The sequence below is a fragment of the Henriciella aquimarina genome (genome assembly GCF_002088975.1).
Classification (GTDB): domain Bacteria; phylum Pseudomonadota; class Alphaproteobacteria; order Caulobacterales; family Hyphomonadaceae; genus Henriciella; species Henriciella aquimarina.
The window spans coordinates 1-55,036 of record NZ_NCST01000027.1 but is presented as its reverse complement, the minus strand read 5'-3'; the positions used below and the strand labels follow the sequence as shown (position 1 = coordinate 55,036).

The 55,036-nt window shown below is 61.9% G+C and carries 61 protein-coding genes (1 of these 61 cut by a window edge); 30 read left to right on the top strand and 31 right to left on the bottom strand.

What is annotated here, in order from left to right; all coding sequences use genetic code 11:
* Positions 1-886, bottom strand: the 5' portion of a protein-coding gene (locus B8784_RS03945) for an amidohydrolase (protein WP_084396318.1). 806 nt of this gene lie to the left of the window's left edge; the window shows 886 of its 1,692 coding nt (coding positions 1-886); the start codon lies at positions 884-886; its stop codon lies beyond the left edge, outside the window.
* A 117-nt stretch (positions 887-1,003) separates the two neighbouring features.
* Positions 1,004-1,303 (bottom strand): 50S ribosomal protein L28, encoded by a 300-nt coding sequence (gene rpmB / locus B8784_RS03940; protein ID WP_084396317.1) that lies wholly within the window; start codon positions 1,301-1,303, stop codon positions 1,004-1,006.
* Positions 1,304-1,517: 214 nt separating this feature from the next.
* Between rpmB and B8784_RS03935 the strand changes: the two genes are divergently transcribed.
* Together B8784_RS03935 and B8784_RS03930 are read left to right on the top strand one after the other, a co-directional pair.
* Complete coding sequence (locus B8784_RS03935) at positions 1,518-2,387, top strand: DUF3108 domain-containing protein (protein WP_084396316.1); 870 nt, start codon at positions 1,518-1,520, stop codon at positions 2,385-2,387.
* A 72-nt stretch (positions 2,388-2,459) separates the two neighbouring features.
* The gene (locus B8784_RS03930) at positions 2,460-3,275 is read left to right on the top strand and encodes an exodeoxyribonuclease III (protein WP_084396400.1); all 816 of its coding nucleotides are present in this window, start codon (positions 2,460-2,462) and stop codon (positions 3,273-3,275) included.
* Here B8784_RS03930 and B8784_RS03925 read toward each other — a convergent pair.
* Positions 3,272-3,961, bottom strand: a complete 690-nt coding sequence (locus B8784_RS03925) for a response regulator transcription factor (RefSeq protein WP_084396315.1) — start codon at positions 3,959-3,961, stop codon at positions 3,272-3,274. The genes B8784_RS03930 and B8784_RS03925 overlap by 4 nt on opposite strands.
* 102 nt (positions 3,962-4,063) lie before the next feature.
* On the opposite strand from B8784_RS03925, the gene B8784_RS03920 reads away from it, so the two are divergent.
* A complete protein-coding gene (locus tag B8784_RS03920; RefSeq protein WP_084396314.1) occupies positions 4,064-4,573 on the top strand; it encodes a L,D-transpeptidase family protein in 510 nt (169 codons plus the stop codon).
* On the opposite strand, the gene B8784_RS03915 is transcribed toward B8784_RS03920, so the two are convergent.
* The gene (locus tag B8784_RS03915) at positions 4,570-5,238 is read right to left on the bottom strand and encodes a YggS family pyridoxal phosphate-dependent enzyme (protein WP_084396313.1); all 669 of its coding nucleotides are present in this window, start codon (positions 5,236-5,238) and stop codon (positions 4,570-4,572) included. The two genes, B8784_RS03920 and B8784_RS03915, sit on opposite strands and share 4 nt — an antisense overlap.
* Here B8784_RS03915 and B8784_RS03910 point away from each other — a divergent pair.
* Positions 5,189-5,860, top strand: coding sequence for a thiamine phosphate synthase (locus B8784_RS03910; RefSeq protein ID WP_084396399.1), 672 nt, complete (start codon positions 5,189-5,191; stop codon positions 5,858-5,860). The two genes, B8784_RS03915 and B8784_RS03910, sit on opposite strands and share 50 nt — an antisense overlap.
* Here the strand turns inward: B8784_RS03910 and B8784_RS03905 are convergent.
* Together B8784_RS03905 and B8784_RS03900 are read right to left on the bottom strand one after the other, a co-directional pair.
* The gene (locus B8784_RS03905) at positions 5,857-6,285 is read right to left on the bottom strand and encodes an NtrZ family periplasmic regulatory protein (RefSeq protein ID WP_143435275.1); all 429 of its coding nucleotides are present in this window, start codon (positions 6,283-6,285) and stop codon (positions 5,857-5,859) included. The genes B8784_RS03910 and B8784_RS03905 overlap by 4 nt on opposite strands.
* A gap of 62 nt (positions 6,286-6,347) precedes the next feature.
* Complete coding sequence (locus B8784_RS03900; protein ID WP_267889960.1) at positions 6,348-7,484, bottom strand: porin; 1,137 nt, start codon at positions 7,482-7,484, stop codon at positions 6,348-6,350.
* A 144-nt stretch (positions 7,485-7,628) separates the two neighbouring features.
* Here B8784_RS03900 and B8784_RS03895 point away from each other — a divergent pair, with 144 nt between their 5' ends.
* The 4 genes from B8784_RS03895 to holA are packed head-to-tail and all read left to right on the top strand — an operon-like array spanning position 7,629 to position 12,201.
* Positions 7,629-8,060, top strand: coding sequence for a DUF3576 domain-containing protein (locus B8784_RS03895; protein ID WP_143435274.1), 432 nt, complete (start codon positions 7,629-7,631; stop codon positions 8,058-8,060).
* Between the two features lie 36 nt (positions 8,061-8,096).
* Entirely contained in the window at positions 8,097-10,658 is a 2,562-nt protein-coding gene (gene leuS, locus B8784_RS03890; RefSeq protein WP_084396309.1) for a leucine--tRNA ligase, read from the top strand.
* Entirely contained in the window at positions 10,655-11,152 is a 498-nt protein-coding gene (lptE, locus tag B8784_RS03885; protein ID WP_084396308.1) for an LPS assembly lipoprotein LptE, read from the top strand. Before leuS ends, lptE begins: the two co-directional genes overlap by 4 nt.
* Positions 11,149-12,201 (top strand): DNA polymerase III subunit delta, encoded by a 1,053-nt coding sequence (holA, locus tag B8784_RS03880; protein WP_084396307.1) that lies wholly within the window; start codon positions 11,149-11,151, stop codon positions 12,199-12,201. The genes lptE and holA overlap by 4 nt, the downstream gene beginning before the upstream one ends.
* On the opposite strand, the gene B8784_RS03875 is transcribed toward holA, so the two are convergent.
* From B8784_RS03875 to hemE, 8 genes are all read right to left on the bottom strand, one after another.
* Complete coding sequence (locus B8784_RS03875) at positions 12,179-13,099, bottom strand: ParB/RepB/Spo0J family partition protein (protein ID WP_084396306.1); 921 nt, start codon at positions 13,097-13,099, stop codon at positions 12,179-12,181. The genes holA and B8784_RS03875 overlap by 23 nt on opposite strands.
* Positions 13,099-13,914, bottom strand: a complete 816-nt coding sequence (locus B8784_RS03870) for a ParA family protein (protein ID WP_084396305.1) — start codon at positions 13,912-13,914, stop codon at positions 13,099-13,101. The genes B8784_RS03875 and B8784_RS03870 overlap by 1 nt, the downstream gene beginning before the upstream one ends.
* A complete protein-coding gene (rsmG, locus tag B8784_RS03865; RefSeq protein WP_084396304.1) occupies positions 13,907-14,527 on the bottom strand; it encodes a 16S rRNA (guanine(527)-N(7))-methyltransferase RsmG in 621 nt (206 codons plus the stop codon). The genes B8784_RS03870 and rsmG overlap by 8 nt, the downstream gene beginning before the upstream one ends.
* 2 nt (positions 14,528-14,529) lie before the next feature.
* Positions 14,530-16,404 carry a tRNA uridine-5-carboxymethylaminomethyl(34) synthesis enzyme MnmG gene (gene mnmG / locus B8784_RS03860; protein ID WP_084396303.1) on the bottom strand — a complete coding sequence of 625 codons (1,875 nt, stop codon included), beginning with the start codon at positions 16,402-16,404 and terminating at the stop codon, positions 14,530-14,532.
* 76 nt (positions 16,405-16,480) lie between these two features.
* Positions 16,481-17,806, bottom strand: a complete 1,326-nt coding sequence (mnmE, locus tag B8784_RS03855) for a tRNA uridine-5-carboxymethylaminomethyl(34) synthesis GTPase MnmE (protein WP_084396302.1) — start codon at positions 17,804-17,806, stop codon at positions 16,481-16,483.
* A gap of 3 nt (positions 17,807-17,809) precedes the next feature.
* Complete coding sequence (gene rho / locus B8784_RS03850; protein WP_084396301.1) at positions 17,810-19,111, bottom strand: transcription termination factor Rho; 1,302 nt, start codon at positions 19,109-19,111, stop codon at positions 17,810-17,812.
* Between the two features lie 144 nt (positions 19,112-19,255).
* Positions 19,256-19,678 carry a CopD family protein gene (locus B8784_RS03845; RefSeq protein WP_084396300.1) on the bottom strand — a complete coding sequence of 141 codons (423 nt, stop codon included), beginning with the start codon at positions 19,676-19,678 and terminating at the stop codon, positions 19,256-19,258.
* 30 nt (positions 19,679-19,708) lie between these two features.
* A complete protein-coding gene (gene hemE, locus B8784_RS03840) occupies positions 19,709-20,752 on the bottom strand; it encodes a uroporphyrinogen decarboxylase (protein WP_084396299.1) in 1,044 nt (347 codons plus the stop codon).
* Between the two features lie 354 nt (positions 20,753-21,106).
* On the opposite strand from hemE, the gene B8784_RS03835 reads away from it, so the two are divergent.
* The 5 genes from B8784_RS03835 to dnaQ are packed head-to-tail and all read left to right on the top strand — an operon-like array spanning position 21,107 to position 24,657.
* On the top strand, positions 21,107-21,940 hold the full coding sequence (locus B8784_RS03835; RefSeq protein ID WP_084396298.1) for a pyruvate, water dikinase regulatory protein: 834 nt from the start codon (positions 21,107-21,109) through the stop codon (positions 21,938-21,940).
* A complete protein-coding gene (locus tag B8784_RS03830; protein WP_084396297.1) occupies positions 21,937-22,533 on the top strand; it encodes a Maf family protein in 597 nt (198 codons plus the stop codon). Before B8784_RS03835 ends, B8784_RS03830 begins: the two co-directional genes overlap by 4 nt.
* Positions 22,530-23,354, top strand: coding sequence for a shikimate dehydrogenase (gene aroE / locus B8784_RS03825; RefSeq protein WP_084396296.1), 825 nt, complete (start codon positions 22,530-22,532; stop codon positions 23,352-23,354). The genes B8784_RS03830 and aroE overlap by 4 nt, the downstream gene beginning before the upstream one ends.
* A complete protein-coding gene (gene coaE / locus B8784_RS03820) occupies positions 23,351-23,956 on the top strand; it encodes a dephospho-CoA kinase (RefSeq protein ID WP_084396295.1) in 606 nt (201 codons plus the stop codon). The genes aroE and coaE overlap by 4 nt, the downstream gene beginning before the upstream one ends.
* On the top strand, positions 23,953-24,657 hold the full coding sequence (gene dnaQ, locus B8784_RS03815; RefSeq protein ID WP_084396294.1) for a DNA polymerase III subunit epsilon: 705 nt from the start codon (positions 23,953-23,955) through the stop codon (positions 24,655-24,657). The genes coaE and dnaQ overlap by 4 nt, the downstream gene beginning before the upstream one ends.
* Positions 24,658-24,671: 14 nt before the next feature.
* Here dnaQ and secB read toward each other — a convergent pair whose 3' ends face one another.
* Positions 24,672-25,214, bottom strand: coding sequence for a protein-export chaperone SecB (gene secB / locus B8784_RS03810; protein WP_084396293.1), 543 nt, complete (start codon positions 25,212-25,214; stop codon positions 24,672-24,674).
* 127 nt (positions 25,215-25,341) lie between these two features.
* Here secB and B8784_RS03805 point away from each other — a divergent pair, with 127 nt between their 5' ends.
* From B8784_RS03805 to B8784_RS03790, 4 genes are all read left to right on the top strand, one after another.
* Positions 25,342-25,947 carry a Tim44/TimA family putative adaptor protein gene (locus B8784_RS03805; RefSeq protein WP_084396292.1) on the top strand — a complete coding sequence of 202 codons (606 nt, stop codon included), beginning with the start codon at positions 25,342-25,344 and terminating at the stop codon, positions 25,945-25,947.
* Positions 25,948-26,023: 76 nt separating this feature from the next.
* Entirely contained in the window at positions 26,024-26,638 is a 615-nt protein-coding gene (locus tag B8784_RS03800; protein ID WP_084396291.1) for a glutathione S-transferase family protein, read from the top strand.
* A 176-nt stretch (positions 26,639-26,814) separates the two neighbouring features.
* The gene (mltA, locus tag B8784_RS03795; protein ID WP_233355957.1) at positions 26,815-27,915 is read left to right on the top strand and encodes a murein transglycosylase A; all 1,101 of its coding nucleotides are present in this window, start codon (positions 26,815-26,817) and stop codon (positions 27,913-27,915) included.
* Positions 27,916-27,924: 9 nt separating this feature from the next.
* Complete coding sequence (locus B8784_RS03790; protein WP_158085564.1) at positions 27,925-28,446, top strand: Smr/MutS family protein; 522 nt, start codon at positions 27,925-27,927, stop codon at positions 28,444-28,446.
* On the opposite strand, the gene hisE is transcribed toward B8784_RS03790, so the two are convergent.
* The 4 genes from hisE to hisH are packed head-to-tail and all read right to left on the bottom strand — an operon-like array spanning position 28,443 to position 30,964.
* Positions 28,443-28,799 (bottom strand): phosphoribosyl-ATP diphosphatase, encoded by a 357-nt coding sequence (hisE, locus tag B8784_RS03785; RefSeq protein WP_084396288.1) that lies wholly within the window; start codon positions 28,797-28,799, stop codon positions 28,443-28,445. The genes B8784_RS03790 and hisE overlap by 4 nt on opposite strands.
* Position 28,800: 1 nt before the next feature.
* Positions 28,801-29,577 carry an imidazole glycerol phosphate synthase subunit HisF gene (gene hisF, locus B8784_RS03780; RefSeq protein ID WP_084396287.1) on the bottom strand — a complete coding sequence of 259 codons (777 nt, stop codon included), beginning with the start codon at positions 29,575-29,577 and terminating at the stop codon, positions 28,801-28,803.
* Positions 29,577-30,323, bottom strand: a complete 747-nt coding sequence (hisA, locus tag B8784_RS03775; protein WP_084396286.1) for a 1-(5-phosphoribosyl)-5-[(5-phosphoribosylamino)methylideneamino]imidazole-4-carboxamide isomerase — start codon at positions 30,321-30,323, stop codon at positions 29,577-29,579. The genes hisF and hisA overlap by 1 nt, the downstream gene beginning before the upstream one ends.
* The gene (gene hisH / locus B8784_RS03770) at positions 30,320-30,964 is read right to left on the bottom strand and encodes an imidazole glycerol phosphate synthase subunit HisH (RefSeq protein WP_084396285.1); all 645 of its coding nucleotides are present in this window, start codon (positions 30,962-30,964) and stop codon (positions 30,320-30,322) included. Before hisH ends, hisA begins: the two co-directional genes overlap by 4 nt.
* Before the next feature lie 106 nt (positions 30,965-31,070).
* Between hisH and B8784_RS03765 the strand changes: the two genes are divergently transcribed.
* Positions 31,071-32,507 carry an amidohydrolase gene (locus B8784_RS03765; RefSeq protein ID WP_084396284.1) on the top strand — a complete coding sequence of 479 codons (1,437 nt, stop codon included), beginning with the start codon at positions 31,071-31,073 and terminating at the stop codon, positions 32,505-32,507.
* A 3-nt stretch (positions 32,508-32,510) separates the two neighbouring features.
* Here B8784_RS03765 and hisB read toward each other — a convergent pair whose 3' ends face one another.
* Positions 32,511-33,107 carry an imidazoleglycerol-phosphate dehydratase HisB gene (hisB, locus tag B8784_RS03760; protein ID WP_084396398.1) on the bottom strand — a complete coding sequence of 199 codons (597 nt, stop codon included), beginning with the start codon at positions 33,105-33,107 and terminating at the stop codon, positions 32,511-32,513.
* 125 nt (positions 33,108-33,232) lie between these two features.
* On the opposite strand from hisB, the gene B8784_RS03755 reads away from it, so the two are divergent.
* The 3 genes from B8784_RS03755 to hslU are packed head-to-tail and all read left to right on the top strand — an operon-like array spanning position 33,233 to position 37,142.
* Positions 33,233-35,221: a putative bifunctional diguanylate cyclase/phosphodiesterase gene (locus B8784_RS03755; protein WP_084396283.1), complete on the top strand. Its 1,989-nt coding sequence runs from the start codon at positions 33,233-33,235 to the stop codon at positions 35,219-35,221.
* 50 nt (positions 35,222-35,271) lie between these two features.
* Positions 35,272-35,838 carry an ATP-dependent protease subunit HslV gene (hslV, locus tag B8784_RS03750; protein ID WP_084396282.1) on the top strand — a complete coding sequence of 189 codons (567 nt, stop codon included), beginning with the start codon at positions 35,272-35,274 and terminating at the stop codon, positions 35,836-35,838.
* A complete protein-coding gene (gene hslU / locus B8784_RS03745; RefSeq protein ID WP_084396281.1) occupies positions 35,838-37,142 on the top strand; it encodes an ATP-dependent protease ATPase subunit HslU in 1,305 nt (434 codons plus the stop codon). The genes hslV and hslU overlap by 1 nt, the downstream gene beginning before the upstream one ends.
* Here the strand turns inward: hslU and B8784_RS03740 are convergent.
* Positions 37,132-37,485: a winged helix-turn-helix transcriptional regulator gene (locus tag B8784_RS03740; RefSeq protein WP_084396280.1), complete on the bottom strand. Its 354-nt coding sequence runs from the start codon at positions 37,483-37,485 to the stop codon at positions 37,132-37,134. The two genes, hslU and B8784_RS03740, sit on opposite strands and share 11 nt — an antisense overlap.
* A 163-nt stretch (positions 37,486-37,648) precedes the next feature.
* On the opposite strand from B8784_RS03740, the gene B8784_RS03735 reads away from it, so the two are divergent.
* The gene (locus B8784_RS03735) at positions 37,649-38,251 is read left to right on the top strand and encodes a 2-hydroxychromene-2-carboxylate isomerase (RefSeq protein WP_084396279.1); all 603 of its coding nucleotides are present in this window, start codon (positions 37,649-37,651) and stop codon (positions 38,249-38,251) included.
* Between the two features lie 33 nt (positions 38,252-38,284).
* Here B8784_RS03735 and B8784_RS03730 read toward each other — a convergent pair whose 3' ends face one another.
* A complete protein-coding gene (locus tag B8784_RS03730) occupies positions 38,285-39,283 on the bottom strand; it encodes an adenosine kinase (RefSeq protein WP_084396397.1) in 999 nt (332 codons plus the stop codon).
* Between the two features lie 172 nt (positions 39,284-39,455).
* On the opposite strand from B8784_RS03730, the gene B8784_RS03725 reads away from it, so the two are divergent.
* On the top strand, positions 39,456-40,241 hold the full coding sequence (locus B8784_RS03725) for an ATP-grasp domain-containing protein (RefSeq protein WP_233355956.1): 786 nt from the start codon (positions 39,456-39,458) through the stop codon (positions 40,239-40,241).
* Here B8784_RS03725 and fsa read toward each other — a convergent pair.
* Together fsa and B8784_RS03715 are read right to left on the bottom strand one after the other, a co-directional pair.
* Positions 40,238-40,888 carry a fructose-6-phosphate aldolase gene (gene fsa, locus B8784_RS03720; protein ID WP_084396277.1) on the bottom strand — a complete coding sequence of 217 codons (651 nt, stop codon included), beginning with the start codon at positions 40,886-40,888 and terminating at the stop codon, positions 40,238-40,240. The two genes, B8784_RS03725 and fsa, sit on opposite strands and share 4 nt — an antisense overlap.
* A gap of 116 nt (positions 40,889-41,004) precedes the next feature.
* On the bottom strand, positions 41,005-42,315 hold the full coding sequence (locus B8784_RS03715; protein ID WP_084396276.1) for a UDP-glucose dehydrogenase family protein: 1,311 nt from the start codon (positions 42,313-42,315) through the stop codon (positions 41,005-41,007).
* A gap of 249 nt (positions 42,316-42,564) precedes the next feature.
* Between B8784_RS03715 and B8784_RS03710 the strand changes: the two genes are divergently transcribed.
* Positions 42,565-43,032, top strand: a complete 468-nt coding sequence (locus B8784_RS03710) for a J domain-containing protein (RefSeq protein WP_158085563.1) — start codon at positions 42,565-42,567, stop codon at positions 43,030-43,032.
* Between the two features lie 6 nt (positions 43,033-43,038).
* On the opposite strand, the gene B8784_RS03705 is transcribed toward B8784_RS03710, so the two are convergent.
* The 3 genes from B8784_RS03705 to B8784_RS03695 all read right to left on the bottom strand — a co-directional run bounded on the left by B8784_RS03705 (position 43,039) and on the right by B8784_RS03695 (position 47,151).
* Positions 43,039-44,553, bottom strand: coding sequence for a phosphomannomutase/phosphoglucomutase (locus B8784_RS03705; RefSeq protein ID WP_084396396.1), 1,515 nt, complete (start codon positions 44,551-44,553; stop codon positions 43,039-43,041).
* Positions 44,554-44,632: 79 nt separating this feature from the next.
* Positions 44,633-45,358 carry a type 1 glutamine amidotransferase gene (locus B8784_RS03700; protein ID WP_084396274.1) on the bottom strand — a complete coding sequence of 242 codons (726 nt, stop codon included), beginning with the start codon at positions 45,356-45,358 and terminating at the stop codon, positions 44,633-44,635.
* Entirely contained in the window at positions 45,355-47,151 is a 1,797-nt protein-coding gene (locus B8784_RS03695) for a DUF885 domain-containing protein (protein WP_084396273.1), read from the bottom strand. The genes B8784_RS03700 and B8784_RS03695 overlap by 4 nt, the downstream gene beginning before the upstream one ends.
* An 89-nt stretch (positions 47,152-47,240) precedes the next feature.
* Here B8784_RS03695 and sdhC point away from each other — a divergent pair, with 89 nt between their 5' ends.
* Genes sdhC through B8784_RS03675 form a run of 4 tightly spaced genes read left to right on the top strand, consistent with a single transcriptional unit; the run spans position 47,241 to position 50,653 of the window.
* Positions 47,241-47,642: a succinate dehydrogenase, cytochrome b556 subunit gene (sdhC, locus tag B8784_RS03690; RefSeq protein ID WP_084396272.1), complete on the top strand. Its 402-nt coding sequence runs from the start codon at positions 47,241-47,243 to the stop codon at positions 47,640-47,642.
* A 9-nt stretch (positions 47,643-47,651) separates the two neighbouring features.
* Positions 47,652-48,044: a succinate dehydrogenase, hydrophobic membrane anchor protein gene (gene sdhD, locus B8784_RS03685; RefSeq protein ID WP_084396271.1), complete on the top strand. Its 393-nt coding sequence runs from the start codon at positions 47,652-47,654 to the stop codon at positions 48,042-48,044.
* A gap of 29 nt (positions 48,045-48,073) precedes the next feature.
* Entirely contained in the window at positions 48,074-49,861 is a 1,788-nt protein-coding gene (gene sdhA / locus B8784_RS03680) for a succinate dehydrogenase flavoprotein subunit (RefSeq protein WP_084396270.1), read from the top strand.
* A gap of 9 nt (positions 49,862-49,870) precedes the next feature.
* Positions 49,871-50,653 carry a succinate dehydrogenase iron-sulfur subunit gene (locus B8784_RS03675; protein ID WP_084396269.1) on the top strand — a complete coding sequence of 261 codons (783 nt, stop codon included), beginning with the start codon at positions 49,871-49,873 and terminating at the stop codon, positions 50,651-50,653.
* Between the two features lie 13 nt (positions 50,654-50,666).
* Here B8784_RS03675 and B8784_RS03670 read toward each other — a convergent pair whose 3' ends face one another.
* Positions 50,667-51,371, bottom strand: coding sequence for a VIT1/CCC1 transporter family protein (locus B8784_RS03670; RefSeq protein WP_143435273.1), 705 nt, complete (start codon positions 51,369-51,371; stop codon positions 50,667-50,669).
* Positions 51,372-51,481: 110 nt separating this feature from the next.
* On the opposite strand from B8784_RS03670, the gene B8784_RS03665 reads away from it, so the two are divergent.
* The gene (locus B8784_RS03665) at positions 51,482-52,165 is read left to right on the top strand and encodes a glutathione S-transferase (RefSeq protein WP_084396395.1); all 684 of its coding nucleotides are present in this window, start codon (positions 51,482-51,484) and stop codon (positions 52,163-52,165) included.
* Between the two features lie 63 nt (positions 52,166-52,228).
* Here the strand turns inward: B8784_RS03665 and B8784_RS03660 are convergent, their stop codons facing one another.
* From B8784_RS03660 to B8784_RS03650, 3 genes are all read right to left on the bottom strand, one after another.
* Positions 52,229-52,930 carry a hypothetical protein gene (locus B8784_RS03660; protein ID WP_084396267.1) on the bottom strand — a complete coding sequence of 234 codons (702 nt, stop codon included), beginning with the start codon at positions 52,928-52,930 and terminating at the stop codon, positions 52,229-52,231.
* Positions 52,931-53,093: 163 nt separating this feature from the next.
* A complete protein-coding gene (locus B8784_RS03655; RefSeq protein WP_084396266.1) occupies positions 53,094-53,378 on the bottom strand; it encodes a GIY-YIG nuclease family protein in 285 nt (94 codons plus the stop codon).
* 143 nt (positions 53,379-53,521) lie between these two features.
* Positions 53,522-54,514 (bottom strand): NADPH:quinone oxidoreductase family protein, encoded by a 993-nt coding sequence (locus tag B8784_RS03650; protein WP_084396265.1) that lies wholly within the window; start codon positions 54,512-54,514, stop codon positions 53,522-53,524.
* 122 nt (positions 54,515-54,636) lie between these two features.
* Here B8784_RS03650 and B8784_RS03645 point away from each other — a divergent pair.
* Positions 54,637-55,036 (top strand): isoaspartyl peptidase/L-asparaginase (locus tag B8784_RS03645; RefSeq protein ID WP_199288571.1); only part of this gene is annotated, 400 nt, incomplete at its 3' end.

Below are 55,036 nucleotides of genomic sequence, written 5' to 3'. Positions count from 1 at the left end.
CTCCGGCTGCGTCATAGGCATTCCAGAGGCGCAGCGGCATCAGGCCTTCCTCGTCCAGCGCCTTCAGGATGGGGGCGTGTTCCGGCGGTACGGACATGTTGTGACCACCCGTCCAGCCGCGCGAAACATAGACTTTCGCACCTTCGACATAGGCCCGGCGGATATCCTCCTCGCTCGGCTTGGCGACCAGCCCCCAGACCGGGCCCATCGCATTGTCGATCAGGATACCCGTGGCATTGCCGTCTTCATCGCGCTCGATCTTGCCGCCATCCGGGTCCGGCGTGTCCGGGCCGATGCCGGCGGCTTCAAGGGCGGCGGAGCTGGCGACCAGCGCATGCCCGTCGGCACGTGAAAGAATGACGACCCGGTCGCCCACCACAGCATCGAGGTCGGAGGCCGTCGGCATGCGGCCTTCGGGCCAGCCGGTCTCGATCCAGCCGCGCCCGACAAGGATCGCGTCTTCAGGCAGACCTTCGGCTTCCGCTTCAATCCGATCGATCAGCGCGGCAATCGACTCCGTGCCGGCGAGATCGAGCGACAGTTCGCGCTGACCAATGCCGAGCAGGTGGATGTGTGCATCCGTCAGGCCGGGATACATGACTGCCCCGTCCAGATCGATCATGGTAACTTCGTCTTCCGACCAGTCCTGCGACATGGGCGGGGCTGTTCCCACAATGCGCCCCTCCGCATCGACGATAACGGCCTCCACCGTGCGTGGATCGTCCATGCCTGTATAGATCGTGCCGCCGGTATAGACGGTGAGCTGGCCCGACGCCCCCTCAACCGCCGAGTCAGGCGCAGATGCCTCTGCCTCGTCCTGTGCGCCAGACCCGCCGCTGCAAGCGGCCAGGCCAAGAAGCAGGCAAGCGAATCTTGATCGGATCATGAGAACCCCCTCCGGTCTGAATATCCGTCTCACTATGCCAGCTGAAGGAGCCAAGCGCGCGTCATGGCAAAAAAAATGCGCCCCGAAGGACGCATTTTGATCAGAAATTCACCGATTTCAGGCAGCTTCGCCTTCGGCTTCAGCCTTCTTCTCGATATCGCGCTTGATCTTCAGCGCTTTCGGGGAAAGCTTGTCGTCGCGGACCTTGGCAAGATAGCCGTCGAGGCCGCCAAGCTTGTCGATGGTGCGCAGCGTTTTCGCAGCGATCCGCATCGGGAAGGCCCGGTCGAGAGCTTCAGACCGCAGCGTGACATTCACAAGGTTCGGCATAAACCGGCGCTTGGTCTTGACGTTGGAGTGGCTGACGATGTTGCCGATGGTGGGCTTGACGCCAGAGAGTTCGCATTCGCGTGCCATGGGGCGCTCGCTCAATCTAAGTGTTCATGTAAAACCGAAGCGGCGCTCATACGCGCAGAGTGCGCCGACGTCAACAGTGGCCCACAGCCTTCAGCAGGTGACCTAACAGTGATTTAAATGCGGCAATGCAAGGGCAGGGCTGTTCAGTTGGCGTTCGGGCAGGCAAATATATACATCCCCGTCGATGGAAGCACCAAAAAGGACTTTGCCGACCATGAAGAAGTTGATTGCCGCGACCAGTCTTCTCGCGCTCGCTGCCGGCGGCGTCTCATCTGCTGATACGGCACCGGCGGCCACACCGCTCTCCAGCATCAAGGCGGGCGAACCGATGCGGATGACCTATGAAGTCAAGGCAAATGCTTGGGCCATCATCATTCCGATCACGGGCAAGGCCAATTTCCGGGTCGACATGAAGCCGGAGACCTATTCCATCAAGGGCAAGGTCAAGACGACCGGGCTTGCCGACATCCTGGTCAATTACGACCTCGATCTCGCCGCCAGCGGCTATGTCCGCGACGACCATCTGCGGACCTACGCCTATGTCTCGCAAAACCATGACGGCAAGAAGAACCGCCGGGTTGAGATGACCTATGGCCGCGAAGACGTCGCGATGACGGCCAAGCCCGAATTCGGCAGCCTGGGCGAGCCCCCGGCCACGCCCTCACAGAAACTGGAGGCCAACGACCCGCTGACCGCCTTCCTTGGCCACGGCTTCGTGCCCCGCTCAGCCGGCGAGGATCCGTGCGGCGGGCCGATGAAAATTTTCGACGGGCGCCAGCTGACCTGGCTCTATTTCGAAAATCACGGCCTGAAAGACATCAAGACGGGCGGCTATAAAGGCGAGGCCTATGAATGCCATGTCCGCATGGACCGCATTGCCGGCTATGAAAAGGACGAGATCAGCAAGGACAATCTGACCGGCATTGAAGGCCCGCTGCGCATGTGGATGGCACCGCTGCCGAACGGCGCGATCATGCCGGTGAAGATCCAGGCCGATACCGATGATATCGGCACGGTGACCCTGCAGGTCTCGAAGCTTGAATTCGAACCGCTGACGGCAGAAACCAGCCCCGGCTCGCACTGAGGCAGGCCTTCCCGATCACCCGCCACACAGCCCGCGTTGACCCTCCCGGTCAGCGCGGCTATGGGCTTTGCGATGTCAAAGTCCCCCTTCAAGATCGCGACCTGGAATATCAATTCCGTCCGCCTGCGCGCGCCTAATATCGAAGCTTTCCTGGCCCAAGAGAGCCCCGACGTTCTCTGCCTGCAGGAGATCAAGTGCCAGACGGCGGAGTTTCCGGCCAAGGTCTTCAATGAGGCCGGCTACGAACACCATCAGGTGCTCGGCCAGTCCGGCGGTCATCACGGGGTCGCACTTGTCTCGCGCCATCCGATCGAACCGCTGGAGGCCATGCCGCTCTGCCGCGAGGGCCATGCCCGGGTTCAGGCGTCACGCATCGAGGGCTTCGAAATCCATAACATCTACCTGCCGGCTGGCGGGGACGTGCCCGATCCGGAGGTGAATGAGAAGTTCGCCCACAAGCTGGATTTCCTCGCCTGCATGGCCCGTGACTATGCCGCCGCCGACAGGGACCCGAAGCCGCGCATCCTCGTCGGCGATCTCAATGTCGCCCCGCATGAGAACGATGTCTGGTCGCACAAACAGCTCCTGAAGATCGTCTCTCACACGCCGGCCGAGACCGAAGCGCTGGAAAAGGCCCGCAAGGAGGGCGGCTTTACCGATATCGCGCGCGAACTGCACGATGATGACCAGAAGCTCTACACCTGGTGGTCATACCGCGCGAAAGACTGGGCAGCCTCCAATCGTGGACGGCGGCTCGATCATATCTGGGCCAATGATGCAGCCATGGGCCTGGTCGACCTGCCCCGCTACAAGATCCATCTCGGCTGGCGCGGCGGCTGGAAACCCTCCGACCATGCGCCTGTCACCGCGGTTTTCGACCGGGCCTAACCGGCCTGGAGCCGGTATCCCCCGGTCTCGGTCAGCAGCAGGCGCGCATTGGCCGGATCGGGCTCGATCTTCTGGCGCAGGCGGTACACATGCGTTTCCAGCGTGTGCGTAGTGACGGCGGCATTATAGCCCCACACCTCTGACAGGAGCTCGTCGCGCGGCACCGATTTGCCGCCGGCCCGGTAGAGGTATTTCAGGATATTGGTTTCCTTCTCGGTCAGCCGGATCTTGCGCTCATCCTCCCGAACCAGAAGCTTCATCGCCGGATGGAATTCATACGGGCCCAGCGTGAAGGTCGCATCCTCGCTCTGCTCGAAGCTCCTGAGATGTGCGCGAATGCGGGCCAGAAGGACCGAGAACCGGAAGGGCTTGGTGACATAGTCGTTCGCGCCCGACTCAAGGCCGAGGATCGTGTCGGCATCGGTGTCCTGGCCCGTCAGCATGACAATCGGGGCGCGTACCCCGCGCGATCGCATCAGTTTGCAGGCTTCGCGGCCATCCATGTCCGGCATCTCGACATCGAGCAGGATCAGGTCCAGCCGGTCGCTTTCGGCAATCTTCATCGCCTCATGGGCGTTGGCCGCCTCGACCGTTTCAAACCCGTCATGAAGGCTGAACTGCTCGGCGAGGACGCTGCGCAATTCTTCATCATCATCGACAAGCAGGATTGTCTTCTTGCTTATCATTCATCCCTCCGCACAGGTTCAAATCTCTTCAATAGGTTTACCTGTCTGGTCCTTCACATAAACTTCGTATAACTCTCATATCACATATTCGGGAGCAGCAGTGTGACAGCAGCGTTCCACGCAAATGGCTGGGGTGAATTTACCGGATTGGGGCTTGCCGTACGCTGTGCCGTCGGCAAGAGCGGACTGGTGCCGGCCGACAAGAAACAGGAAGGCGACGGCGCCTCACCCATCGGCACATGGCGAATGAAGCGGGTCTTCTTCCGCCCGGATCGTCTTGAACGGCCCGAAACGGCGTTGCCCACCGTCCCGTTACGCCCGCAGGATGGCTGGTGTGATGCACCAACGGACCCACTCTATAACCGCCCGGTACGGCTGCCTTATCCTGCGAGCCACGAAGAGCTCTGGCGCGACGATCATATCTATGACGTGATCGTGGAGCTCGACCATAACAGTGATCCAGTCGTGCCCGGCCTCGGAAGCGCGGTCTTCTTTCACCTGGCCCGGCCGGACTATAGCGACACACAGGGCTGCATTGCCGTGGCTCAGGATGATATGCTGAAGATCCTGGCTAAGGCCGAACCCGGAACCACACTGACGATCGAACCCTAGCCGTCTTCCCGTTCGCCGAAGAAAGCGCTGCCGACCCGGACATGGGTGGCGCCGAACCGGGCACCGAGTTCAAAATCGGAACTCATACCCATGGACAGGCTTTCAAGCCCGTTTTCCTCAGCCAGCTTTGCCAGCAGGGCAAAGTGCGGCCCGGCGGGCTCATCGACCGGCGGAATGCACATCAGCCCCACGAGCCGGCCGGGATAAGTCTCGCGCGTAAAGGCAACGAGCTCTGCTAGCTCTGCTGGCACAACACCTGATTTCTGCGGCTCTTCGCCTGTGTTGACCTGGATGAACAGGTCGGGAAAACGGCCGAGCTTCTGAGCCGCCGCGCTCAGTGTTTTCACAATTTTTGCGCGGTCAACTGTTTGGATGACGTCAAACAGGGCCACGGCTTCTTCGGACTTGTTGCTTTGCAACGGGCCGATCAGGTGAAGCTTCAAACCCTCGATATCGCGACGGTCCGCCCAGTGGGCTTCGGCTTCCTGGACACGGTTCTCCCCAAAAACCCTGTGGCCACACGCCAGTGCCTCCTCGATCCGCGCGTCCGGCTGGCGCTTCGACACTGCAATCAATTCGACCGGGTGAGAGGCCGCCGCATCGAGACGACTGAGAATGTCGTCGCGCCGGGCGGCTATCGAGTCTGGGGAAGCGGTGCTAGTCATGGCCATGATGAAGCATGGACCTGAGGCCAATCGCAAGTTCCGCAATGCGGTGCGTCTCGCGCGCTGCCACCTTCCTGATGGTCTGCCGTCGGGCTTTTTTCTGACCGACCCCACGCGAACGCCCGATCCCTTGCAGACTGTCCCACGCTTGCCGGAGAGTATCGGCGTCATTCTGCGCCACTTCGGACAGCAGGAGCAAATCGCGCTTGCCGGCCCACTGGCCGGGCTTTGCCGCGAACAGGCCCGGTGTTTTCTCGTAGCTGCCGACCCGGTAACCGCGCACCGCGTCGGGGCCGATGGCGTTCACTGGCCCGCGCGCCTTGCCGGAACCGCCCGGAAAGCTAGTCATCACTTTGCGATCAACACGATGAGCGCCCACAGCCTGGAAGAGTGCAGGGCGGCTGAGCGCCTCTGCATGGACGGCCTTATCCTGTCGCCGGTCTTTCCGTCGGAAAGCCCCAGCGCTGGGCAGCCCCTCGGGATCATGCGGTTTTCGGCTTATGCAAGCGCCTGCCGTGTGCCTGTCTACGGGCTCGGCGGGATCGATCATACCAATGTCGAAAGGGTTGCCAGCTTCGGCGGCTTTGCCAGCGTGTCCGGGCTGGCCGAAAGCGTTGTCTAGAACTTGAAGGCCGAGCGCAGGCGAATGCCGGCTTCAATCTCTTCCTGCTGGAAGGACTTCAGGGACTCATCGAGCTGATTGGCCCCAAGGCTGAGCGTACCGCCGACACTGATGCGCGGCGTGATACGGAATTCGGCGCCGGCGCGCATTTCCTCGCGGGGCAGGGGCGAATCATCCGGGCGCGACGTCAGGTCGACGCTCAACTGCCAGCGGTCGCCCTTGACCCAGGCCAGCTTCACTTCCTTGCTCGGACGTGTCTGCCAGATCGGGGCTTCGTCGCTCGGCGAGCTTAGTGTGAACTGGCGATACCAGTCCGGCTCTGCCTTGTCGGTCTCCGAGACGGTCGGCGGTGCCAGCTCAGCAGGCTGCGATTGCGCGAAGGCCGGAGCGGCCGCACACAGCGCAAGAACTGCAAGAGATGTCACACGAAGACGCATTTCGGGTCCTTTCAAGGCCTAACTAATCACCCGATCGATTAAAGAGAAGATTAATTCCCTGCAAAGTCGAAGAAATTACCGTTGAGTGTGATTTCAGCCACAAACCCGCTGCCTGCACGTTTTTTTGTCAGCGCCGTCAGGGTTTCGTCCTGATAGGCAAGCCCCAGACGCAGGCCATCAACGACTTCCCGCGATGCAGCGATACTAAAAGCCTCCGACTCCAGGACGGCCAGTGAATCCTCGGCTTCTCCGTAATTCACCGAAAAATCCGTCTCGAAAGCTTCAAAGCCCGCGCCGATCTCCCAAGCCTCATAGTCGGCTGACTGAAAGCCATTGTCGCTCTTCAGCCACGACCCGCCAAAGCTCACTCCGGAGGTCAGTTCGATATTCGCTCCGCCGGACAGCGTCTCGACCCGGTCGCGAACCCCGGCGAACGGTGAGTCGGCTTCAGCCGTCGACCAGCCCAGCGCCGCCTCTATGCGAATGCCCGACTGCGGCAAGCGCCGGGAGAGATTCGCCGCGACTTCGACGGCATTGCTCAGTCCGGGCTGGCCGTGGCCAGCATCGACATTCCGGTCGAGCCCCTTTGCCTCACTGTCGGGCGTAAAGGAGAGGCCGGCCCTCAGGCCCAGAATGCGCGGCGTCGCATAGCTGACCTTGGCCGAGGGGCCCGTCAGATCGTGATTGGTGCGCAGGATCTTCAGGCCATCCGGGTCGAGATAGGGGTTGTTGATACCGGCATGGGTCAACGCAGACGGCGCCCCCTCATGGAAACGGGCGGCCACACCGCGATCGCGGCCCATGCGCAGCTCGCCATAGCCGCCATCAAGCTCCAGATAGGCCGTCTCGACAGACCCGCGCGCGCCGATCTCGTCGTCTTGCGCCATGCCCGACAGGCCGGAATAGGCGCCGGTCGGTCCCGGCGTTCCGTCAAACATCCCGACAAAACCTGGCCTGTCAGGGTGATCGCGCTGTCCGCGCAGCGTCAGCCGCGCGCCGATCTGCAGGCCGTTCTGAAGCACCTTTTCGAAGCGATTATCGAGCGAAACCTCGTAAAGAATGCCCTCACTCTCAACGTCGCCGGAAGTATTGTGGTCCGGCGCAATCACCGTCACGGCTTCGATATCGGATTCATATTCGAAGGGCGCAGACTGGGCCATGGCGGGCATTCCCGCCCCAGCGAGCACAGCAACCGCCAGTCTGCTTGCCTGAATCCTCAAAGCCTCACCTCCCGGTAATCTGATATCGACCGCATAACAGCACTGGTCCGCAAAGTCGCAGATGCTATACAGGCTCGCGATGATAAAGAGATTTTCGACAGGATTATGGTCATGAAGCGTACTCTCCAGTGGTCAGCCGCAATCTTTGCCGCACTGGCTCTGACCGGTTGTATTTTCGGCGGCGGCAGCAAGGACCGCGAGATCAGCGTCGTCGAGGATTTCGAAGGGGGCGTGAACCCGTACCTCTGGCGCGCCAGTCTCGACACGCTCCAGACGCTTCCCCTGAAATCGGCCGATCCTGTCGGGGGCATCATCAATTATGACTGGAAGACCTATGAGAATGCCGCCGGCGAGCGCATCAAGGCGACGGTCTACATTCTTGATTCCCGTCTGCGCGCCGATGGCGTGAAAGTTTCTGTCTTCCGCCAGGTGCAGCAGGATGGTGACTGGGTGGATGCCGATATCGATCCGGAAACCGGGATCCAGCTCGAAAATGCAATCCTGACGCGTGCCCGGGTTCTGAAGTCAGCCGAAATCAGCTAACCAGCCGAACTGGTCAATCAAATCTGGGAGGGGCGTGTGTCGTCTCGCTATGACCCGCAAGCCGCGGAAGCCAAGTGGCGTGAAGCCTGGGATAAGGCAGACATCTTCCGGGCGAAATCCCCGGCCGAGGCCCCCGGCAAGCCAAAATCCTACGTCCTCGAGATGTTTCCCTATCCATCCGGGCGCATCCATATGGGGCATGTGCGCAATTATGCGATGGGCGATGTCGTCGCCCGCCACCGGCGCGCGCATGGCCACAATGTCCTACACCCGATGGGCTGGGACGCCTTTGGCCTGCCTGCGGAGAATGCCGCAATCGAACGCGGCGTGCACCCCGGCGAGTGGACCTACAAGAACATCGACTCGATGCGCGCCCAGCTCCAGAAGCTCGGCCTGACGCTCGACTGGAGCCGCGAATTCGCGACCTGCGACGAAGACTATTATGGCGAACAACAGCGCATCTTCCTGACGCTGCTGAAGGCCGGGCTCGCTTACCGCAAGGCCAGCAAGGTCAACTGGGACCCGGTCGACAACACAGTCCTCGCCAATGAACAGGTCATCGACGGCAAGGGCTGGCGCAGCGGCGCGGAAGTCGAACAGCGCGAACTGACACAGTGGTTCCTCAAGATCACCCATTATGCCGACGAGCTGCTCGACGGCATCGATACGCTCGAGAACTGGCCCGAAAAAGTCCGCATCATGCAGGCCAACTGGATCGGCCGGTCCGAAGGCCTGCAAATGCGCTTCCCGTTCGAGGGCGATGTGCCAGCCGGGTATGAGGATGGCATCGAGATCTTCACCACGCGGCCGGATACACTATTCGGCGCAAGCTTCATCGCGCTGTCACCCGATCACCCGCTGACCGTAGAGCTCGCTGCGTCCAATTCGGAGATCCAGGATTTCCGCAACGCCTGCGCCCGCATCGGCACCAGTGAAGAAGCGATCGAAAAGGCCGAGAAGATCGGGCTTGATACGGGCTTGCGCGTTTCGCATCCATTTGATCCGTCGATCAAACTGCCCGTCTGGACCGCCAATTTCGTCCTCATGGGCTATGGCACAGGCGCCATCTTCGCCTGTCCGGCCCATGACCAGCGCGACCTTGATTTTGCACGGAAATATGACCTGCCCGTACGCCCCGTCGTCTTGCCGTCAGAGGCGGACGCCGGCACCTTCACGGTCGACACGGAAGCCTATGTCGGGCCCGGCAAGATCTTCAATTCCAGCTTCCTCGATGGTCTCGATATCGATGCTGCCAAGACGGAAGCCGTCTCCAAAATCGAAGCGATGGGCCTTGGCGAAGGCAAGGTAAATTATCGTCTGCGCGATTGGGGCGTTTCCCGGCAGCGTTATTGGGGCTGCCCGATCCCGATCATCCATTGCGCCGGTTGCGGCGCGGTGCCCGTGCCCGAGCAGGATCTGCCGGTTACCCTGCCGAAAGACGTTTCCTTCGAGAAACCGGGCAATCCGCTCGCGCATCATCCAAGCTGGAGACATGTCGATTGCCCCAAATGCGGCGCCAAGGCCGAGCGTGAAACCGACACGCTCGACACCTTCGTCGACTCCTCCTGGTACTATATCCGTTTTGCCAGCGAGTCCGACCGCGAGGAACGCGGCTACTGGTTGCCGGTCGATCAGTATGTCGGCGGCGTCGAACACGCCGTCCTTCACTTGCTCTATTCCCGCTTCATTGCCCGCGCGATGCGCGATGTCGGCGAGCTCGACCTGCCCAGCGGCGAGCCTTTCTCCGGCCTGTTCACACAGGGCATGGTTACCCACGAGACCTATAAGGGCCCGGACGGAAAATGGGTCGAGCCCTCGGAAGTCGAGCGCCAGGGGGACACCCTCATCCTCAAATCCTCCGGGGAAGCTGTAACGGCCGGACCGATCGAGAAGATGTCCAAGTCGAAGAGGAACGTGATCGATCCTGACGAGATCATCTCGACCTTCGGCGCTGACACCGCCCGCTGGTTTGTGCTGTCCGACAGCCCTCCGGAACGCGATGTCGAATGGACGCAATCGGGTGCCGAAGGCGCAGCCCGCTATGTCCAGCGCGTCTGGGCGCTCTTTGCAAAGCTTGGCGACGCCGGCGAGGCCCCGGCAAGTGAAAAGCCAACACCCTTGGTGAAATATTCGCACCGGACCGCGGCGGCCATCGACAAGGCCATTCGTGAATTCCGCTTCAACGCCGCCATTGCCGCCTGCCATGACTGGGTCAACACGCTGAAAAAAGCCGAGACCTCGAGCGAGGAATCGCTTGCGAGCCAACGGGCCAGCGCGCGCATGCTGGCTGTCTGCCTCATGCCGTTCATGCCACACCTGGCCGAAGAATGCTGGGACGCCCTGGGCGAAGATGGCTTTGTTTCCGAAGCTGCCTGGCCAGAGTCCGATCCGGCTCTCATGGCGGAAAACACGATGACGCTTCCAATCCAGGTGAATGGCAAGCGGCGCGGGGAGATTGAGGTCGAAAACTCGACACCATCACAGGACATCGAGAAGATTGCCCTGGCCAGCCCCGACATCAGCGACTTCATTGCCGGCAAGGAAATCAAGAAAGTGATTGTTGTGCCCGGCCGGATTGTGAATATCGTAGCCGCATGATCAGGCTCATTACCCTGCTGGCCCTGCTTGGATGCCTGTCGGCCTGCGGCTTCCGTCCGCTCTATGCCGGCCAGACCGGCAGCAATGCCGCCTCCGCGCATAATATTACCATTCAGCCGATACCGGGCCGGTCCGGATATAACTTGCGCCAAGCCCTGCTGCGGGAGCTGTCACCCGGCCTTCCGGGTCTGGATGGGGCCGCACATCTGACAATCTCGCTCAATGAGCGTATTGCCCGCGCGACCCTGCTGCCCGATGGGGCCGTCTCGCGCTCATTTATCAATGCTCGCGGACAATACACACTCGAAACCGACAATGGCCCGATCCGCGGCGATGCCAGCGTCCAGGTTCCGTTCGCCGCGACCGCCACCCCCTATTCTGACGTCTCAGCCCAGACTTATGCCGCCGAGCGGGCCATGGCAGAGCTCTCCCGCCAGATCGTGGAGCAGCTGCGGATACAGGTTCAGGGGCAGCAGGATCAGGACGCTTCATGATTCTCAAGGGCGGCGCGATTTCCGGCCAGGTCCGAAAGCCAAGTCCCGACATCTGGTGCATTCTCGTCTTCGGCGATGATGATGGCGTCGTTGCTGACACGGCGACGCAATTTATAGGCGGCTGGACGAAAGCCGAGGGCGGAAACGCGAACACGCTCAGTCTTGATGATGACGATGTTCGCCGCGAACCCGGCCTGCTCATAAACCGCATTGAGACGGCCTCGCTGCTCGGCGAAACAGACATCATCCGCATCAGAACCTCGGGCGAAAAACTCGCCAAGATAATCCTGGACCTGGTCGGCGAGGCCGATGCCCAGGGTACGCCCTTCGCCAACCGGCTCATCATCCAGGCCGGTACCCTCGCGAAACGGTCGAAACTTCGCACCGGCATCGAAGCGGCAAAAACGGCCGCCACCGTTCATGTCTTTTCTGACACGGAGCAATCCATCCGCGATCTCGTGGTCGAAAAGCTGAAAGCCGAGCAGATTGAAATCGAGGATGAGGCACTGGACCGGTTCACCAGTGCGCTGCCAGGCCATCGCGGGCTGGCCAATCAGGAAACCGACAAACTGGTCCTCTTTGGCTATGATCTTGGCCGGCCCATCTCGCTCGCCGATATCCGCCAGCTTTCTCAAACAGACGCCGATAACAGTATCCGCGACATGATACATGCCGCGCTGGACGGCCAGGCGGTGAAATGCCTTGAGGAATATGACCGCGTGGCCGAAGCCGGAACCTCCGCGATCAGCATCCTGCGCGCGCTTGAAAGCGAAGTCCGGCGCCTCCTGCAAGCGCGCGGCCTTGCCGGCACGGGCGGGAATGTCGGCATGAAACTGAAACCGCCCGTCTGGCAATCGGAATGGCCCGCTTTCCGGGCGCGCATGGATCGCTGGTCGATGCCGGCCCTGACCCGGCTGATGGCGGCAATCCACGATCACGAGCTTCAGGCAAAGCAGAGCGGGCCGGCCGCTGACGCATCTATCCGATTGCTTTTATTAAATATTCTTCGATCCGCAGCAAAGCGGTCTAGGCCTGTCGCTTCGCCGTAAGCTTGCGGCAGAGATCGTCCAGCTGTTCCAGATCCCGGTACTTGATACGTAGCTCACCGCCATTGGCCTTGTGACGTATATCCACTGGCAGGCCCAGGGCCCGAGACAGATCCGCTTCCAACGCTTCAGTATCAACGTCCTTTTCGTCGGCCGAAACCTTTTTCGCGATTGTATTCATCGCGCCGTCGTCGCGGCCGCGCTTGACCAGCGCTTCCACTTCGCGAACGCTCAAGCCTTTCTGGACCGCCATCGCAACGACAGCATCCGGGTCTGCCGCCCCCAAGGCGGCCCTGGCATGGCCGGCTGAAATCCGGCCTTCACGAAGGTGATTGCGGGCCGTCTCTGAAAGCTGTAGCAGCCGGATTGTATTCGCGATGTGCGCACGGCTCTTGCCAACGCTTTCGGCGAGCCCCTCCTGGGTCCGGCCGAACCGCTTCATAAGCGCGCCATAAGCCTCGGCTTCTTCAATCGGATTCAAATCCGTCCGCTGGACGTTCTCAATAATCCCGACTTCAAGCAGTTCGAGTTCATCCAGATTGCGGATCGTCGCCGGAATATCACTGAGGCCGGCCTGCTTGGCGGCCCGCCAGCGGCGCTCGCCGGCGATGATCTGATACTTGCCATTATCCTTCGGATCCGGGCGCACCAGGATCGCCTGGAGAACACCCTTCGCCCGGATGGATTCAGCCAGTTCGGCCAGATCCGCCTCGGCAAAATAGCGCCGAGGCTGCTGCGGGTTCGGACGGACATCCTTGATCGGGATGGTCGACGTTTCACGTGAAACAGTTTCGGCCTCTTCCGGCGCGCTCTCATAACTGGACGCGCCTTCGACCTCCCCGATCAAGGCGGAGAGGCCGCGGCCGAGACGGCTGGATTTGGACTTCGGTTCGGTTGCCATCAGGCCACCTGCCTTGCTCGTTCTCGCTGAAGCATTTCCGAGGCCAGGCGAATATAGGCCTCACTGCCGGGGCAGCGATAATCATATAGAAGAGCCGGCTTACCGAAACTCGGCGCTTCGGACAGACGGACATTCCGCGGTATGACCGTCCGGTAAACCTTGTTGCCAAGAACGTTGCGCACTTCATCGGCCACCTGGTCCGAGAGATTGTTGCGCCGGTCAAACATGGTCAGGACCACGCCCTGAATATCGAGTTTCGGGTTGAGCCCCGACCGGACGACCTCGACCGTCCGCAGCAATTGGCTCAAGCCTTCGAGCGCCAGGAACTCACACTGCAGAGGCACGAGAAGCGCGTCAGCTGCGGTCATCGCATTGATCGTCAGGGATGAAAGCGAGGGCGGACAGTCGATCAGGATAAAATCATAGCGCTTTTCCGGATCGTTCGCGGCGCGCTCGACATAATCATGGATCGCTTCGCGCAAGCGGTAGGAGCGGCGCGGATCTTCGGCCAGCTCCGTCTCGACACCGGAGAGGTTTTCATCCCCGGGCACGATCTCAAGACGCGGCACCAAGGTTGGCATGATCGCTTCTTCAAGCGGCATGCGGTCCACGACAACATCGTAACTCGTCAGCCGGCGGTCGGCACGCATGATGCCGAGCCCTGTCGACGCATTCCCCTGGGCATCGAAATCGACAACCAGAACTCGGCGTCCGACCGCCGCAAGGGCCGTCCCGAGATTGATTGAGGTCGTGGTCTTACCGACCCCGCCTTTTTGATTGGCCACAGCCAGGATACGGGTGCCGGAATCAGACACGTTGCGCCTCCATTATCTTAAGAATAACCCCGGTTTCGCTGGTGCGACTCGGAATCGCCTCATAGGCGAGATTCCAGTATTCCGAGGCTTCCGTCAATTCTTCTCGCCAGTGTTCCCCCTTGAAAAATAGACCTGTCGCCCCGCGAAGCAGCCAGGGCGCGGAATAGTCCAGAAGTTTTCGCAACGGCGCGAGCGCGCGGGCTGTAACAAAGTCGACAGTTCCGGCCTCGACGGATTCGATGCGCTTGTTCAGCACCTTCGCAGGAAGCGCCAGCTCCGATATCGCTGCGGAGAGGAAGGCACACTTCTTTCCGACCGACTCCAGTAATATCACGGAGCCGTCTCCCTCAGCCACATGACACGCAAGGACCAGTCCCGGGAATCCGGCGCCCGATCCAATATCCAGAATACGCGACTGTCTGGTGACCAAGGGGATGAGCTGTGCGCTGTCGAAAACATGCCGCGCCCAGATCTGGTCCATTTCCCGCGGACCAATCAGGTTCATCCGCTGACGCCATTCATCGAGCAGGGCCACGAGCCGCTCCAGGCGGTCGAGTGTTTCACGTGAAACATCGAGATCGGCAAGCGCTTGCCGGGCTTCGTTTTCTGTCATGCCTAACTCGCAGCGCGCTGGGGTTTGCGCCGCTTCACATGGGCAAGAAGCGAAACGAGCGCGCCGGGAGTCACGCCTTCGATCCGTGCCGCCTGGCCAAGTGTGGATGGACGAACGGCTTCGAGCTTCGCGCGCGCCTCATTCGACAGGCCACCAACGCTTGCGAAATCAAAATCGGCAGGGATTTCCAGCGCCTCGTCCCGGCGCAACGCTTCAACATCAGCCTTCTGCCGCTCAAGATAACCGGCATAGGTTGCTTCGATCGCGAGCTGAGCCCGGTCTGCAACACTGATGGAAGACACTTCCGGGAACGCGGCTTCTATGTGCTCGAACCCAATATCCGGGTATGCCAGATAGTCCCAGGCCGAACGGCGCTGGCCATCCTGATTGACCTTCCAGCCATGGCCGGCCGCCTGTTTCGGCGTCAGCACAAGATCTTTCAGAAGCGAACGTCCGGATTCGAGACCCTGATGTTTCACGTGAAACATCGCGGCTCGCTTTTCCTGGACAAGTCCAAGCTCAATGCCACGCTGTGTCAGGCGTTGGTCGGCATTATCGGACCTTAGAGCAAGCCGGTATTCGGCCCGCGATGTGAACATGCGATAAGGCTCCGTCACGCCACGCGTGACCAGATCGTCAATAAGAACCCCGATATAGGCTTCGGCGCGATCAAAGCGTGCCGCCGACAGCCCACGCACATGCCGCGCCGCATTCAGACCGGCAACCAAGCCTTGGGCGCCGGCTTCTTCATATCCCGTCGTCCCATTGATCTGGCCAGCCAGGAAAAGACCCGGCAGGACTTTTACCTCAAGCCCGTGATTTAGCGCGCGCGGATCGACATAATCGTATTCGATCGCATAGCCGGGCTGGATAATCCGGACATTTTCCAGGCCCTCAATCGTGCGGACGAAAGCTTCCTGGACATCGATGGGAAGCGATGTCGAAATTCCATTCGGATAGACCGTATCGTCATCCAGGCCTTCTGGCTCCAGAAAGATCTGATGGCGAGTCTTGTCCGCAAAGCGGTAAACCTTGTCCTCAATCGACGGACAATAGCGCGGCCCCTTCCCGGCAATCGCGCCGGAATAGACCGCTGAACTATTCAGGTTCTCGGCAATGATGTCATGGGTCGCTTCATTCGTATAAGTGATCCCGCATGCGATCTGCGGCACCTCGATCCGGTCACTCATGAAGGAAAACGGAACGGGCTCCTCATCGGCCGGCTGCTTTTCCAGGCGGTCCCAATCGATCGTTGATCCGTCGAGGCGGGCAGGCGTACCCGTCTTGAGCCGGCCCATGGGTAGCTCCAGCGCATAGAGGCGATCGGAAAGACCAATGGCCGGCTTTTCACCAATCCGCCCGGCTTCTATGCGTTCTTCGCCGCGATGGATGATCCCCTTCAGGAATGTGCCCGTCGTGATGACGACGGCGCCGGCCCGGTAAGTCCCACCGGTCTGACCGATCACACCAGCGGTGCGACCATCTTCGACAATAAGATCCTCTACGCCATCTTCGATCAGGGTGAGGTTCGGATAATCCTGAAGCTCGGCCTGCATCGCTTCGCGATAGAGCTTACGGTCAATCTGAGCGCGCGGGCCCCAGACAGCCGGGCCCTTGGAGCGGTTCAACAGCCGGAACTGGATGCCCGCCTTGTCGGCCATGCGCGCCATGACACCATCGAGGGCATCAATCTCGCGGACGAGATGGCCCTTGCCAAGCCCGCCAATCGCGGGGTTGCAGGACATCTCGCCAATCGTTGCGAGCTTGTGCGTCACCAGTGCCGTGCGTACGCCGGCCCGCGCCGCAGCCGTCGCCGCTTCGCAACCGGCATGTCCGCCGCCGACAACAATCACATCGAAATCAAATGCACCGGGCATTTGGCTGCTTCCTCTGCTTCTGTACGCTAAGGGCGCCGCTATACATCATCTGCCCCACAAAACACAGGGGCCGGACTCATTTCCCGATACAGAAGGAAGAGAAGACGGCGCCCAGGATTTCCTCAACCCCGATTTCGCCAATCAGGGCTGAGAGCTGGCGCGAAGCCAGGCGCACATCTTCCGCAACGAGTTCCGCGCCTCCGCCGCGCGCCTGAAGATCGAGGGCCTGTTTCACGTGAAACTGCGCCTGTTCGAGCGCCACCCTGTGACGACGTCTGGTAATCAGCGGTGCCGCGGAGGCTCCGGCTTTTGCCCGGATGATTTCGGCAAGCCGCGTCTCCAGCGCCTCGAAGCCGTCGCCACTCAGCGAAGAAATTGCCAGGCCACCCTCGGGCACCGTGACGTCATCGCTAAGGTCTGTCTTGTTGAGGACAAGCAGGTCGCCGCTCTCCGCTTCGTGGAAATCCGGCCGCGTATCGGCTGAGCGAAGCTGGATCCGCAAATCGGCAGCCGCCGCCCTTTCCCGCGCGCGCCGGACCCCCTCTGCTTCGATCGCATCGCTCGCTTCGCGCAAGCCCGCCGTATCGGCAACCCATGCAATCTGACCGCCTATCTTCAGGCGAACCTCGACAATGTCACGGGTCGTGCCGGGTATATCCGACACGATGGCTGCTTCCCGCCGCGCCAAGCGATTCAGGACCGACGACTTGCCGGCATTTGGCGGTCCGACAATCGCAATCCGGAAGCCATCCCGGATCCGCTCACCAATGGCTTCATCATCCAGTGCCTGCTCGAGCGAGGCCTGAATGGATTCCAGCTTCTCACGGACCGGATCGCTCGTCTCATCCGGCGCATCCTCTTCATCCGGAAAGTCGATGCTGACTTCGAGCAGCGCAAGCGCATTGACGAGATCCACCCGCCAGGCCGCATATTGATCGGAGAGGCGTCCGTCGAGCTGGTCGAGCGCCAGTGATTTCTGAGCCCGCGTTTCTGCGTCGATCAGGTCAGCGACACCTTCAGCCTCGACAAGATCCAGCCGGCCATTCTCGAAAGCGCGTCTTGTGAATTCGCCGGGCTCTGCCAGGCGCGTTTCGGGGAAAGCGCAAAGCGTATCCAGTGCATGGTCGATCACCGCGGCGCCGCCATGCAGATAAAGTTCCGCGGTATCTTCGCCCGTGTAGGAGGACGGCCCGGGCATGAAGAGCCCCAGGCCTTCATCGATTGTGTCACGTGAAACGTCTAGGAACCTGCCGAAGACAGCGTGGCGGGGCGCCGGGACACCTTTTTCGAACACCGCGCTACAGATCTCGCGGACCCTTGGTCCGCTGATCCGCACAATGGCAATCGCGGCTGGCGGCGGCCCGGAGGCAAGCGCGCAGATCGTATCGCGCGCGTCTGCCATGGCCTAGTTCTTCATGGCCTCGAAGAACTCGTCATTCGTCTTCGTCTGACGGAGTTTGTCGAGCAGGAAGTCCATCGCATCCGAGGTGCCCATCGGGTTCAGGATGCGGCGAAGGATGTACACCTTCTGCAGCTGCTCCTTCGGCGTGATGAGCTCTTCCTTCCGGGTGCCGGACTTCATGATGTCCATGGCCGGGAAGGTCCGCTTGTCAGCAATCTTGCGGTCAAGCACGACTTCGGAGTTACCCGTGCCCTTGAACTCTTCGAAGATCACTTCGTCCATGCGCGAGCCGGTCTCGATGAGCGCCGTTGCGATAATGGTAAGCGACCCGCCATTCTCGACGTTCCGCGCCGCGCCGAAAAAGCGCTTGGGACGCTGCAGCGCATTCGCATCCACACCACCCGTCAGCACCTTGCCGGAGCTCGGAACCGTCGTGTTATAGGCACGGCCGAGACGCGTAATCGAGTCGAGCAGGATGACAACATCGCGGCCATGCTCGACCAGCCGCTTGGCTTTCTCGATCACCATTTCGGCGACAGCCACGTGACGCGTTGCCGGCTCGTCGAAGGTCGAGGAAATCACCTCACCCTGGACCGAGCGCTTCATGTCGGTCACTTCTTCCGGGCGCTCATCGATCAGAAGGACGATGAGATAGCATTCCGGATGGTTCTCTTCGATAGACGCCGCGATGTTCTGCAGGATGACCGTCTTACCGGTGCGCGGCGGCGCAACAATGAGCGCCCGCTGACCCTTGCCGATCGGCGCGACAATATCGATGACGCGACCGGTCCGGTCTTTCTTGGTCGGATCATTGGTCTCCATATGGAGACGTTCTTCCGGATAAAGCGGAACGAGGTTGTCGAAGTGGACCTTCTGGCGCGCCTTGTCCGGCTCCTCGAAATTGATCGAGTTTACGCTCATCAGGGCAAAGTAACGCTCGCCTTCGCCTGGCTCCTTGATCGGGCCTTCGACCGTATCACCGGTTTTCAGGCCGGCCTGCTTCAAGAGCTTCGGATTGACATAGATGTCGTCCGGCCCGGGCAGGTAGTTCGATTCCGGCGACCGGAGGAAACCAAACCCGTCCGGAAGGACTTCGAGAACGCCGCGGCCGATAATCGTGATGTCGCGTTCGGCAAGCTCCCGCAGGATGGCATAAAGCATATCCTGGGTGCGCAGCGAGGACGCGTTTTCGACTTCCAGACTCTCGGCATAAGCCAGCAGCTCGGTCGGACTTTTGACCTTCAGGTCGCGCAGATAGACATGGCGCCTGGAGTCGTTTTCGGATTCGATGACGATATCGGACATGGGAACTCTGGATGAACTGCTGCTCCATTCAGGGAGCAACGAATTTCATTCTAAATGGATGTTGTATGCGGTCCAGGACGGACCGCTTTGCCTCAGGCTCGCTTATGATCTTGTGGAGATCACTCGTCAAGCCCGGCCTTCAGACTAGAAGGGTTTCACCACGGCCATGATGGCGACGATGATGAAAAGGATAAATGGGACTTCATTCATCAGTTTCAATCGCTTCGATGGAACGGTTTCCCCACGGTCGATCTTCTTGCCCACTGAAACGAAATAGCCATGCAGGCCTGTAAGGATCAGGACCAGCAGGAGTTTCACGTGAAACCAGCCCTGTTCCATCAGGGCCGGATTGATCACGACCATGGCGATCCCCAATACCCAGACCAGAATGATGGACGGGGTCAGGATGATATGCCTGAGCTTGTTCGACGCGCTCTTCATGGCCTCGAAAAGCGGTTCGCCGGGCGTCGATGTCTGCTGGTGCAGCTTGTAGCGCGGCTGGATGAGCATACCGGCCATGAAGGCAACAACGAAGATGACGTGGAACGCCTTGATCCAGAGATACATGACTTGCACCTTTAGTCTGTATACAGAGGGTTAGCTGGCGCGCGTGCGAACAAGTTCCACCACGCGCTCAACATGTTTGATCGGGGTCTCCGGCAGGACGCCGTGCCCCAGATTGAAGATATGCGGCCGGTCCTGATAGGCCTCGATCAGGTCCAGAACCCGGCGCTCCATGCGTTCACCACCCGCGAGCAGAAGGAGCGGATCGAGGTGACCCTGAACCGGAAAATCCTGCGGCAGCTCGCGATTGATGAAAGGCGGATGCGCCGCGGTGTCCAGGCCAACCGCATTTACCCCGGTCACTTCGGCATAAACCGGAAGCAGACTGCCCGCCCCGCGCGGAAAACCGATGATCGGCACATCGACGCCAAGTTCCCTCAACCGCATGACCAGCTTCCGGTTCGGGCCCATCACGATCTGTTCGAACACATCGTCGGGCAGACCTTCAGCCCACGACTCGAACATCATCAGCGCTTCAGCCCCTGCCTCGACCTGGCCGGCCATGTAATGCGCCGTAACCTCGACCAGGTCATCCAGGACAAGGTCCAGACCCGCCGGATCCTGATGCGCCCACAGGCGCGCTGTCTTCTTGTCGGTGCCGCCCCGGCCCTCAATGGCATAAAGCCCAACCGTCCAGGGCGCACCGGCAAAGCCGATCAGGGTCTTGCTCTCATCAAGCTTGCCCTTGACCCGCGAAACGGTCTCGAAGACCGGCGACATCCGCTCGACCGCTTTCTGAACCGGCACCTTGTTCAACCGCTGACCCGGCTCGATCGGTTCGACGATCGGCCCAACGCCTTTCTCGAACCGCACACCCTGTCCCAGTGCATCCAGTACGAGCAGAATGTCTGCGAAAAGTATCGCCCCATCCATGTCATAGCGCTGGATCGGCTGAAGCGTCGCTTCGGTCGCGAGAGAGGGGGTGTAACAGAAATCGAGGAAATCCTTCGCCCTGGAGCGAAGCTCCATATATTCGGGCAGGTGTCGGCCTGCCTGTCTCATCATCCAGATGGGAACAGGGTCACACCGCTCTCCATTCAGAACAGTCAAAAGCGGTTTTCGCGTGGCGTCTGCCATTCGGGCCTCTTCAAAATCATTCAATGAGTGCGCTCTTATCATTACTAAGCGCTGGATATCGTGGACAAACCGTCTCAGCCGCACTTGTCACCATGAAATCCACAGGGAGTCCAACACAGCGGTGAATCTTAATCCTTATTTAACCCTTTGGATTCGCCGTTAATTTAGCATTAACCATTTAGGCTGTTCCGGGTTTCGGAACAGGTGAGGAATCCAGCCTGTTGGATTCGACCACATGTGGATTTCGGGTGAATGGATGTGGGTAAAATTGTCCGCCCACAGCCTGTCCACAGGGGTTGTCGATTCCTGCGGGACGCTGCACTTTCCAGCGACCACGAACCGGCCGGGGGAAAGATGCGCCCAAGCATATACTTCAATGTCCATCTCGTCTCCGATTCCACGGGCGAGACACTCAATGCTGTGATGCGGGCGGCCGCGGCGCAGTTCGAAAATGTCATTCCGCTTGAACACAATTACTATCTGGTCCGTTCCGAACGCCAGCTCGAGCGGGTGATGCGCGACATCGAAGCGGCCCCTGGCGTGGTGTGGTTCACCATTTCCGATGAAACGCTGCGCATGAAACTCGAGCAGTTCTGTCGCACGCACCAGATCCCGGTCCTGGCGGTCCTCGATGCCTCCATCCACCTGCTCAGCCGGCATCTCGGTGTTGCGGCAACAGACCGGGTGGCCGGACAGCATGCCCTGAATCAGGAATATTTCGAGCGGATCGAGGCAATCAACTTTGCCCTGGCCCATGATGACGGGCAGAACTTACAGGGCCTGGTGCACGCCGATGTCGTCCTGGTCGGCGTCAGCCGGACCTCGAAAACACCGACCTGTGTGTATCTCGCGAACCGGGGCGTAAAGGCTGGCAACATCCCGCTTGTGCCGGGCGTGCCGCCCCCGCCTGTTCTCGATGAGCTCGACGGCACAAATGGGCCACTCGTGATCGGGCTCAAGATTGGGGTCGACCGGCTTGTGCAGATCCGGAGTCAGCGCCTCATCGCTCTGAATGAAACCTCGACCACTGACTACACCGATGAGGAATCGGTTCGCGCTGAAGTCACACAGGCCAGCCGGCTATTCCAGCGCAAGAAGTGGCCGATGATTGATGTCTCCCGGCGCAGTGTGGAAGAAACGGCCGCGGCAATTCTGAACAAGCTCAATGAAAGACGAGGCTATGGATGAGTCTTGAGGTCGTTCTCGCTTCCGGCAGTGAAAGCCGCCGCACCCTGCTGGCCGGTGCGGGCGTGGAGGCAGTCGCGGTAAAGCCGAATGTCGATGAAGAGGCCGCCAAGGCCTCATACAGGGCCAGTGGCATGCGCGTTTCCGACCAGGCCATGCAGCTCGCCGAACTGAAAGCGATCAAGGTGTCGCGCGCCCGCGATGGGCTGGTCATCGGTGGAGACCAGATGCTCAACCTCGAGGGCGAGGCAATGGACAAGCCCGCAAACATGGCCGAGGCGGCTAGCCACCTGCGCCGCTTCTCGGGCAAGACACACAGGCTTGAAACTGCAATCGTCATTGCAGAAGGCGGCGAACCTGTGTGGCGCCATCTCTCCACACCGAAGCTGACCGTTCGTCCTCTGAGCGAACCGTTTATCGAAACCTATCTGGAAGCAGCCGGCCCTGGCGTGCTGAAAACGGTTGGCGCCTATCAGCTGGAAGGCCTCGGCGCCCAGCTCTTTAGCCGGATCGAAGGAGATTATTTCTCCATTCTCGGTCTACCCTTGTTGCCGCTTCTGGATTATCTGCGTGTACGCGGAGTGTTGTCATCATGACTGAAAGACTGGCGGTTATCGGCGATCCTGTCGGCCATTCCCTGTCTCCACAGATCCATATGACCTGGATCGATACGATGGGGCTGAAAGCCTCCTACGAGTCCATTCGTGTCCCCGCCGGAGAAACAGCTGCCGCGCTTGAGGATTTCGCACGTAAGAAATTCCGTGGACTGAACGTCACCCTGCCCCACAAACAGGCCGTGCTGAAAAGCGTTGCCGAGATGTCGGATGCGGTGAAAGCCATTGGCGCGGCCAACACGCTGAGCCGTCTGAAAGATGGCGGCTGGCGGGCCGACAATACCGATGCGCCGGGCCTTATGGCGGCGCTCGCAAGGGTCGGCATACAGAGTGTCTCCGGCAAGAAGGTCCTCGTGCTTGGCGCCGGGGGTGCCGCGCGGGCCGCGCTTTATGCGCTCGACAAGGCCGGCGCCGATCTTGTCGTCCTGAACCGCACACCCGACAAGGCCGGCGCCGTGATTGCCGATTGCTGTGCGCAGCAGCACCGGTTCGGCCCGCTGGATGACCTTGCTCTGCATGCGGAAAAAGCCGACCTGATGATCAATACGACGAGCGCCGGGCACACCGGCTATCACTTTGAGCTACCGCCCGGAAAAGGCCGCACATTCTTCGATATGAGCTATGGCGCCCCGGCTCGGGCCCAGCTCGAGCATGCCCGCGAGGCTGGCTGGGAGGCTGCAGATGGCCTTCCCATGCTGGTCTGTCAGGCCGCGGAAAGTTTCCGCATCTGGTTCGGCGGGGAGTTGCCGGACATTGAACTGGCCCTTGAAGCCTGTCGCGAAACCCTGAAACTGCACGGATGATCATTCTCGGACTGACCGGCTCCATCGGCATGGGCAAGAGCGCCACGGCGGCCATGTTCGCCGAGGCTGACATTCCCGTTTACGATGCCGATGCCGCTGTTCACTCCATTTACGCCAGGGGCGGTCTTGCCGTCGAACCCTTGGGCGAGCGCTTCCCGAGCGTGGTTGTCGACGGCGCCGTCAGCCGCCAGAAGCTGCGCGACATCGTTCTGGAAGATCCGGACGCGCTGAAGGATCTTGAAGCGATCGTGCATCCGCTGGTCGGCGAGACCCAGTCCCAGTTCCGCCGGGATGCGATCCATGGCGGCGCAAAACTTGCCGTGCTGGATATTCCGCTGCTGTATGAGACCGGCGGCGACGCGCGTTGCGATTATACGGCTGTCGTGACGGCCCCGGCCCGGGTCCAGCGCGCACGCGTCATGATGCGCGAGGAAATGTCGGAAGAGGATTTCGAGCGCATCCTGGCCAAACAGATGCCCGATGCGGACAAGCGCGCCCGGGCCGACTTCGTCATCTCTACAGCCTTCGGTTTCGATTTTACGCGAACGCATGTAAACGCGATCATAGATCTGCTGACCCGCATGGAAGAGGCCGAGCGATGAGCACCCATCTGCGTGAAATTGCTTTCGACACCGAGACGACCGGCCTGGACTGGGCCGGGGATGACCGCATCATCGAGGTCGGCGCCGTCGAGCTCGTCAATCACGTGCCGACCGGGCTGACCTTTCATGAGCGCATCAATCCGCGCCGCCCGGTCTCGGCCAAGACGATCGAGATCACCGGCATCACCGACGATATGCTCGTCGACAAGCCCTATTTCGAAGACCCGGTCATCGTGGATGCGCTTCTTGAATTCATCGGGGATTCGCCGATTGTCGCCCACAATGCGAGCTTCGACCGGAGCTTCCTGAACGCTGAACTGGTCCGCTGCGGCAAGGTGGAGACCATCGAGACGCAATGGGTCGATACGCTGGAAATGGCCAAGAAGCGCTACCCCGGCGCGCCAGCCTCGCTCGATGCCCTGTGCAAGCGGTTCAACGTCAATGCCGAAGCCCGCACGCTTCACGGCGCGCTGCTCGACAGCCAGTTGCTTGCGGAAGTGTATCTCGAATTGCGCGGCGGCCGCGCCCGCAGCTTCGATTTTTCCGATGGCCTCGACGATGGCGACAGTGCCCGCTTCCGGGTGGCGCATCAGCGCCCTCAGCCCCTGCCCTCGCTCGTTACCGGCGATGAAGCCGAACAACATGCCGCCTTCATTGCCGAGCTTGGCGACAATGCCATCTGGTCAAATTATCGGGATTGAGGCGAAAGCCGGGCCTAGGCCTGGCCCTGACCGCCTTCTGAGCCACCGCCACTGAAATCAGGCTGCTGGGCCGGTTGTGTGGCGCTGGTCTGCTGCAGGTTCTGCTGGCCGCGTTCGCGCTGCTGGCGATAGAGCGCGGTGAAGTCGACCGGATCGATGCGCAGCGGCGGGAAGCCGCCTTCCTGGGTGACATCGGCAACGATGCGCCGCGCAAACGGGAAGAGCAGGCGCGGGCATTCGATCAGCAGCATGGCTTCCATATCGGCTTGCGAGGCGCCCTGGATCTGGAACAGCCCGGCATATTGCAGCTCGACAATGAAAAGGGCCGTTTCCTTGGTGCCAGCGCGGGCATTCAGCTTGAGAACGACTTCATAAACCCCCTCATTGGCATTCTGCGGGGTGGCTTGCACATCGATGCCCAGATCGACATTCGGCTGCTCATTTACACGTGCGCCAGGATTTTCGAAGGAGAGATCCTTGATATACTGATTAATAACGCGCAGGCTGGGCCCGGTAGGCTGTTGCTGCGGCTGAGTGGCGTCTGACGTGTCGGACATGGGCATGAAATCCTCTACAAGCTGGGTTTGGCGCCTATCATGTGCCCCCATCTTGCGCAACACTGGGTGGCACAGCGTAAAACGTCCCTATATGTGTGACTGAAGGCAGAATTTTCTCGGAGACCGTATGTCATCGTCGATCATTGAACTCGCGCTTCTCGCAGCGATAGCGGTCTTTGTCGGCTGGCGCCTGTACACGACGCTCGGCAGCGATTCCGGCCCGCCCGAGAACCGCACACGCTCGGAGCCGGTGAACACGCAGCGCCCGGCCGCAGAGACCCGTAACCCCGACCAGCAACCGGGCTTGCGCCCGGCCTTTACGGGCCCGGCCGCGGCTGGCCTGGAGGCCATTCACGGGGTCGATCCCTCCTTCAATCCGCGTGAATTCATGGAAGGCGCGAAGGGGGCCTATGAGATGCTGGCCTCGGCCTTTGCCCGTGGCGACCGCGAGACGCTGAAGCCCTGGCTCGACACCGATGTCTACGAGGCCTGGGACGCCGCGATTGCCGAGCGCGAAAAGACAGGTGCCGAAGCGCCCCAGCTTCTGCGCATCCGCCATAGCGAAATCGACGATGCCAGCCTGGAGGGGTCGATAGCGCGTGTGACGGTCCTCTTCGAAGCCGAACTCGGCGAAGGCGACCTGCACCGCAAGTCCGAGGAATACTGGACGTTCAAGCGCGACACCAATTCCGATGATCCGAACTGGCTGCTCGACGACGTCGACGTCGCCTGACGCGCTTTTCAAGTGACTTTGCGCGCTTTTCGGCGCACCCTCGCAGGCTCAACCATGAGCAGGCGAGGGGACGAGCATGGCCAAAGACCTTGTTTTCTATACCAATCCGATGTCACGCGGGCGCATCATCCGCTGGATGCTTGAAGAGATCGGTGAGCCCTACGAGACCGAAATTCTCGGTTATGGCGACACGATGAAGAAGGCCGCCTATCTGGACATCAATCCGATGGGCAAGGTGCCCGCCCTCAAACATGGCCAGGCCGTCATAACGGAAACGGCCGCCATCTGCGCTTATCTGGCCGATGCCTTTCCGGCCAAGGGGCTTGCCCCGGCGCTGGAGGACAGGGCGGCCTACTATCGCTGGTTCTTTTTTGCCGCAGGGCCGGTCGAAGCGGCGACGACGAACAAGTCACTGGGTGTCGTGCCAAGCGACGAGCAGCAAGGCATGGTGGGCTATGGCTCGCTGGACGCGGTCATGGATACACTGGAAAAGGCCGTTTCCGAAACGCCTTATCTGGCCGGAGACGCCTTCAGTGCGGTGGACGTCTATGCCGGCTCGCAGATTGGCTGGGGGCTGCAGTTCGGCACGCTCGATAAACGCAAGGCGTTTGAGAACTATTGGGCCCGCATCAGCGACCGGCCCGCCAAAAAACGCGCCGACGAGATCGACAATGCGCTGATGCAGGATTGAGCACACTTTTTAAGTTGAGAGCCCGGCGGAAGCCCGGCACTCTTGTGCGCATGCGTGCCCGTTTTGCTTTTCTCGCAAGCCTTCTCATCCTGGCGGCCTGTGCGTCCAGGCCTGCGCCCGAACCCAGCCTTCCGGCAGGGCCTGAAACAGGCCCGGAGACAACGGCCCCGGCGCCCATGGCGCCGCCGATACCGGCAGCCTTTGATGCCCTGCCCGGCTGGGACCGGGCAGATCTCCTGCCCGGGCTCTCGGCCATGGAGAAGAGCTGCGAAGTCTTCCAGCGGCGGAACCCGGCGGGCTTTCTGTCCGATCAGGCCAAATGGGCCGGCCGTGTCGAGGACTGGCTTCCGGCCTGCGCTGCACTTGATGTCGTTGGGGACCCGTCGAGTGCCCGCGCGGTCGTGCAGGCGCTTTTCCAGCCGGTAGAGATCCTGAGTGTGTCGGGCGACTCGAAGTTCACCGGCTATTTCGAACCCGTCTACGAAGCGCGCCGCACGCCGCAATATCCGTACACCGAACCGGTCCCGGCCCTGCCGGGCGATCTCGTCTCCGAAGGTGGCGACAATGTCTATCAGCGCCTCTCGAATGGCAGCCGGCGGCCCTACCCCACGCGTGCAGAGATCACCCGTAACGGCGTCACCCCGCTGGCTTATGCCCATCCGGCTGACGTCTTCTTCCTACAGATCCAGGGCTCCGGGAAGCTCGTTTTCCCCGATGGCCATGTCATGAAAGCCGCTTATGCCGCGCACAATGGCCGGCCTTTCCGCTCGACGGCGAACTGGCTGATGGACAGGGGCTGGATCAGCCGTGGGGAGGCCTCAATGCAGGGCATCCGCGCCTGGATGGACCGGGCGAGCCCTGAGCGTGTCCGTGAGGCGATGAACGCCAATCCGCGCTTTGTCTTCTTCACCGCCGAGCCAGTTGAGGACGGCGCCAGCGGGCCAAAAGGCGCAATGACCGTGCCGTTGACCGCCATGGGGTCCATGGCCGTGGACCGCAGCTACCACCCGCTCGGCGTCCCAGTCTTCGTCAGGACGACGTCGCCGGGCCTTGGCGGCGACTGGTCCGGCCTGCTTGTCGCGCAGGACACGGGCGGGGCGATCAAGGGCGCTGTGCGCGGCGACATCTATTTCGGCACAGGCGCTGAAGCCGGGGATCGGGCCGGAACAATGAATGCTCCGGGCCGGCTCTGGATGCTCCTGCCGCGCGCGGTCGCCACCCGCCTGCCGGGGCGCGACGCATATGCCGGGCTTGGTCGTGTGCCACCAGCGCCTTAAATGGCGATCATGTCGAAGCGCCGCCTCACCTCGGATGAACAGAAAGCCTGGGACAGGGTCCGCCAGTCTGTGCGGCCCCTGAAAGCCGGCAATTCGCCGAAAGTGAAGCGCGACCTGACCGATCATCCTTTTCTGCGTCAGGTGAAACCGGCCGCAAAAAAGACCGGCACATCCACTGCGCCCTCTAGTGCACCGCCCAGGCATACCGCCACTGGGCCGCAAAACCGTGGGACGGAGAAGAAAATTCGCAGGGGAAAAGTCGAGGTTTCGGCCAGTTTCGACCTGCACGGTCATACCCAGCAGTCGGCCTGGTCAGCCCTGCCAGCCTTCCTCCTGCGCGAGCAGGCGCGCGGCTCGCGATGTGTAATCGTCATTACAGGGAAGGGCCAGTACGGCGAGGGGGTACTGCGGCGCAACTTCCTGCGCTGGTTGGACTTGCCGGAAGGCCGGAGCCTTGTTTCCGGCTATGCCCAGGCACACCCGCGCCATGGCGGGGCCGGGGCGTTCTATGTTTTCATAAGACGCCGCTAGGCCTTTGTTTGTCTTGAGGCTTTTTCGGCAAGGCCGGAGACGCCGCGCCGCTCGGCCAGGGCATCGGCCACCATGTCGAGTGAGACCCCCTTCGCTCTCAGTCCGACCAGCATGTGAAACAGGAGATCGGCGGCCTCGGAAGCGGCTTCCTTGCGGCTTTCCGCGGCAATGGCCAGCGCCAGCTCGGCGCCTTCCTCGGCGATTTTCTTCCCGCAGCGCACCGGCCCGGCGCGCAACAGCTTGGCGGTATAGGATTTTTCCGGGTCGCCACCGGCCCGTTCATCGACGGTTTCAGCAAGCGTGCCGAGCAGGGCGTTCAGCCGGTCTGCAGAGCCAAGATCCTGTTTTGCCATGCTATTTCACTTTCTGCGGTTCGAATGGCCGGACGGGTGCGCCTGCAGCGGCAAGCGCGGCCCGCGCGTCGGCGAGGCTGACCTCGCCAAAGTGGAAGATCGAGGCGGCCAATACAGCATTCGCGCCGCCTTCCAAAACGGCCGGCGCCAGGTCACTGGCCTTGCCCGCGCCACCAGAGGCGACGATGGGAATGTCTACAGCCGCCCGGATCGCCTTCAGCAGCGGGATGTCATAGCCCGATTTCGTGCCGTCCTTGTCCATGGAGGTCAGCAGGATTTCGCCAGCCCCCCGGCGCTCAACTTCTGCAGCAAATTCAACAGCATTGATGCCGGTCGGCTTGCGTCCGCCATGGGTGAAGATTTCCCAGCTATCCCCGGACTTGCGCGCATCGATGGCGACGACCACGGCCTGGCTGCCAGCCTTGGCGGCACATTCGGAAATCACACCCGGATTGGCGACAGCGGCGGAATTGATCGCCACCTTGTCGGCCCCGGCCCGCAAAAGCTCGACCAGATTGGCGGCTGAGCGCACCCCGCCCCCGACGGTGAGCGGCATGAAACATTGCTCGGCGGTTCGACTGACCACATCGAGCATGGTGCCGCGGCCTTCATGGCTGGCGGTGATGTCGAGAAAGCAGAGCTCGTCGGCGCCCTGTTCGTCATAGATTTTGGCAAGTGCGACCGGGTCGCCGGCATCGCGCAGATCGACGAAGTTCACGCCTTTGACCGTGCGTCCATCTTTCACATCCAGGCAGGGAATGATGCGGGTCTTCAGCATCACAGCCCGCCTTTCACAGCAGCAATCGCGGCTGCCGGGTCGATGTCGCCATCATAGAGGGCTCGCCCGAGAATGCTGCCCGAAATTGCATGTCGGCTACCGGCGTTCATGAGGTTTTGTATGTCATCAAGGCTGGCCACGCCGCCAGAGGCAATCACGGGAATCGAAACAGCTTCGGCCATCTCACTGGTAAACTCCACATTTACCCCGGTTTTCATGCCGTCGCGGGAAATGTCGGTCACGACAAGGCCCGCCACTCCGCAGCCTTCGAAGATTTTCGCCAGTTCCACGGCTTTCATGTCGGAGGTTTCCGCCCAGCCCTCGACAGCGACATAGCCATCCTTCGCATCGATGCCCACGACGATGCTGTCGGGCAGATCGCGCGCGGCCGATTTGACGAGTTCCGGGTCGCGCAGCGCGGCAGTGCCGAGAATGACGCGCGCCACACCGGCCTCGAGCCAGGCATCGATCTGGGCGCGCGTGCGGATGCCGCCCCCCAGCTGGACCGGTACCTGCGTTGCCTTGAGGATGGCGCGCACGGCATCGCCATTGGCGCTGTTGCCGGCAAAGGCGCCGTTCAGGTCGACAACGTGCAGCCGGTCGAACCCCATGGCCATGAATTTGGCCGCCTGGTCGGCCGGATCCGGATTGAATGCGGTCGCCTGGTCCATCTCGCCGCGTAGCAGGCGCACGCACTGGCCATCCTTGAGGTCGATGGCGGGATAAAGGTCAAACCGGGCGGTCATACCGGCCTCCAGGCCATAAAATTGGCCAGCATCTGAAGGCCGACCCTCTGGCTTTTCTCGGGGTGAAACTGTGTGCCGACCATATTGTCCCGGGCGATGACGGCGGTGATCGGCGCGCCATAGTCGGTCGACGCGGCCAGATCGCCGTTATCTTTGAGCTGCATCGCATAAGAGTGCGTAAAATAGACGTGGGGGTCTTCACCGAGTCCCTGGAGCACCGGGTGATCCTGGTGCAGCTGCAGGCCATTCCAGCCCATATGCGGTACAGGCAGGCCGGGTGCAGCCTTGATCCGGTCGACATCACCCTGGATCCAGCCAAAGCCGGGCGTCTCGCCATCCTCGAGGCCGCGGTCGGCCATCAGCTGCATGCCGACACAGATCCCGAAGAAGGGGACGGCGCGGTCAATCACTGCTTCGCCCAGCGCGTCTTCCAGGCCAGGAACGGCGCGAAGTCCTTTGGCGCAATCGGCATAGTGGCCAACGCCGGGCAAAACGATCCGGTCAGCCCGTCTGACCATGTCGGCGTCCGCGGTCACATGGATCTCGCACGCCGCACCGGAGGCGCTGGCTGCGGTGCGCAGCGCGCGTTCGGCAGAGTGCAGATTGCCGGAACCGTAATCGATGAGTGCGAGATATGCCATCAGGCGCGCTCTTAAACGGGTGCAGCGGCGAGGGAAAGAGGCATTGGCTTGATAAGCTGCCAGCTGTGTCGCAAGGTCGCCGGTAAACCATCATGGAGAATCCTTAATGCGTCCGTCCCTTTTTGCCGCGTCCCTTGGTGTCCTTGCGCTTAGTCTGTCCGCACCCGCCTCTGCCGAAATGTCCACCGAAGAGGCTATTGGCCTCGTCGAACAGCGATCGGAGCTAACCGAAAGCCTTGCCGACCAGCTCTGGCAATGGGCCGAGGTTGGCTATCAGGAAACCAAGTCATCGCAGCTCTTGCAGGACACGCTGGCCGAAGAAGGCTTCGAGATCGAAGCTGGGGTTGCCGATATCCCGACGGCTTTCGTCGCGGAATATGGCTCGGGCGAGCCGGTCATCGCGATCCTGGCGGAATTCGATGCGCTGCCGGGCATCAACCAGACCGATGCCCCGACCCGCGAGCAGGTGCCGGGCAAGGCAGCCGGCCAGGCCTGCGGGCACAATCTGTTCGGCGCCGGCTCGACGACGGCAGCCATCGCCATCCGCCATTGGCTTGAGGAGACCGGGGCCCAGGGCACGATCCGCCTTTACGGCACACCGGCCGAAGAGGGCGGCAGCGGCAAGGTCTACATGACGCGCGCCGGCCTTTTCGACGATGTCGACATCGCCATGCACTGGCACCCGGACGATGAGAACTCTGCCGCGGCGAACACCTCGCTCGCCAACCGTTCGGCCAAGTTCCGCTTCTACGGCCAGTCAGCCCACGCGGCTGGTGCCCCGGAGCGCGGGCGGTCCGCTCTCGACGGGGTCGAGGCTTTCGACATGATGGCCAATATGATGCATGAGCACATGCCTCAGGATGCCCGCATGCATTATGTCATCACCTCCGGCGGCAACGCCCCGAACGTGGTGCCGGACTTCGCGGAAGTCTTTTACTATGTCCGCCACCCGGATGCCGATGGCGTCGACAAGATCTGGACGCGCCTGGAAGATGCCGCTCGCGGCGCGGCCATGGGCACCGGCACGAAAGTGGAGTGGGAGATCATCCACGGTAACAACCCGCTCCTGGTCAATGAAACGCTGGCCCGGATGATGGATGAGAAGCTGCGCGACACAGGTGGCATCACCTACACATCTGAAGAAAAGGCCTATGCCGAGAAGATTGCGGCAACGTTCGACGATCCGGAGCTGAAGATCGGCTCCGAGGAGGAGATCCAGCCCTTCGAGATCTCGCTAGGCTACGGCTCGACCGATGTGGGCGACGTCTCCTGGGCGGTCCCGACGGTTGGCTTGCGCACGGCCACCTGGGTGCCGGGCACCTCGGCCCATAGCTGGCAGGCGGTTGCTGCAAGCGGCATGTCGATCGGGGAGAAGGGCGCCAAGCTGGCGGCCAAGACGCTTACCCTGGCCGCCATCGAGCTTTACCAGAACGAAGACCTAATCGAGCAGGCCTGGGAAGAGTTCGAAGAAAAGCGTGGGCCGGACTATGAATACAAGTCGCTTCTCGGCGACCGTGAGCCTCCGCTCGACTATCGTAAATAAGCCCTAGAGGCTGCCTTTCGTGGACGCCGGCTTGCCCTGAAGGCGCGGGTCGGCGGTCACGGCCATGCGAAGCGCCCGTGCCGTGGCCTTGAAGCAGCTTTCGGCGATGTGGTGATTGTTCTCGCCGTAGAGGTTCTCGACGTGCAGGCACATGCCGCCATTGCCGGCCAGCGCGTGGAAGAATTCCTTGAAAAGCTCTGTGTCGAGATCGCCGACCTTGTCGCGCCGGAAGTCCACCTTCCAGACAAGGTAAGGACGCTTACAGAGATCGATGGAGGCCCGGCTCAGCGTCTCGTCCATCGGGACATAGGCGTGGCCGAAGCGGGTGATCCCGGCAAAATCGTCCAGCGCCTGCTTGATGGCTTGCCCGATGACGATGCCCGTATCCTCGACGGTGTGGTGGGCGTCGATATGCAGATCGCCTTTGGCCTTCACCGTCATGTCGATGAAGCTGTGGCGCGACAGCGAATCCAGCATGTGATCGAAGAAGCCGACCCCGGTTTCAATATCGGAGCGGCCCGTCCCGTCGAGATTGACGGTCACGGTAATGTCTGTCTCGCGCGTTGTGCGCGTAATCGTGGCAGTGCGTTGGTCGGTCATGTCCGGCATCAGATAGTGTGTCTCGATCCAAAGAGCTACATCAGATTCATTCACGGAATTCTAAAGTTTCCGGGGATAATGTCCGTATGTGTCATGTTTGATCGATCATAAAGCCGGGGCCGGCCGTGCGGATATTTGACAAATTCACGCGCGCGCTCTCGAAGGCCCGCTTTTCAGTGGTTGTCCCTGTAACGGCTGCGCTGTGTGCGCTCGCCACGGCGCTGGCCTTCGATGTGATGTATTCGAGCGCGGCGGACTCGCGCTCCAGCGCGTCGTCGCAAATGCTGGCGGACCGGATTTCGGCGGTCATCGCCCCGGAGCTGGCTGCCGGAAACCATGCCATGGTTGACCAGCTCGTGACCGGCCTTGCCCCCGACACGGCCTTGGTGACAGACAGCGCGGGCGATATCGTCGCCGGCACGGGCGAGCGGAAGCTGCTTTCCGATGGCTATCACGCGCCTGTTCTGGCGGACGGCGAGGTGGTGGGCACCGTCCATGCCGGCCGCATCGCCCCTGGCGGCCTGCCCATTCCGCTGGCCATGATGGTCAGCGCTACCCTGATCGTGGTTGGCCTGTCTTACTGGGTGGCAGGCTATTTTTCCCGCATTGCAAGTGTGCAGGTCCGCGAGCTGAGCAAGACGCTGAGCCGCCTGAGTGCCGGCCGCCGGTTTCAGTCTGGCGAGGCGCCGCTTCTCTTCGAGGAGTTTCGCTACCTCCGGGCCGATCTGGTACGCACGATCCGGCAGTTGCGCGGAGAGATCCAGAAACTTTCGGATGCTGCTTACACCGACGAGCGCACGGGGCTGGGCAATTCGGCCCGGCTGACCCAGCAGCTGACGGAGTTCATCGCGCACTCATCCTTTGAAGAACCGGCCGCCTATGTCCTGGTCGATGCCGATGGCCTGCAGCAGTTTTCCGAGCTTCATGGCACAATCATGCCGCATGAAGTCCACGCGGCGATGGCCAAGCGCATCTCGCAATTCGTCGAGACCCGTCAGCAGGAATTGTCCCTTGAGAGCGACAGCTGGCCCGTCTTCGCGCTGCAATCGGATGAGTTCGCCGTTCTGGTGAACCGCATCGGGGCGCGTCACGAGGTGATGCGGTTCGTGCGCAACCTGCTCGATGCCCTGAGACAGCCTTATACGATTGGCGGGCAGAATCTCCGGCTGCCCGCATCAGCCGGCATCGTGATGATCCCGGAAGATGGCCAGTCGGCCCAGGAAATCCGCAAGCGCGCCGAGTCCGCGCTGTTCCAGGCCCGGCGGACCGATCATGCCGACCTGCACTTCTATTCCCCGAAACTCGACCGCCAGAATGCCGCCCGCAAGCGGCTGGAAGCTGAGGTTCGCGCCGCTGTCGAGAACAGACGCTTCCTGCCTGTCTTCCAGCCGAAGGTGGATTTGCGCACCGGTCGCATCGTCGGCGCCGAAGCGCTTGCCCGCTGGAAGCTGGAGAGCGGACGTATCGTTTCGCCCAATGTCTTCATTCCCGTGGCCGAGGCGACCGGCCTGATCGGGGATATCGGCACGCAGATCACCGAGCAGGCCTGCAAGGCCGGGGCGAGATGGCACGGCCTTGGCTTTGAAGGCGTCTCGGTGGCCGTGAATGTTTCCCCGCTGCAGTTCGAAGCCGAGGACCTTGGTGGCAAGATTATCCACGCCATGAGTGAGGCAGGCCTTCCGCCGAAACTCCTGCAGCTTGAAATCACCGAAAGCGTTGCCGTGTCCGATCCGGAACGGTTGCGGGATGTGATCGGCCCGCTGAAAACGATGGGGGTGAAGCTCGCTATCGACGATTTCGGGACCGGCCACTCCAACCTGGCCATGCTGGGCCGCCTGCCGTTTGACGTCTTCAAGATCGACCGGGCCTTCATTTCCAGCCTCTATACTGACGAGCAGGCGCCGGCGATTGTCGAGATGATCCTCGGTATGGCGGAATCGCTCGGCATGGAAACAGTGGCCGAAGGCGTGGAGACTGAGGCCCAGAAGGATTTCCTGCGCCGGCGCGGCTGTGACCAGTACCAGGGCTATTTCTACAGCCCGCCCGTCGCATTCGATCGCTTCATCGAGATGCTGCGCCAGGACCGCGCAGGCGATGCAGCCGATGTGAGCTGAAGCCTCTCAGGCTCTTGCGGATCGCCCCCAGGTGCGCCACATCACCTCTCGTGACTGAACAAGACAGACCTTCCTCTCCGCTCTGGCATGGCACGACGATCCTTTCGGTTCGCACTGGCGACAAGGTCGTCATGCTCAGTGATGGCCAGGTTTCGATGGGCCAGACCGTCATGAAGGGCAATGCCCGCAAGGTGCGCCGGCTCGGCAATGGCCAGATTCTGGCCGGCTTTGCTGGCGCCACGGCGGATGCCTTCACCCTGTTTGAGCGGCTTGAGCAGAAACTCGAGCGCCATCCCAACCAGCTTCAGCGCGCCGCTGTCGAACTGGCCAAGGACTGGCGCACGGAGAAATATCTCCAGAAGCTCGAAGCCCTGCTGATCGTGGCCGACAAGGAGGTGACCCTGGTGATCACGGGCGCCGGCGACGTACTCGAGCCGGAGCATCATGTTGTGGCTGTCGGTTCTGGCGGCAATTATGCGCTCGCCGCTGCCCGCGCGCTCTATGCCTATGAAAAGGACGCTGAAACGCTCGGCCGTCAGGCGATGGAAATCGCCGCCGATATCTGCGTCTACACCAATAGCAATTTCTCGATCGAGACCCTGGATCTCAAAGCCTGATGGACATGCTGACGCCGAAGGAAATCGTTGCCGAGCTTGACCGGCACATTGTTGGCCAGGCCGACGCGAAGCGGGCCGTTGCCCTCGCGCTACGCAATCGCTGGCGCCGGAAAGAGGCGCCCGATGAACTGCGCGAGGAGATCACGCCGAAGAACATCCTGATGATCGGTCCGACGGGCGTCGGCAAGACCGAGGTTTCGCGCCGGCTCGCCAAGCTGGCTAATGCGCCCTTCCTCAAGGTTGAGGCAACGAAGTTTACCGAAGTCGGCTATGTCGGCCGGGACGTCGAACAGATTGTCCGCGACCTGGTCGAGTCGGCCGTCAGCATGGTGAAAGCCCAGCGTCGTAAGGCCGTCGAGGAACAGGCGCGCGAGGCGGCTGAAAACCGGCTTCTGGATTCGCTCGTTGGGGAGGATGCCCAGTCGTCCACGCGCGAAGTCTTCCGCAACAAGCTGCGTGATGGCGAGCTGGATGACCGCGACATCGATATCGAGCTGGCCGATACCAGCAATCCGATGCCGATGATGGACATGCCGGGCTGCGGCGGTTCCATGGGCATGGTCAATCTGGGCGACCTGCTCGGCAAGGCGATGGGAGGACGTACCAAAAGAGTACGCACAACGGTGCATGATGCCTACAAGCCGCTGATCGGCGAAGAAGCCGACAAGTTGATCGACGAGGAAAGCGTCACCCGTGAAGCAATCCGGCTGGTCGAGTCTGACGGCATCGTCTTCCTCGATGAGATCGACAAGGTTGCCGGCTCAAGCGGGCGCAGCGGTGGCGATGTCAGCCGTGAGGGTGTGCAACGCGACCTGCTGCCCCTGATCGAGGGCACCACGGTGTCCACGCGCCGCGGCCCGGTCCGCACCGACCATATTCTGTTCATTGCGTCCGGCGCCTTCCACGTCGCCAAGCCGTCCGACCTCCTGCCGGAACTGCAGGGCCGCCTGCCAATCCGGGTCGAGCTCAAGCCGCTGAGTCGCGACGACATGCGCCGCATCCTGATCGAGCCGGAAGCCTCGCTTATCCGCCAGCATGAAGCGCTGATGCAGTCCGAGGGCGTGGAGCTGAAATTCGAGGATGCGGCGATTGATGCACTGGCCGACATCGCGGTTCGCGTGAATGACACGGTTGAGAATATCGGCGCCCGCCGCCTCCAGACCGTGCTCGAACGCCTCCTGGACGAGATCAGCTTTACCGCGCCTGACCGCAAGGGTGAGACGGTGACGATCACGGCCGATTATGTCGAGGCGCAGCTTTCCGACCTGGCCGGCAATAGCGATTTGTCGAAATTCATTCTTTAGCGGCACTGGCCGTGGCCGAGCGGCGCACGGGCAGGTGCTTCTTGCCCCAGTCGCGCAAGGTGATCAGCGCAGGCGCGAACTCCTTGCCCTTTTCGGTCAGAAGGTATTCGTGCCGCTTGGGCCGCTGCGAATAAGCCTTCCGTTCAAGAATACCGGCGTCCACCAGGCGCTTGAGCCGGCTTGAGATGATATGCCGGGTCGCGCCCGTATTGGCGGCGAATTCCTCGAATTTCGAGCACCCCAGAAAGCAGTCCCGCAGGATCAGGAGTGTCCACCGGTCTCCGACCAGGGTTAGCGTGCGGGCGACAGGGCACCAGTTTTCGTCAAGCTCGGACCATTTCATGATAGCCAATCATACCCTGTTTTGGTAAAGTTCCAAAATGGAACCTGTTTATTGGCGGCAAAGTCGATTATCCCTGCTCGTTTGCTGCTCCATTACCGACCGGGCGTGAGCGTATGATGCTCTGCCTGTCATCGCAACTTAGCGCGCCGGAAAGGGCCTAGCCATGCCAAAGACGCTCGACTTCTTTTTCGATTTCATAAGCCCCTTCTCCTATGTCGCCTTCCATGCCCTGCCGGGCCATCTTGAGGGCGTGGACGCCGGTGTCGCTTACCGGCCGATGTTCCTCGGAGCCGTGATGAAGGCCACAGACAACCGGCCACCGGGCCTGGTGCCGGTGAAGGGGGTGTATATGAGCAAGGATCTGGAGCGCTGCTGCCGGCGCCATGGCCTTGGCTTTCGCATGAATCCGCATTTCCCGCTGATGAATACGCGTCCCCTGCTGCGGGCTGCGTGCGGGCTGGCGGACAATCCTGACGAGCAGCGCAGCTTCATAGAGGCGGTCTTCCGGCATGTCTGGGCGGAACCAGAGCCGCTCAAGACCGATGATGCGGACCAGGTCAGAGGAATGTGCGAGAGGGAAGGCTTCGATCCGGCCCGCATTCTGGCGCTGTCAGAAGACGCAGACACCAAGGCAGCAATGAAGGCGAACACAGATGAGGCGGTTGCCCGCGGGGCTTTCGGTGCGCCGAGCTTCTTCGTGGGCGATGAGCTCTTCTTCGGTCATGACAGGCTCGATTATGCGGTCGAGGCCCTGCAGGAAGCGTGAGCCCGGGCGCTATGGCCCAGGCTCGATATGGCTTCAGGTGATGATGCCGGCCTTCTTGGCCAGGTCGGCATAAGGTGTCTCGGGCCGCGGCCCATAATGGGAAATGACCTCTGCCGCAGCGATGTGGCCGAGTTTTGCGCAGGTCGGCAGCGGCAGGTCGCGCGACAGGCCGAACAGGAAGCCGGCGGCGTACTGGTCGCCCGCACCCGTCGTATCGACGACATCACCGACCGGCTCGGCCTCGACATGGATCGGGTCGCCGCCGCCAATCACCACAGAGCCCTTTTCCGAGCGTGTGACCGCCGCAAGGCCCGTATCGGCCTGCAGCTTGGACAGGGCCTCGTCGAAATCCTCGGTCTCGTAAAGCGAGAGAAGCTCGGCCTCATTCGAGAAGAGAATGTCGACGTGGTTGCGGATCAGGTGCAGGAAGCTCGCGCGGTGGCGCTCGACGCAGAAATTGTCCGACAGCGTCAGCGAGACCTTGCGGCCGGCGGCCTTGGCGATCTCGGAGGCGTGCACAAAGGCCTTCTTTGCCGGTTCTTGGTCGAAGAGATAGCCTTCGAGATAGAGGATGCCGGCGGATTTGACGGCCTCTTCCTCGACATCGTCCGGCGAGAAGAGCACCGAGGCCCCGAGGAAGGTGTTCATGCTGCGGGCGCCATCGGGCGTCACGAAGATGATGGAGCGGGCCGTAGCCGGGCCTTCCGAAAGCGGCGGCGTGGTGAAGGGAATGCCGCTATCATTCATGTCCTTGCGGAAGACATCGCCCAGCGGGTCCTGAGATACCTTGCCGATATAGGAGGCCTTCGCGCCGAAGCTCGCCAGGCCGACAATCGTGTTCGCCCCGGACCCGCCAGAGAGCTGCTGGGCATGCGGGGCAGCGGCCGTGAGCTTGTCGGCACGGGGTTCGTCAATAAGGGTCATGCCTTCCTTGCGGATCTCATGTTCCTGGAGAAAAGAGTCCTCAACAGGAGCAATCATGTCGACAATTGCATTGCCAAGACCGACGACGTCGAACCGGGTATCTGTCACGGGCACCTCGCTTTTTTTGCCTAAAGTCGGGGCTGGCTTCGCAAACCTTCGGCGTGGACGCAAGCCGTGTGGGCAGATATAGGCCCCGGCGATGCGAATTGCCTATCTAGCTTCCGAAGTGACTTTGCCGGGCTCACCGATACGGCGCGGTGACGCTTTTGAGCATGATTATATGATGGATCTCTTGCGTACCGGCTTCTCCCGGCATGGCGCGAGCATCGAGGCAATCGCCTGGGATGACCCAGCCGCCGACTGGGCAAGCTACGACGCGGCCCTGATCGGAACGACCTGGGATTACTGGGACCGGGTGGACGCCTTTCTGGAGACGCTATCGACAATCGGGTCGCAGACACAGCTCCACAATCCGGCAGACCTGGTCAGCTGGAATATCCGGAAGACCTATCTGCGCGACCTTGAGGCGCGTGGGGCAAGGCTCATTCCCACGCTCTGGCTCGATCGGGTCGATGAGGCGGCGGTTTCTGCCGCCTTCGATACGCTTGGCTCAGACGATCTCGTCTTCAAGCGCCAGATTGCCGGCGGGGCGTTCGGGCAGCATCGCCTGAAACGCGGCGAGCCCATCCCGGCCATGCCGCACCCCATGATGGTCCAGCCTTTCCTGCCGATGATCGAACAGGAGGGCGAGCTAAGCTTCATCTTTATCGACGGGGCGCTTTCCCATGCGTTGCTGAAGCGCGCTGCGCCGGGCGATTACCGGATACAGTCGCTTTATGGCGGGACGGAAACAGCCATCGAGCCGTCGCCCGGTGATGTCAGCGCGGCGCAGGCCGTTCTGGAAACGCTGGACGAAACGCCGCTTTATGCCCGCGTCGACATGCTCCGCGAGCAGAGCGGAGCGCTATTGTTGATGGAACTCGAACTGATCGAGCCCTATCTCTATCCCGAACAGGGCCCCGAGCTTGGCAACCGCCTGGCCGACGCCCTCATGGCGCGGCTCTAGACCTTGACGCCAGCCTTTTCGGCGTCGGCAAGAAAGGCCGCAAGGCCCTTGTCGGTCAGCGGGTGGTTGATCAGGCCGCGCAGCACATTCGGCGGCACCGTCGCCACGTCAGCGCCGGCCAGCGCCGAGAGCTTCACATGGTTGGGCGTACGGATCGAGGCGGCGAGGATTTCGGTCTCGAACATGTAATTGTCGTAGATCGTGCGGATATCCTCGATCAGCTCCATGCCATCGACATTGATATCGTCGAGCCGGCCGATGAAGGGCGAGATATAGGTCGCCCCCGCCTTGGCGGCGAGCAGCGCCTGGTTGGCCGAGAAGCACAGCGTGACGTTCACCGCGGTGTCCTCGTCGGCCAGCGTGCGGCAGGCGCGCAGGCCATCCAGCGTCAGCGGCAGTTTCACCGCGACATTCGGAGCAATCTTCTGAAGCTTGCGGCCTTCGCTGACCATGGTGTCATACTCGGTCGCGACCACTTCGGCGCTGACATGGCCAGGCGTCAGCTCACAGATTTCCGCGATCACCTCGGCAAAGGGGCGGCCGGATTTCGCGATCAGCGATGGGTTGGTCGTGACGCCATCAATCAGGCCCGCTTCGGCCAGGGTCTTGATCTCGCCTGTATCGGCCGTGTCGACGAAGAATTTCATCTTGGGGGCTCCTGTCCTTGTCCGGCCCGCTTTAGCAGGGCCGCGTGCGAGCGGCTAGGCCGTATCGATGGGCTTTGTGAAATCGGCGCCGGCCATGTTAACCGGCATCGCAGCAATCAGACGGCCGGGCGTCCGACAGACGTGTAGCTGAAGCCACGGCGCGTCATGTCTTCCGGCGAATAGATGTTGCGCAGGTCCACGACGACATCGCCCTTCAGCGTTTCCTTCACCCGGTCAAGGTCGAGCGCGCGGAACTGGTCCCACTCGGTGATGATGACCATGGCATCGGCGCCGTCGATGGCGCCATAGGCGTCCTCGGCATAATCGAGTCCGGTCAGCAGTTTCCGGGCTTCGTGCATCCCTTCCGGATCATACGCCTTCACCTTGGCGCCAGCCTCGATCAGGGCCGGGACAATATCGAGTGAGGGGGCGTCGCGCATGTCGTCGGTGTTCGGCTTGAAGGCCAGGCCGAGCACGCCGACCGTCTTGCCTTTTACATCGCCGCCCATCGCCTTGATGACCTTTTCCGCCATGGCCCGCTTGCGACGGGCATTGACCTCGACAACCGTGTCGATGATGCGCACCGGACAGCCGGCTTCATTGGCTGTCTTGGTGAGGGCCAGCGTGTCCTTCGGAAAGCAGGAGCCGCCATAGCCCGGCCCGGCATTCAGGAATTTCCGCCCGATCCGGCCATCCAGCCCGATGCCGCGGGAAACCTCCTGCACATTTGCGCCGACAGCCTCACAGAGGTCGGCCATCTCGTTGATGAAGGTGATCTTCACCGCGAGGAAGGCGTTGGCGGCATATTTGATCAGTTCCGAGGTGCGCCGGGAGGTAAACAGAATCGGCGTCTCGTTGAGGAAGAGCGGGCGGTAGAGTTCGCGCATCACTTCACGGGCGCGCTCGCTGTCGGTGCCGACGACGACCCGGTCCGGGATCTTGAAATCCTTGATGGCCGCGCCTTCGCGCAGGAACTCCGGATTGGAGACGACGGCGAAATCGGCGTCCGGCTTGGTTTTCTTGATGATCGCCTCGACCTCGTCGCCCGTACCGACCGGCACGGTGGATTTCGTCACCACAACGGTGAAGCCGCTCATCAGCTCGGCAATTTCTTCGGCGGCGGCATAGACATAGGAAAGGTCGGCATGACCGTCGCCCCGGCGCGATGGGGTGCCCACCGCGATGAAGACGGCATCGGCCTCGGCAATCGCATCCTTGGCTTCGGTTGTGAAGTTGAGCCGGCCGGCATTCACGTTCTGGGCAACGAGTTCGTCGAGGCCGGGTTCGTAGATCGGAATCTCGCCTTGCTTCAGACGTTCGATCTTGCCCGCATCCTTGTCGACACAGGTCACGACATGGCCGAAATCGGCAAAACAGGCCCCGCTCACCAGGCCGACATAGCCTGTCCCAATCATCGCTACGCGCATGGATAGATCTCGCCTTCAGTTACGCCACCAGACATGCGCGCCGAGGGGTGCGATTTTTCTCACAAAAGGTCAAGCCGGGCGGGGCAGGGCCTTCTGTGTGAAATTTGGAAGGGAAATCGTGAGGCGCTGAGCGCGCGCCCGAAACGAAACCCGGCAATTTCAGGAATCTACCTGTAGTTGGCTTAACTCTTGCTTGTCACAGTGGCCTGCCAGGCAGACGGAAGCTGGCACGGAAACGAGGAGACGGGCGTGTTCTGGAAAGTACAGCTTCACCTGTTTATCGCCCAGGGCATTCTGGTCTTTATCTACATCATATGGCCGCTTCTGAAGACGCTTTTTTCCTTGCTGGAACGGGCGATTGGCGCGCTGTTTTCTTCCGGTCCCGACATCGATGATCTCTATTCGGATGTCCGTCCGGAAGACTTGTTCGGTGACACTGGGCGCAAGGCCAGCTTCGGCGAACGGGGCTTCGATGAGTGGACGGAAGCCGCCCGCTCCAAATCTGCGCCGACCACACGGGAGAAACACCTCGCCGCGCTCGGCCTCGGCGCTTGCGTCACATCGCAAGAGATCCGTGCGGCCTACAGGCGTGCGGCCAAGAAATACCACCCCGACAGGTTTGCCTCGCAGCGCCATTCGCCAGCCCAAAGGCAGGCGGCGAGCGAGCGGATGCGCCAGGTCAACGAGGCCTATGACTGGCTGATGGCCAATCGCTAGGACGCCTCAGATTTCCTGGTTGTAGGCGCCCACTTCGGAATGCTTGCCGAGGCGTGGCTTGACCTCCTTGTGGAAGAGGTCGCGCATGTCGTCGGCCGATTGCAGGCTTTCGACTACCACGACGAGTTCCGGCTTGTTGGACGAAGCCCGCACCAGCACCCAGGAGCCGTCATCCAGCGTGACACGCGCACCATTGACCGTGTTCACCTCGGTGACTTTCCGGCCAAGAATTTCGCTGCCCTCGAGGCCCTGATACTCCTCGACCATCTTGTCGATGACGCCGTACTTCAGCTCGTCATCGCAATGCGGCGACATGGTCAGCGAGGTGTAGGCCACGCCCAACTCCTCGCGCAGGTCGGCCATCGTCTTGTCGGGATTGCGGTCCAGCATCTGCAGGACGGCGCCGGCAGCGACGATGCCGTCATCATAGCCAAGCCCGATCGGCGGGCGGAAGAAGAAGTGCCCGGATTTCTCGAAGCCGGCCAGTGCATCGAGCTCGGTCGTGCGGCGCTTGATGTAGGAGTGGCCGGTCTTGAAATAATCGACGGCGGCACCGTTTTCCTTCAGCACCGGATCGGTCTTGTAGAGGCCGGTGGATTTCACATCGACGACGAAGCTGCGGCCCGGATGGACGCGCGAAAGGTCGCGCGCCAGCATCAGGCCGATCTTGTCGGCGAAAATCTCCTCGCCCGTATTGTCGACGACACCGCAGCGGTCGCCATCGCCGTCGAAGCCCAGCGCGACATCGGCGCCATGCTCCTTCACGGCCTTGGCCATGGCGTGCAGCATTTCGCTGTCTTCCGGGTTTGGATTGTATTTCGGGAAGGTGTTGTCGAGGTCGCAATCCATCTCGATCACCTCGGCGCCCATGGCGCGCAGCGCCTCGGGGGCGAATGCGCCGGCTGTGCCGTTGCCGCAGGCGGCGACGACCTTGATCTTGCGCTTCAGGCTGATGCCCTCGGAAACGGACGCGATATATTTCTCGCGCAGGTCATCGACGCGGAAAGCGCCACCGCCGGCGCGCGGCTGGAATTCGCCGTTCAGCACGATCTCCTTCAAGCGGCCCATCTCATCCGGCCCGAAGGTGAGCGGCTTGTTCGCGCCCATCTTCACGCCGGTCCAGCCATTCTCGTTGTGGCTTGCGGTCACCATGGCGCAGCAATCGGCATCGAGTTCGAACTGCGCCCAGTAGACCATTGGTGACAGCGCCAGACCAACGTCCAGGACTTCGCAGCCGCCGGCGACAAGGCCGAGCTTCAGGGCGTTCTTGATCGGCAGCGAGATCGACCGGAAATCGTGCCCGGTCACCACTTTCGGCGTGACGCCCAGTTCGTGAAACAGGGTCGCCATGCCGAGGCCGAGCGCTTCGGCGCCAAGCAGGTTCAGTTCCGGCGCCTTGTCGCTGCCGGGAATGCCGAACCACCAGCGGGCATCGTATTCACGGAAACCGGTCGGCTTGACGAGCGGCAGGGTCTCGAACTCGATCGTGTTCGGGGCGATGTCGGCACGCGGTTTGGGCATCATCGGCCGGTAACTCCTTCAGTCAGATTGGCCCTCATTGGCACGAATGTATAAACGAATTACAAGTTGCAGCCCTGATTTAGGTTTGCTGCCGCTGGCCAAGCAGGAAATTTGCCATCCACTGGCCGACAAGCTCATTGTCCACAGGCGTTTCGAGGCTGTCGCAGGCTTCGTCCACCCGAGCCGGGCTGAAGGCGGTGCCGCGACGAACATTATACAGCGCGCAACAGAACCCGGCGGAGAATTCCGGATGGCCCTGGAAGCTGATGGCCGGCACGTCGCCATAGTCCAGCACGGCATAGGGGGTGAAATCCGACGCGGCGATCAGGCGGGCCCCCTCGGGCAGGGACAGCACCTGGTCCTGGTGGCTGACGCCGAGCGAGAAGGTGTCGCGGGTCAGCCCTGTCATCCAGCCGGGTTTCTCACAGACCTCATAGACATGCCGGCCAAGCCCCCAGCCCTTGTCTGACTTCTCCACCCGCGCGCCCATGGCTGCGGCAATGGCCTGATGGCCGAAGCAGACGCCGATCTGCGGGACCCGGGCGGCGCCGGCCTGCCGGATGAAGTCGAACAGCGGCTCCATCCAGGGATGGTCCTCATAGACGCCCGCGGCCGAGCCGGTCACAAGGATGGCGTCGAGCGCATTCAGCTCGGGGAAGTCCACCTCGTCCATCACCGGGATGCTCTCACAGGTGAGTCCCGGCAGATGGGGCGAAATCAATTGCTCGAACATTTGCGGATAGTGCGGCCAGTCGTCCCGTATCGCCTGGGGCGGACGGCCGGTTTCAAGAATGGTCAGTTTCACGGAGCCGAGGCTTTCAATTCGGTTTCGGGGGTGTCTTTCTGCGTCTCGATCCACGCGTCGATACGGCGTTCAAGCGCATCGAGCGGCATTGAGCCGGCGTCGAGCACGGCATCATGGAAGGCGCGGATGTCGAAATCGGCGCCAAGCGCGTCCTTCGCCCTGGCCCGCAGGTCGAGAATCTTCAACTGGCCGATCTTGTAGGCCGTCGCCTGACCGGGCCAGCCGATATAACGGGTCACTTCGGTCTTGATGTTGAGCGGGGCAAGCGCGGAGTTCTGCTCGAAGCACTGCTCGGCCTTCTCGCGGGACCAGCCATACCAGTGAAGCCCGGTATCGGCGACAAGCCGGCAGGCGCGCCACATCTCATACGACAGTGCGCCGAAGCGCTCATAGGGCGTCTCATAGATCCCGGCTTCCCCGGCAAGCTTTTCGGCGTAAAGGCCCCAGCCTTCCCCGAAGGCCGTTGCATAATATTCGCGCCGGAAGTCGGGCACATCCTCCAGCTCCTGGGCGAGCGAGATCTGCAGGTGATGTCCCGGCACGGCTTCATGCGCGGTCAGGGCGGGCAGTTCATAGAGGGGGCGCTGGTCGAGGGCATAGGTGTTGACCAGATAGGTCCCGGCGACGCCGCCCTCAGGGTTGCCGCCGGAATAGCGCCCCGTCGTATAGCCCGGCGCGATGGATGCCGGCACCGGCTCCACGCCATAGGTCAGCCGCGGCAGCTTGCCGAAATATTCCGGCAGGACGGCATCAAGCCGCTTGGCGACCCTGGAGGCCTTTTCCATCAGGTCTTCCGGCGTCTTGGCGTAGAATTGCGGGTCCGTGCGCAGGAAGGTCAGGAAGTCCTCGAAGCTGCCGGGATAGCCGATCTCCACGATGATCTCTTCCATCTCCGAGCGGATGCGGGCGACTTCCTCCTCGCCGATCTCGTGTATCTCGTCCGGGGTATAGCCGGCACCAGCCGTGTGGGTCCGGATGGCGGCTTCATAATAGGCCTTCCCGTCTGGCAGGCTGCCAATTCCCGGCTCGGGTCGGGTGTTGAGCGCATAATCCTGTTCCAGATACACCAGCAGACTGCGATAGGCCTCAACCGCCCGGTAGACCGCTTCCCGGCCTGCCGCGCGGATGGCGGCTTTCTTCTCGTCTGTCAGGTATTCGGGCAGGGATTCGAAAGGCGCCCAGAGTGCGCTTTCTTCCGGTGTGTCGACCACCTGGCCGCGCACCTGGTCGATCATGGTCTCCAGAGGATCGGCGTGGCCAGTCCAGCCGGTGCGCACGCCCCGCTTCATGTTCGTGACATTGTCGGCGAAATAGCGCGGGACATCATTCAGGCGGGCGATCCAGGCTTCCGCTTCATCCTCCGAGCGCAGACGAAGATTGCTTGCGGCAAAGAAAGGCTCGGCATGAAAGCCCCAGTCGCCGGTAAACGGGATGCGGGCAGTGTCGAAGTCGTCCTGCACGATTACCTGGTCGAGCAGATGCTCCAGAATGGCCGCATCCGGCATGGGCGGGGCCTCCAGCGTGCCCAATTCGGCCTTTATGCTGCGCGCACGCTCAGCAAGCTCTGCAATATCTTCAGGCGAGACAGAGCGCCAGCGGCGCACCGAGCGATCTTCCTCGCGCGCTTTTGCGGAGGGGTCGGCAGCCCGCAGCAGGGCTTCGTAGTCTGCGACCAGATTCCCCATGGTGACAGGGGAAGCGGGCGTTTCGGACGGTGTGGGCGACTGAGCGTGTGCGAGCGGGGATGAGGCAAGCGCAAAGGTGGCAACCAGTAACAAAAGGTCTTTTTTCATTTTCCGGTCACCTCTCTTGTCGCGTTGACACTGCGCCGCACCATTCTAGAACCCGGTTTAGCAAAACAGCAGGTTCGGGGAGACTCCCAATGTCAGGTTCAGAGTGGACAGATCCACGCCCGATGTCACCACACGTCCAGATCTGGAAGTGGCACTGGACGATGGCCGCGTCGATTTTCCATCGTGTTACAGGTGTCGGGAATTATCTTGGCGCCCTGCTTATCAGCGTCTGGGTCATCTCCATTGCGGCCGGTCCGGAGGCCTATGCCTTCGTCGAGGGCATCATGCTGTCGCCCATCGGGCAGATCCTGCTCTTCTTCTGGCTGACCTCTCTGCTCTTCCATTTCGCCAATGGTATCCGGCATATGCTCTGGGATGGGCCGAAGGTCGGCTTTCAGCCGAAAGTGGCCAGCGGCTGGTCGGTTTTCAATTTCGCTTTTGCCATTGTTGCGGCAGCGACGATCTGGTCGCTCGCGACCAATCTGTTCTAGGAGGCGGCCATGAGCACTGACTTCGAGACACCGACTGCAGCGGCCCGTGGCCTTGGCTCCGCCAAGTCCGGCACCGGGCATCACATCCATCAGCGCGTCTCTGCGATTGCACTGATCTTCCTCGTTCCCTGGTTCCTATATGCCGTGATCGCAGCCAGCCGCTCCGGCTTCGAAGGCGCGACCGCCTGGCTCGCCCAGCCCTGGAACGCGATCCTGATGATCCTCACCCTGGGCGCGGCATTCTATCACATGCGCCTCGGTATGCAGGTCGTCATCGAGGACTATATCGCGAAGGCGGGGATGAAGCAGGGCCTGCTCATCCTGAACACCTTCGTCTGTTTCGGCCTGCTGGCTGCGACGACGCTGTCGGTTCTGAAGATCTGGATTTCGGCGGGCGGTTAAGCCGTCTGCCCCCGCAAGGAAAGTCACCCATGTCTGACTACAAGTTCATTGACCACACCTACGATGTCGTCGTCGTCGGCGCCGGCGGCTCCGGCCTTCGCGCCGCGCTGGGGGCCGCACAGGCCGGGCTTCGCACCGCCTGTATCACCAAGGTCTTCCCGACACGCTCGCATACGGTCGCTGCACAAGGCGGCATCGCCGCCTCGCTTGGCAACATGTCCGAGGATAACTGGCGCTGGCACATGTATGACACGGTAAAGGGCTCCGACTGGCTCGGCGACCAGGATTCGATCGAATACCTCGTGCGCAACGCACCTCAGGCCGTCTATGAGCTTGAACACTGGGGCATGCCCTTTTCGCGGACCGACGAAGGCAAGATCTACCAGCGCGCCTTTGGCGGGATGACCCGCAATTTCGGCGAAGGCCCGGTCCAGCGCACCTGCGCGGCCGCCGACCGCACCGGCCACGCCATGCTGCACACGCTCTATGGCCAGGCGCTCAAGAACGATACCGAGTTCTTCATCGAGTATTTCGCGCTCGATCTCATCATGGATGAGGAAGGCGCTTGCCGCGGTGTCACCGCCTGGAAACTCGATGACGGCACGCTGCACCGCTTCCGCGCCCAGCGCACCATCCTGGCGACCGGCGGTTATGGCCGGGCTTTCTTCTCGTGTACGTCCGCGCACACCTGCACCGGCGATGGCAATGCCATGGTGCTGCGTGCCGGCCTGCCGCTGCAGGACATGGAGTTCGTCCAGTTCCACCCGACCGGCATCTACGGCGCCGGCTGCCTGATCACGGAAGGTGCACGGGGCGAAGGCGGCTATCTCACCAATTCCGAAGGCGAGCGCTTCATGGAGCGCTATGCGCCGAGCGCGAAGGACCTCGCCTCACGCGACGTTGTCTCGCGTGCCATGACGGTGGAGATCCGCGAAGGCCGTGGTGTTGGCGAAGAGAACGACCACATCCATCTGCACCTGGAGCACCTGCCGCCAGAGACGCTGGCCGAGCGCCTGCCGGGCATTTCGGAAACCGCGCGCATCTTCTCCGGCGTCGACGTCACCAAGGAGCCGATCCCGGTCCTGCCGACGGTTCACTATAATATGGGCGGCATCCCGACGAATTATCACGGTGAGGTGCTGACCAAGAAGGGCGCCGATCCCGACAGCGTCGTGCCGGGCCTTATGGCTGTCGGCGAAGCGGCCTGCGTCTCGGTCCACGGCGCCAACCGTCTCGGCTCCAACTCGCTGATCGACCTGGTTGTCTTCGGCCGGGCCGCAGGGCTTCGCTGCGGCGATACCATCGATGCCGGCGCGAGCCAGCCGGAGGTCCGCGACGTCCAGACCGATGGGCATCTTGAGCGTCTCGACCGCATGCGCAACGCCACTGGCGACCAGCCGGTCGCCAAACTGCGCCTTGAAATGCAGAAGTCGATGCAGACCAATTGCGCGGTCTTCCGGACCGGCGAGGTGCTCGACGAAGGCGTGAAGAAGATCGAGGACGTCTATTCCAAGGCTGGCGGCATCGATGTGAAGGATCGCGGCATGATCTGGAACACCGACCTGATCGAGGCCCTCGAATTCGACAATCTCATCGGCCAGGCCGCCGTCACGGTGAATGGCGCGGCCAACCGCCAGGAAAGCCGCGGCGCGCATGCCCGCGAGGACTTCTCTGATCGTGACGACAAGGAATGGATGAAGCACACCCTTGCCTGGGTCGATGTGTCCGGCAAGGTCACGATCGAGTATCGGCCTGTCCACGAGTACACGATGTCGAACGACATCGAATATATCGAACCCAAGGCCCGCGTTTACTAGGAACTCATCATGGTACAACTGACGCTTCCAAAGAATTCCAAGGTCGGCAAGGGCAAGGAGTGGCCGAAGCCCGAAGGCGCGAAGAATACCCGCGCTTTCAAGATCTACCGCTACTCCCCCGAAGAGGGCGGCAACCCCCGCTGGGACACCTACTGGGTCGACATGGACCGCTGCGGCCCGATGGTTCTCGACGTCCTGTTCTGGATCAAGAACAATGTCGATCCGACGCTCGCCTTCCGCCGCTCCTGCCGTGAAGGCGTCTGCGGCTCCTGCTCGATGAACATTGGCGGGCAGAACACCATTGCCTGCACCAAGGGCTGGGACGAGGTCGCCGGCAAGACGATCACCATCGCACCGCTGCCGCACCTTCCGGTGGTGAAGGACCTGATTCCGGACCTCACCAACTTCTACGCCCAGCACGCCTATGTGCAGCCCTATCTCAAGACCGACACACCGGAGCCTGAGAAGGAGTGGAAGCAGTCGGAAGAGCAGCGCAACGAGCTGAACGGCCTTTACGAGTGCATTCTCTGCGCCTGCTGCTCGACGTCCTGCCCGTCCTACTGGTGGAACGGCGACAAGTATCTCGGCCCGGCGGCGCTGCTGCAGGCCTATCGCTGGCTGATCGACTCGCGCGACGAGGCGACCGGTGAGCGGCTGGACGATCTCGAGGATCCGTTCAAGCTCTATCGTTGCCACACCATCATGAACTGCGCCCAGGTCTGTCCGAAGGGGCTGAACCCGGCCAAGGCGATCGCCAAGATCAAACACATGATGGTCGAGCGCGTCGCCTAGCGGCGCGCTCCGGCTAGACCACCACGCCGAACAGCCGCCCGACGAGGGCCGTCACCGCCATGGCGCCGGCGCCCCAGAGGACGATCCGGCCCACGGCGCGGATTTTCCGTGCGCCGCCGAGCTGGGCCGACGCCATGCCCAAGGCCGCGAGGCTGGCGAGCGAGGCAGCGACAATCGCCGTGCCCGTATGCGCGGCCGGCGCGAGGAACGCCGCCAGAACGGGCAGGGCGGCGCCGACGGTAAAGCTCGCCGCCGAGGAAAAGGCCGCCTGCACCGGATTGGCTTTCGCGACATCCGAGATGCCGAGCTCGTCGCGCGCATGGGCTTCCAGTGCATTCTCCGCCATCAGCTCTTCGGCCACCGCGCGGGCGGTCTTCGGGCTCACGCCGCGCGATTCGTAGATGGCGGCCAGCTCGGCCAGTTCCTCGCCCGGCATGGCTTTCAGCGCCTTGGCTTCGGTCTTCAGGTCGGCGCGCTCTGTATCGGCCTGCGAGCTGACCGAGACATATTCGCCCGCCGCCATCGACATCGCCCCGGCGACCAGGCCGGCAATCCCGGCCAGCAGGATCTCCATGCGCCCGGCCGAGGCCGAGGCCACGCCCACCAGCAGGCTGGCGGTGGAGACGATGCCGTCATTCGCGCCGAGGACGGCTGCGCGCATCCAGCCGATCCGGTGGATGAAGTGCGGCTCGTGGTGCGGCGGGTTGGGCAGTTGCATGGGTCTCATCCCCCTGAAGAAAGGTCGCGGCACTTTGGCAGGGCCGCACCGATAGGGGAAGATGGCAACGGCGTTGAGGAACGCGCGCGCCTTCCCCACATTGGATGGCCATGACCTATACACTCCACTACTGGCAGGGCGTGCCCGGCCGCGGCGAATATGTCCGCCTCGCCTTCGAGGAAGCCGGCGTCGCCTATACCGACCAGAGCCCTGACTGGGGCGCCGGCCACGATGACACGCCGAGCTTCGCTCCGCCTTTCCTGACCGATGGCGAGGTGACCGTCGGCCAGACCGCCGCCATCCTGCACTATCTTGGGCCCAAACTCGGCCTGGTGCCCGAGGATGCGCGCCTGGCGCTCTGGACCCACCAGATCCAGCTCACCGTGGCCGACCTCGTCGTCGAGGCCCACGACACCCACCACCCGCTCGGCCCCGGCGCCTATTACGAGGACCAGAAGGCCGAAGCGAAAACCCGCGCGCAGGCATTCCGCGACAGCCGCCTGCCGAAATTCCTCGACTGGTTCGAGGAGATCCTGACCCAGAACCCGGCCGGGGACACCTGGCTGGTGGGCGACGCGCTCACCTATGCCGATCTCTCGCTCTTCCATTCGCTGGAGGGGCTCGACCATGCCTTCCCGAAGGCGATGAAACGGCTCGAGGGCGACTATCCCAAGGCGCGGGCCCTGCAGGCCCGTGTGCGCGAACGGCCCAATATCGCCGCCTATCTCAAGAGCGACCGGCGCCAGCCCTTCGGCGAGGGCATCTTCCGCCACTATCCCGAACTGGACGGCTAGACGGGTCTTGCGCGCACGCCGCCATGGCCCTCTGCCTGCGCAGGGACCGGCGGAGAGGAATAGCTAGCCCCGCACCCACATCCAGGGCGGGTGCTTTCGAACTTCCGGCCCGAGATGGCGCAGCATGTCGGTGAGCCAGGGTGGCGTATGTCGCGACCGTGCGCCCGGCGGCCAGCCGGGACGGACCGGATTGAGCCGGCCCATCGGCGTGTTGGCGGCGGCCTTGCGGGCGAGGAAACGGGCAAAGCGTTTCGCCCGATGCTTCGGATTGTCCAGCACTTTCCGGAGCGCACGCACCCGCGCGACGAGCCGGGCGGCGGAGAGGCCGTCGGGCTTTTCCACCTCGGCCGGGTAGGGCGCGTCGAGGCTGAGGATGCGTGGATTGCCGACGGGTTTCGGCGCCCGGTGGCTGTCGCAGGACGCAACGGTCGCCAGCGGCTCGAAGAGTTGGAAATGGGCTTTTTTAGTTTGATCCCGTTTCACCCGGACAAGGTCCGGGCTCACATGGATCGGGCTCAGGGCTGTCGGGTGCGTGCCGGAGAGGTTGCCGTAGAGTTCCCGCGCCATCAGCACGATCAACCGGCGCAGCAGCGCTTCGGCGGGACGGAGCAGCCGCATCGCGCGGATATGCACGCTGCGCGAGACGCGTTTGGGTGCGATGCTGTCAGATAGCCCGATCAGCGCGGCCAGCGTCGCCGCCAGCCCGGTCAGCAAGGGCCAGGCGCGCTCCATCGCGATCTTCAGGTGCCGGTCGGGGGTCTCCATCGTGTCCCAAGGGTACACCTGAACGGTACAGTGGGGATGGATTTAGGGTGCACCAATTCCAACCCTTGTCCGATCACCTCGGCGAAGGCCGGGGTCTCGTGCCGCAAGCGTGCTCTTCACTGGCCTGAGATCCCGGCCTCCGCCGGGATGATCGGGCTGGGGGTCACAGCAGGACATCTCCCAAATCGCGCCAGTCGGGATTTGTCTCCTCGATCAGTTTGACTTTCCACGACCGTTTCCATTCCTTGATCCGGCGTTCGCGGTCGAACGCAGACCTGCGGGACTCATGCGGCTCGTACCAGACCAGCATCTCGCAATTGTACCTGTCGGTGAAACCCTTGATCAGATGTTCGGGATGCTTCCAGGCACGACGATTTATATCATCCGTCATGCCCGTATAGAGCACGCCATACGGCTTGTTCGTCGTGATATAGACGTAGAAGGCCATACTTTTTGGTTAGCCGCGTCATTCCTCCAGACCAAGAACATTCAGACTCCGCTCATCCCGGCGCAGGCCGGGATCTCGTGCCGCAGGCGGGACCTCTCCATCTGCCTGAGACCCCGGCTTTCGCCGGGGCGATCGGCGTAACGTCAGACCGTCACCACGACCTTCCCCATGGCCTTGCGGTTCATCAGCTCGCTGATGGCGTCGGGGGCCTTTTCGAGGGGGTAGGTGTTGGAGATGTGGGGCTTGATCTTGCCCTGCTCATAGAGCGCGAAGATCTCCTTGATGTTCTTCTCATTGGCTTCCGGATCGCGCGCGACGGCCGCGCCCCAGAAGACGCCGACAATGTTGCACGATTTGAGCAGCGTCAGGTTCAGCGGCATTTTCGGGATGCCGGCCGGGAAGCCGATGACGAGGAAGCGCCCGTCCCAGTTCATCGCACGCAGCGCCGGTTCGGCATAGTCGCCGCCGACCCCGTCATAGATGACGTCGACGCCACCGCCGCCAAGCTCCTTGATCTTGTCGGACAGTGCCTTCTGGTCGGCCTTTTCCAGCGGGCCGCGCGGATAGACGAAGCCTTTCTTCGCGCCTTTTTCCATGGCGAGGTCGACCTTGTCCTGGCTGGAGGCCGCCGCGATGACTTCCATGCCCATGGCCGCGCCGAGCTCAACCGCGGCAAGACCGACACCGCCGGCCGCGCCGAGGACGAGCAGGCTCTCGCCCGGCTTGCACTGGCCGCGATCCTTGAGGGCATAGTAGGAGGTGCCATAGGTCATCAGCAGCGCGGCGGCTTCCTCGAACGACATGCTTTCCGGGAAGGGGCGCACGCGGCCCTGGTCGACGGTAACTTCCTCGGCCATGCCGCCCCAGCCGACCTGGCCCATGACGCGGTCGCCGGTCTTGACCTTGGTGACGCCCTCGCCGACGGCCTTGACCACGCCAGCAATCTCGCCGCCCGGCGAGAAGGGGCGTTCGGGCTTGAACTGGTACTGGTCCTGGATGATCAGCACGTCGGGATAGTTCACACCCACCGCCTTGATCTCGATCAGGACATCGCCCTTTTCCGGTGCCTTGCTCGGCACATCTTCCAGAACCAGCGTTTCCGGGCCGCCGGGCGACTTGGACAGAATGGCTTTCATGGGCGTGTTCCTCTTCGCACTTATGGTGTGTGACTACATTGACGGCGCGAACCTATCCGTGGCACCGCCGCCTGTGAAGCGTTACGTGGCGAAAAACAAAACCGTTTCGGAGCGATAGCAGAATGGCAAAAAGCTGGGCGCTGGCCCTTCATGGTGGAGCCGGTCCGCTGCGGGATCTCGATCATGCGCGCTCGGAGCGCCACATGGCCGGGCTGCTGCGCGAGGGCGAGACGCGGCTGAAGCGGGGCGAGCCGGCGCTGGAGGTCGTCCACAGGCTGGTCATCGCGCTGGAAGAGTGCGGGTTCCACATTGCCGGGCGCGGGGCCTCGCCCAATGCCATCGGCCAGTGGGAGCTCGACGCCGCCATCATGGAAGGCCGCTCGCGCAATGCCGGGGCGGTCGCTGCGCTTCGCGGCTACAAGAGCCCGGTGACGGCGGCCCGCCTCGTCATGGAAGAGACCCCGCACGTGCTGATCGTCGGCAAGGGCGCGGCGATGATCGCGCGCGAGCACAAGCTGGAGC

Coding starts and splice junctions, on each gene's coding strand:
- sdhD (WP_084396271.1), top strand. CDS start 47,652: ATGAGCACTGACTTCGAGACACCGACTGCAGCGGCCCGTGGCCTTGGC.
- B8784_RS03715 (WP_084396276.1), bottom strand. CDS start 42,315: ATGCGCGTAGCGATGATTGGGACAGGCTATGTCGGCCTGGTGAGCGGG.
- B8784_RS03895 (WP_143435274.1), top strand. CDS start 7,629: ATGAAGCGTACTCTCCAGTGGTCAGCCGCAATCTTTGCCGCACTGGCT.
- B8784_RS03695 (WP_084396273.1), bottom strand. CDS start 47,151: ATGAAAAAAGACCTTTTGTTACTGGTTGCCACCTTTGCGCTTGCCTCA.
- sdhC (WP_084396272.1), top strand. CDS start 47,241: ATGTCAGGTTCAGAGTGGACAGATCCACGCCCGATGTCACCACACGTC.
- aroE (WP_084396296.1), top strand. CDS start 22,530: ATGACTGAAAGACTGGCGGTTATCGGCGATCCTGTCGGCCATTCCCTG.
- B8784_RS03800 (WP_084396291.1), top strand. CDS start 26,024: ATGGCCAAAGACCTTGTTTTCTATACCAATCCGATGTCACGCGGGCGC.
- B8784_RS03665 (WP_084396395.1), top strand. CDS start 51,482: ATGACCTATACACTCCACTACTGGCAGGGCGTGCCCGGCCGCGGCGAA.
- hemE (WP_084396299.1), bottom strand. CDS start 20,752: ATGGCAGACGCCACGCGAAAACCGCTTTTGACTGTTCTGAATGGAGAG.
- mnmG (WP_084396303.1), bottom strand. CDS start 16,404: ATGCCCGGTGCATTTGATTTCGATGTGATTGTTGTCGGCGGCGGACAT.
- B8784_RS03835 (WP_084396298.1), top strand. CDS start 21,107: ATGCGCCCAAGCATATACTTCAATGTCCATCTCGTCTCCGATTCCACG.
- B8784_RS03790 (WP_158085564.1), top strand. CDS start 27,925: ATGTCGAAGCGCCGCCTCACCTCGGATGAACAGAAAGCCTGGGACAGG.
- hisH (WP_084396285.1), bottom strand. CDS start 30,964: ATGGCATATCTCGCACTCATCGATTACGGTTCCGGCAATCTGCACTCT.
- B8784_RS03805 (WP_084396292.1), top strand. CDS start 25,342: ATGTCATCGTCGATCATTGAACTCGCGCTTCTCGCAGCGATAGCGGTC.
- coaE (WP_084396295.1), top strand. CDS start 23,351: ATGATCATTCTCGGACTGACCGGCTCCATCGGCATGGGCAAGAGCGCC.
- dnaQ (WP_084396294.1), top strand. CDS start 23,953: ATGAGCACCCATCTGCGTGAAATTGCTTTCGACACCGAGACGACCGGC.
- B8784_RS03910 (WP_084396399.1), top strand. CDS start 5,189: ATGTCGTCGCGCCGGGCGGCTATCGAGTCTGGGGAAGCGGTGCTAGTC.
- B8784_RS03705 (WP_084396396.1), bottom strand. CDS start 44,553: ATGCCCAAACCGCGTGCCGACATCGCCCCGAACACGATCGAGTTCGAG.
- B8784_RS03660 (WP_084396267.1), bottom strand. CDS start 52,930: ATGGAGACCCCCGACCGGCACCTGAAGATCGCGATGGAGCGCGCCTGG.
- hisF (WP_084396287.1), bottom strand. CDS start 29,577: ATGCTGAAGACCCGCATCATTCCCTGCCTGGATGTGAAAGATGGACGC.
- mltA (WP_233355957.1), top strand. CDS start 26,815: ATGGCGCCGCCGATACCGGCAGCCTTTGATGCCCTGCCCGGCTGGGAC.
- B8784_RS03670 (WP_143435273.1), bottom strand. CDS start 51,371: ATGCAACTGCCCAACCCGCCGCACCACGAGCCGCACTTCATCCACCGG.
- B8784_RS03845 (WP_084396300.1), bottom strand. CDS start 19,678: ATGTATCTCTGGATCAAGGCGTTCCACGTCATCTTCGTTGTTGCCTTC.
- B8784_RS03930 (WP_084396400.1), top strand. CDS start 2,460: ATGTCAAAGTCCCCCTTCAAGATCGCGACCTGGAATATCAATTCCGTC.
- B8784_RS03875 (WP_084396306.1), bottom strand. CDS start 13,099: ATGGCAACCGAACCGAAGTCCAAATCCAGCCGTCTCGGCCGCGGCCTC.
- sdhA (WP_084396270.1), top strand. CDS start 48,074: ATGTCTGACTACAAGTTCATTGACCACACCTACGATGTCGTCGTCGTC.
- B8784_RS03655 (WP_084396266.1), bottom strand. CDS start 53,378: ATGGCCTTCTACGTCTATATCACGACGAACAAGCCGTATGGCGTGCTC.
- secB (WP_084396293.1), bottom strand. CDS start 25,214: ATGTCCGACACGTCAGACGCCACTCAGCCGCAGCAACAGCCTACCGGG.
- B8784_RS03675 (WP_084396269.1), top strand. CDS start 49,871: ATGGTACAACTGACGCTTCCAAAGAATTCCAAGGTCGGCAAGGGCAAG.
- B8784_RS03935 (WP_084396316.1), top strand. CDS start 1,518: ATGAAGAAGTTGATTGCCGCGACCAGTCTTCTCGCGCTCGCTGCCGGC.
- holA (WP_084396307.1), top strand. CDS start 11,149: ATGATTCTCAAGGGCGGCGCGATTTCCGGCCAGGTCCGAAAGCCAAGT.
- hisE (WP_084396288.1), bottom strand. CDS start 28,799: ATGGCAAAACAGGATCTTGGCTCTGCAGACCGGCTGAACGCCCTGCTC.
- hisA (WP_084396286.1), bottom strand. CDS start 30,323: ATGACCGCCCGGTTTGACCTTTATCCCGCCATCGACCTCAAGGATGGC.
- hisB (WP_084396398.1), bottom strand. CDS start 33,107: ATGACCGACCAACGCACTGCCACGATTACGCGCACAACGCGCGAGACA.
- B8784_RS03830 (WP_084396297.1), top strand. CDS start 21,937: ATGAGTCTTGAGGTCGTTCTCGCTTCCGGCAGTGAAAGCCGCCGCACC.
- B8784_RS03765 (WP_084396284.1), top strand. CDS start 31,071: ATGCGTCCGTCCCTTTTTGCCGCGTCCCTTGGTGTCCTTGCGCTTAGT.
- mnmE (WP_084396302.1), bottom strand. CDS start 17,806: ATGGCAGACGCGCGCGATACGATCTGCGCGCTTGCCTCCGGGCCGCCG.
- lptE (WP_084396308.1), top strand. CDS start 10,655: ATGATCAGGCTCATTACCCTGCTGGCCCTGCTTGGATGCCTGTCGGCC.
- B8784_RS03735 (WP_084396279.1), top strand. CDS start 37,649: ATGCCAAAGACGCTCGACTTCTTTTTCGATTTCATAAGCCCCTTCTCC.
- rpmB (WP_084396317.1), bottom strand. CDS start 1,303: ATGGCACGCGAATGCGAACTCTCTGGCGTCAAGCCCACCATCGGCAAC.
- hslU (WP_084396281.1), top strand. CDS start 35,838: ATGGACATGCTGACGCCGAAGGAAATCGTTGCCGAGCTTGACCGGCAC.
- B8784_RS03740 (WP_084396280.1), bottom strand. CDS start 37,485: ATGAAATGGTCCGAGCTTGACGAAAACTGGTGCCCTGTCGCCCGCACG.
- fsa (WP_084396277.1), bottom strand. CDS start 40,888: ATGAAATTCTTCGTCGACACGGCCGATACAGGCGAGATCAAGACCCTG.
- B8784_RS03650 (WP_084396265.1), bottom strand. CDS start 54,514: ATGAAAGCCATTCTGTCCAAGTCGCCCGGCGGCCCGGAAACGCTGGTT.
- B8784_RS03725 (WP_233355956.1), top strand. CDS start 39,456: ATGATGGATCTCTTGCGTACCGGCTTCTCCCGGCATGGCGCGAGCATC.
- rho (WP_084396301.1), bottom strand. CDS start 19,111: ATGTCCGATATCGTCATCGAATCCGAAAACGACTCCAGGCGCCATGTC.
- B8784_RS03925 (WP_084396315.1), bottom strand. CDS start 3,961: ATGATAAGCAAGAAGACAATCCTGCTTGTCGATGATGATGAAGAATTG.
- rsmG (WP_084396304.1), bottom strand. CDS start 14,527: ATGACAGAAAACGAAGCCCGGCAAGCGCTTGCCGATCTCGATGTTTCA.
- B8784_RS03915 (WP_084396313.1), bottom strand. CDS start 5,238: ATGACTAGCACCGCTTCCCCAGACTCGATAGCCGCCCGGCGCGACGAC.